Origin of the sequence: Amycolatopsis sp. NPDC051371 (assembly GCF_040682155.1) — a bacterium.
GTDB lineage: Bacteria > Actinomycetota > Actinomycetes > Mycobacteriales > Pseudonocardiaceae > Amycolatopsis.
Window position 1 is genome coordinate 1 of record NZ_JBFBAG010000013.1, and the last position, 56,910, is coordinate 56,910.

The 56,910-nt window shown below is 70.0% G+C and carries 54 protein-coding genes and 4 tRNA genes (1 of these 58 only partly in view); 23 read left to right on the forward strand and 35 right to left on the reverse strand.

Annotated features, from left to right (window positions below):
- Positions 1–45: 45 nt before the first annotated feature.
- The 7 genes from AB0M59_RS17720 to rplJ form a co-directional block, all read right to left on the reverse strand.
- Entirely contained in the window at positions 46–1,371 is a 1,326-nt protein-coding gene (locus AB0M59_RS17720; protein ID WP_364615975.1) for an MCE family protein, read from the reverse strand.
- A complete protein-coding gene (locus AB0M59_RS17725; RefSeq protein WP_364615977.1) occupies positions 1,368–2,204 on the reverse strand; it encodes an ABC transporter permease in 837 nt (278 codons plus the stop codon). The genes AB0M59_RS17720 and AB0M59_RS17725 overlap by 4 nt, the downstream gene beginning before the upstream one ends.
- Before the next feature lie 4 nt (positions 2,205–2,208).
- The gene (locus AB0M59_RS17730) at positions 2,209–2,961 is read right to left on the reverse strand and encodes an ABC transporter permease (protein WP_360676183.1); all 753 of its coding nucleotides are present in this window, start codon (positions 2,959–2,961) and stop codon (positions 2,209–2,211) included.
- A 38-nt stretch (positions 2,962–2,999) separates the two neighbouring features.
- Positions 3,000–4,193: an ABC transporter ATP-binding protein gene (locus tag AB0M59_RS17735; RefSeq protein WP_364615979.1), complete on the reverse strand. Its 1,194-nt coding sequence runs from the start codon at positions 4,191–4,193 to the stop codon at positions 3,000–3,002.
- 288 nt (positions 4,194–4,481) lie between these two features.
- Positions 4,482–4,619, reverse strand: coding sequence for a hypothetical protein (locus AB0M59_RS17740; RefSeq protein ID WP_364615981.1), 138 nt, complete (start codon positions 4,617–4,619; stop codon positions 4,482–4,484).
- A gap of 116 nt (positions 4,620–4,735) precedes the next feature.
- Complete coding sequence (rplL, locus tag AB0M59_RS17745) at positions 4,736–5,119, reverse strand: 50S ribosomal protein L7/L12 (RefSeq protein ID WP_364615983.1); 384 nt, start codon at positions 5,117–5,119, stop codon at positions 4,736–4,738.
- A 51-nt stretch (positions 5,120–5,170) separates the two neighbouring features.
- Positions 5,171–5,725, reverse strand: a complete 555-nt coding sequence (gene rplJ, locus AB0M59_RS17750; RefSeq protein ID WP_364615985.1) for a 50S ribosomal protein L10 — start codon at positions 5,723–5,725, stop codon at positions 5,171–5,173.
- Positions 5,726–6,002: 277 nt separating this feature from the next.
- Here rplJ and AB0M59_RS17755 point away from each other — a divergent pair, with 277 nt between their 5' ends.
- Positions 6,003–6,836 carry a hypothetical protein gene (locus tag AB0M59_RS17755; protein WP_364615987.1) on the forward strand — a complete coding sequence of 278 codons (834 nt, stop codon included), beginning with the start codon at positions 6,003–6,005 and terminating at the stop codon, positions 6,834–6,836.
- A gap of 1 nt (position 6,837) precedes the next feature.
- Here AB0M59_RS17755 and AB0M59_RS17760 read toward each other — a convergent pair whose 3' ends face one another.
- From AB0M59_RS17760 to AB0M59_RS17785, 6 genes are all read right to left on the reverse strand, one after another.
- On the reverse strand, positions 6,838–7,605 hold the full coding sequence (locus AB0M59_RS17760; RefSeq protein WP_364615990.1) for an alpha/beta fold hydrolase: 768 nt from the start codon (positions 7,603–7,605) through the stop codon (positions 6,838–6,840).
- Between the two features lie 70 nt (positions 7,606–7,675).
- Complete coding sequence (rplA, locus tag AB0M59_RS17765) at positions 7,676–8,395, reverse strand: 50S ribosomal protein L1 (RefSeq protein WP_364615993.1); 720 nt, start codon at positions 8,393–8,395, stop codon at positions 7,676–7,678.
- A gap of 81 nt (positions 8,396–8,476) precedes the next feature.
- Positions 8,477–8,914 (reverse strand): 50S ribosomal protein L11, encoded by a 438-nt coding sequence (gene rplK / locus AB0M59_RS17770; protein WP_364615996.1) that lies wholly within the window; start codon positions 8,912–8,914, stop codon positions 8,477–8,479.
- Between the two features lie 73 nt (positions 8,915–8,987).
- Positions 8,988–9,830 carry a transcription termination/antitermination protein NusG gene (gene nusG, locus AB0M59_RS17775; RefSeq protein ID WP_364615999.1) on the reverse strand — a complete coding sequence of 281 codons (843 nt, stop codon included), beginning with the start codon at positions 9,828–9,830 and terminating at the stop codon, positions 8,988–8,990.
- Positions 9,831–9,904: 74 nt separating this feature from the next.
- On the reverse strand, positions 9,905–10,345 hold the full coding sequence (gene secE / locus AB0M59_RS17780; RefSeq protein WP_364616002.1) for a preprotein translocase subunit SecE: 441 nt from the start codon (positions 10,343–10,345) through the stop codon (positions 9,905–9,907).
- A 26-nt stretch (positions 10,346–10,371) separates the two neighbouring features.
- A tRNA-Trp gene (locus tag AB0M59_RS17785) sits at positions 10,372–10,444 on the reverse strand.
- Positions 10,445–10,793: 349 nt separating this feature from the next.
- Here AB0M59_RS17785 and AB0M59_RS17790 point away from each other — a divergent pair.
- Positions 10,794–11,678 (forward strand): TIGR03619 family F420-dependent LLM class oxidoreductase, encoded by an 885-nt coding sequence (locus tag AB0M59_RS17790; RefSeq protein ID WP_364616485.1) that lies wholly within the window; start codon positions 10,794–10,796, stop codon positions 11,676–11,678.
- Between the two features lie 4 nt (positions 11,679–11,682).
- Here AB0M59_RS17790 and AB0M59_RS17795 read toward each other — a convergent pair whose 3' ends face one another.
- Positions 11,683–11,898 (reverse strand): hypothetical protein, encoded by a 216-nt coding sequence (locus tag AB0M59_RS17795; RefSeq protein WP_364616005.1) that lies wholly within the window; start codon positions 11,896–11,898, stop codon positions 11,683–11,685.
- A 241-nt stretch (positions 11,899–12,139) separates the two neighbouring features.
- Between AB0M59_RS17795 and AB0M59_RS17800 the strand changes: the two genes are divergently transcribed.
- Positions 12,140–13,042: an SGNH/GDSL hydrolase family protein gene (locus AB0M59_RS17800; RefSeq protein ID WP_364616008.1), complete on the forward strand. Its 903-nt coding sequence runs from the start codon at positions 12,140–12,142 to the stop codon at positions 13,040–13,042.
- Between the two features lie 192 nt (positions 13,043–13,234).
- On the opposite strand, the gene AB0M59_RS17805 is transcribed toward AB0M59_RS17800, so the two are convergent.
- The 6 genes from AB0M59_RS17805 to AB0M59_RS17830 form a co-directional block, all read right to left on the reverse strand.
- Complete coding sequence (locus tag AB0M59_RS17805) at positions 13,235–13,633, reverse strand: MaoC family dehydratase (protein WP_364616011.1); 399 nt, start codon at positions 13,631–13,633, stop codon at positions 13,235–13,237.
- Entirely contained in the window at positions 13,630–14,079 is a 450-nt protein-coding gene (locus tag AB0M59_RS17810; protein WP_364616013.1) for a MaoC family dehydratase N-terminal domain-containing protein, read from the reverse strand. Before AB0M59_RS17810 ends, AB0M59_RS17805 begins: the two co-directional genes overlap by 4 nt.
- 77 nt (positions 14,080–14,156) lie before the next feature.
- Positions 14,157–14,321 (reverse strand): 50S ribosomal protein L33, encoded by a 165-nt coding sequence (gene rpmG, locus AB0M59_RS17815; protein ID WP_005152047.1) that lies wholly within the window; start codon positions 14,319–14,321, stop codon positions 14,157–14,159.
- A gap of 51 nt (positions 14,322–14,372) precedes the next feature.
- Positions 14,373–14,445, reverse strand: a tRNA-Met gene (locus AB0M59_RS17820).
- Positions 14,446–14,495: 50 nt separating this feature from the next.
- A tRNA-Thr gene (locus tag AB0M59_RS17825) sits at positions 14,496–14,568 on the reverse strand.
- 80 nt (positions 14,569–14,648) lie between these two features.
- The gene (locus AB0M59_RS17830) at positions 14,649–17,294 is read right to left on the reverse strand and encodes an EAL domain-containing protein (RefSeq protein WP_364616016.1); all 2,646 of its coding nucleotides are present in this window, start codon (positions 17,292–17,294) and stop codon (positions 14,649–14,651) included.
- Positions 17,295–17,592: 298 nt separating this feature from the next.
- Between AB0M59_RS17830 and AB0M59_RS17835 the strand changes: the two genes are divergently transcribed.
- From AB0M59_RS17835 to lon, 3 genes are all read left to right on the forward strand, one after another.
- Entirely contained in the window at positions 17,593–18,531 is a 939-nt protein-coding gene (locus tag AB0M59_RS17835) for a GNAT family N-acetyltransferase (RefSeq protein WP_364616019.1), read from the forward strand.
- Positions 18,532–18,600: 69 nt separating this feature from the next.
- The gene (locus AB0M59_RS17840; protein WP_364616022.1) at positions 18,601–19,455 is read left to right on the forward strand and encodes an SAM-dependent methyltransferase; all 855 of its coding nucleotides are present in this window, start codon (positions 18,601–18,603) and stop codon (positions 19,453–19,455) included.
- Positions 19,456–19,555: 100 nt separating this feature from the next.
- Complete coding sequence (lon, locus tag AB0M59_RS17845) at positions 19,556–21,961, forward strand: endopeptidase La (protein ID WP_364616025.1); 2,406 nt, start codon at positions 19,556–19,558, stop codon at positions 21,959–21,961.
- Positions 21,962–22,166: 205 nt separating this feature from the next.
- On the opposite strand, the gene AB0M59_RS17850 is transcribed toward lon, so the two are convergent.
- Positions 22,167–22,249 (reverse strand) — tRNA-Tyr (locus tag AB0M59_RS17850).
- A gap of 118 nt (positions 22,250–22,367) precedes the next feature.
- On the opposite strand from AB0M59_RS17850, the gene AB0M59_RS17855 reads away from it, so the two are divergent.
- The gene (locus tag AB0M59_RS17855) at positions 22,368–22,859 is read left to right on the forward strand and encodes a YajQ family cyclic di-GMP-binding protein (protein WP_364616028.1); all 492 of its coding nucleotides are present in this window, start codon (positions 22,368–22,370) and stop codon (positions 22,857–22,859) included.
- A 33-nt stretch (positions 22,860–22,892) separates the two neighbouring features.
- Here the strand turns inward: AB0M59_RS17855 and AB0M59_RS17860 are convergent, their stop codons facing one another.
- On the reverse strand, positions 22,893–23,567 hold the full coding sequence (locus AB0M59_RS17860) for a hypothetical protein (protein WP_364616031.1): 675 nt from the start codon (positions 23,565–23,567) through the stop codon (positions 22,893–22,895).
- A 200-nt stretch (positions 23,568–23,767) separates the two neighbouring features.
- Here AB0M59_RS17860 and AB0M59_RS17865 point away from each other — a divergent pair, with 200 nt between their 5' ends.
- Entirely contained in the window at positions 23,768–24,907 is a 1,140-nt protein-coding gene (locus AB0M59_RS17865; protein WP_364616034.1) for a sialidase family protein, read from the forward strand.
- A 72-nt stretch (positions 24,908–24,979) separates the two neighbouring features.
- The gene (rfbA, locus tag AB0M59_RS17870; protein WP_364616037.1) at positions 24,980–25,861 is read left to right on the forward strand and encodes a glucose-1-phosphate thymidylyltransferase RfbA; all 882 of its coding nucleotides are present in this window, start codon (positions 24,980–24,982) and stop codon (positions 25,859–25,861) included.
- Here rfbA and AB0M59_RS17875 read toward each other — a convergent pair.
- The 3 genes from AB0M59_RS17875 to htpX form a co-directional block, all read right to left on the reverse strand.
- Positions 25,858–27,168 carry an NtaA/DmoA family FMN-dependent monooxygenase gene (locus AB0M59_RS17875; protein WP_364616039.1) on the reverse strand — a complete coding sequence of 437 codons (1,311 nt, stop codon included), beginning with the start codon at positions 27,166–27,168 and terminating at the stop codon, positions 25,858–25,860. The genes rfbA and AB0M59_RS17875 overlap by 4 nt on opposite strands.
- Position 27,169: 1 nt before the next feature.
- Positions 27,170–28,264: an LLM class flavin-dependent oxidoreductase gene (locus tag AB0M59_RS17880; protein WP_364616042.1), complete on the reverse strand. Its 1,095-nt coding sequence runs from the start codon at positions 28,262–28,264 to the stop codon at positions 27,170–27,172.
- A gap of 85 nt (positions 28,265–28,349) precedes the next feature.
- The gene (gene htpX / locus AB0M59_RS17885; RefSeq protein ID WP_364616488.1) at positions 28,350–29,201 is read right to left on the reverse strand and encodes a zinc metalloprotease HtpX; all 852 of its coding nucleotides are present in this window, start codon (positions 29,199–29,201) and stop codon (positions 28,350–28,352) included.
- 135 nt (positions 29,202–29,336) lie between these two features.
- On the opposite strand from htpX, the gene AB0M59_RS17890 reads away from it, so the two are divergent.
- Together AB0M59_RS17890 and AB0M59_RS17895 are read left to right on the forward strand one after the other, a co-directional pair.
- Positions 29,337–30,305, forward strand: a complete 969-nt coding sequence (locus tag AB0M59_RS17890; RefSeq protein ID WP_364616044.1) for a YncE family protein — start codon at positions 29,337–29,339, stop codon at positions 30,303–30,305.
- Positions 30,306–30,345: 40 nt separating this feature from the next.
- Positions 30,346–31,221, forward strand: coding sequence for an LLM class F420-dependent oxidoreductase (locus tag AB0M59_RS17895; protein ID WP_364616047.1), 876 nt, complete (start codon positions 30,346–30,348; stop codon positions 31,219–31,221).
- Between the two features lie 55 nt (positions 31,222–31,276).
- On the opposite strand, the gene AB0M59_RS17900 is transcribed toward AB0M59_RS17895, so the two are convergent.
- On the reverse strand, positions 31,277–31,645 hold the full coding sequence (locus AB0M59_RS17900; protein WP_364616050.1) for a YrdB family protein: 369 nt from the start codon (positions 31,643–31,645) through the stop codon (positions 31,277–31,279).
- A gap of 199 nt (positions 31,646–31,844) precedes the next feature.
- Here AB0M59_RS17900 and AB0M59_RS17905 point away from each other — a divergent pair, with 199 nt between their 5' ends.
- From AB0M59_RS17905 to AB0M59_RS17960, 12 genes are all read left to right on the forward strand, one after another.
- Positions 31,845–33,077: a class I SAM-dependent methyltransferase gene (locus tag AB0M59_RS17905; RefSeq protein ID WP_364616053.1), complete on the forward strand. Its 1,233-nt coding sequence runs from the start codon at positions 31,845–31,847 to the stop codon at positions 33,075–33,077.
- A gap of 1 nt (position 33,078) precedes the next feature.
- Positions 33,079–33,870, forward strand: a complete 792-nt coding sequence (locus AB0M59_RS17910; protein WP_364616056.1) for a glucose-1-phosphate cytidylyltransferase — start codon at positions 33,079–33,081, stop codon at positions 33,868–33,870.
- On the forward strand, positions 33,867–34,514 hold the full coding sequence (locus tag AB0M59_RS17915) for a PIG-L deacetylase family protein (RefSeq protein ID WP_364616059.1): 648 nt from the start codon (positions 33,867–33,869) through the stop codon (positions 34,512–34,514). Before AB0M59_RS17910 ends, AB0M59_RS17915 begins: the two co-directional genes overlap by 4 nt.
- Before the next feature lie 4 nt (positions 34,515–34,518).
- A complete protein-coding gene (locus AB0M59_RS17920; RefSeq protein WP_364616062.1) occupies positions 34,519–35,538 on the forward strand; it encodes an SDR family oxidoreductase in 1,020 nt (339 codons plus the stop codon).
- Entirely contained in the window at positions 35,538–36,818 is a 1,281-nt protein-coding gene (locus AB0M59_RS17925) for a DUF4910 domain-containing protein (RefSeq protein ID WP_364616065.1), read from the forward strand. The genes AB0M59_RS17920 and AB0M59_RS17925 overlap by 1 nt, the downstream gene beginning before the upstream one ends.
- 5 nt (positions 36,819–36,823) lie before the next feature.
- Entirely contained in the window at positions 36,824–38,206 is a 1,383-nt protein-coding gene (locus tag AB0M59_RS17930; protein ID WP_364616068.1) for a hypothetical protein, read from the forward strand.
- A 7-nt stretch (positions 38,207–38,213) separates the two neighbouring features.
- Positions 38,214–39,158, forward strand: a complete 945-nt coding sequence (locus AB0M59_RS17935; RefSeq protein ID WP_364616071.1) for a glycosyltransferase family A protein — start codon at positions 38,214–38,216, stop codon at positions 39,156–39,158.
- Entirely contained in the window at positions 39,155–40,339 is a 1,185-nt protein-coding gene (locus tag AB0M59_RS17940; protein WP_364616074.1) for a polysaccharide pyruvyl transferase family protein, read from the forward strand. Before AB0M59_RS17935 ends, AB0M59_RS17940 begins: the two co-directional genes overlap by 4 nt.
- Positions 40,336–40,884, forward strand: a complete 549-nt coding sequence (rfbC, locus tag AB0M59_RS17945; RefSeq protein WP_364616077.1) for a dTDP-4-dehydrorhamnose 3,5-epimerase — start codon at positions 40,336–40,338, stop codon at positions 40,882–40,884. Before AB0M59_RS17940 ends, rfbC begins: the two co-directional genes overlap by 4 nt.
- Before the next feature lie 5 nt (positions 40,885–40,889).
- Positions 40,890–42,206: a glutamate-1-semialdehyde 2,1-aminomutase gene (locus AB0M59_RS17950; RefSeq protein WP_364616080.1), complete on the forward strand. Its 1,317-nt coding sequence runs from the start codon at positions 40,890–40,892 to the stop codon at positions 42,204–42,206.
- A 93-nt stretch (positions 42,207–42,299) separates the two neighbouring features.
- Positions 42,300–43,781, forward strand: coding sequence for a right-handed parallel beta-helix repeat-containing protein (locus tag AB0M59_RS17955; protein WP_364616083.1), 1,482 nt, complete (start codon positions 42,300–42,302; stop codon positions 43,779–43,781).
- 165 nt (positions 43,782–43,946) lie between these two features.
- Complete coding sequence (locus AB0M59_RS17960) at positions 43,947–44,561, forward strand: HAD-IA family hydrolase (RefSeq protein ID WP_364616086.1); 615 nt, start codon at positions 43,947–43,949, stop codon at positions 44,559–44,561.
- Here AB0M59_RS17960 and AB0M59_RS17965 read toward each other — a convergent pair.
- The 9 genes from AB0M59_RS17965 to AB0M59_RS18005 all read right to left on the reverse strand — a co-directional run.
- Positions 44,548–45,162 carry a maleylpyruvate isomerase family mycothiol-dependent enzyme gene (locus AB0M59_RS17965; protein ID WP_364616089.1) on the reverse strand — a complete coding sequence of 205 codons (615 nt, stop codon included), beginning with the start codon at positions 45,160–45,162 and terminating at the stop codon, positions 44,548–44,550. The genes AB0M59_RS17960 and AB0M59_RS17965 overlap by 14 nt on opposite strands.
- A gap of 145 nt (positions 45,163–45,307) precedes the next feature.
- On the reverse strand, positions 45,308–45,955 hold the full coding sequence (locus tag AB0M59_RS17970) for a phosphatase PAP2 family protein (RefSeq protein ID WP_364616092.1): 648 nt from the start codon (positions 45,953–45,955) through the stop codon (positions 45,308–45,310).
- Entirely contained in the window at positions 45,952–47,127 is a 1,176-nt protein-coding gene (locus AB0M59_RS17975; protein WP_364616095.1) for a glycosyltransferase, read from the reverse strand. Before AB0M59_RS17975 ends, AB0M59_RS17970 begins: the two co-directional genes overlap by 4 nt.
- Entirely contained in the window at positions 47,124–48,377 is a 1,254-nt protein-coding gene (locus AB0M59_RS17980; RefSeq protein ID WP_364616098.1) for an O-antigen ligase domain-containing protein, read from the reverse strand. Before AB0M59_RS17980 ends, AB0M59_RS17975 begins: the two co-directional genes overlap by 4 nt.
- A 1-nt stretch (position 48,378) precedes the next feature.
- Complete coding sequence (locus tag AB0M59_RS17985) at positions 48,379–49,902, reverse strand: right-handed parallel beta-helix repeat-containing protein (RefSeq protein WP_364616101.1); 1,524 nt, start codon at positions 49,900–49,902, stop codon at positions 48,379–48,381.
- Positions 49,903–49,911: 9 nt separating this feature from the next.
- Positions 49,912–51,858 (reverse strand): alginate lyase family protein, encoded by a 1,947-nt coding sequence (locus AB0M59_RS17990; protein ID WP_364616104.1) that lies wholly within the window; start codon positions 51,856–51,858, stop codon positions 49,912–49,914.
- 154 nt (positions 51,859–52,012) lie between these two features.
- The gene (locus AB0M59_RS17995) at positions 52,013–54,193 is read right to left on the reverse strand and encodes a bi-domain-containing oxidoreductase (protein WP_364616107.1); all 2,181 of its coding nucleotides are present in this window, start codon (positions 54,191–54,193) and stop codon (positions 52,013–52,015) included.
- Positions 54,190–56,100, reverse strand: a complete 1,911-nt coding sequence (gene asnB, locus AB0M59_RS18000) for an asparagine synthase (glutamine-hydrolyzing) (RefSeq protein WP_364616110.1) — start codon at positions 56,098–56,100, stop codon at positions 54,190–54,192. Before asnB ends, AB0M59_RS17995 begins: the two co-directional genes overlap by 4 nt.
- 37 nt (positions 56,101–56,137) lie before the next feature.
- Positions 56,138–56,910, reverse strand: partial view of a Wzz/FepE/Etk N-terminal domain-containing protein gene (locus AB0M59_RS18005; protein ID WP_364616113.1) — the end only. It continues 1,054 nt past the right edge of the window; 773 of the gene's 1,827 nt are visible here — the last part of the coding sequence; its start codon lies off the right edge, out of view; it ends in the stop codon at positions 56,138–56,140.

The window sequence follows — 56,910 nt, forward strand, 5'->3', positions numbered from 1 at the left end:
CGACCACGAAGACGCCGAGCTTGATCAGCGGTGCGAGCAGGCCCCTCACTTCACCGTCACCTCCGCCCCGCGGTAGAGCGGTCCGACGAGCAGTGAGCTCCAGCCCGGGACGTCGGCCGCGTTCATGCCGAGCTGCGGGCCGAGGAGGTCGGCCAAGAATCCCTGCTCCGCGGGCGAGTAGGCCAAATCTCCGCCGCTACCGTTGCCGCCGGCCGCGTCGGCCTTGAACTTGGCCGGGTTGAGGCCGTCGGCCACGGTCTTCGGCGCGGTCTGGTGCTTCGTGCCGTCCTGGAACGCGCCGTCCGGCGGCTCCGACGGGAACGGCTTCGGGATGTCCTTCATGTCGTAGCACCGCGGGCCGCGCTTGTCGTCGAACCGCGGCTCCTCCTTGCCCGCTTCGTACGGCCCGCGCGGCACGATGATCTCGATCGTCGCGTGCAGGCCGGGCTGGTTCGTGCCCTTGCCGAGCGCCTGGTCGATCAGCGGCACGTTGTCGGCCATCTGGGAGATCACGCAGGGGTACTCCGGCGCGTACTTCGCCAGCAGCTCGGCCGTCGGCCGGGCGGTGTCGGCGAGGGAGATGATGTTCTCCTTGTTGTTCTGCAGGAACGTCTGCAGGTCCACCGAGGCCTGGGTCAGGCTGCCGTAGAGGTTCGACAGGTTCTGCTGCTCGTCGACCACGGTCCGGGTCGTCGTGCTCAGGTTGTCGAGGCTCTGCACCAGGTCCGGCGCGGCGTCCTTGAGGTGGTCGGAGAACTCCGCGAGCGCCTTGAGGTTGTGCTGCAGCTCCGGCTCGTGCGGGTTCAGCTCGCCGATGTAGGTGCCCAGCTGCGTCAGCGTGTCGCCGAGCTGGTCGCCGCGGCCCTGCAGCGCGGTCGAGATCGCGGTCAGCGTCGCCGACAGCTTCTGCGGCTGCACCGCCTGCAGCACCGGCATCAGGTGCTCGAACGCCTGGTCCAGCTCGATCGCGCTCGACGTGCGGTCCTGCGGGATGACGTCGCCGCTGGCCAGCGTCCTGGCCGACGGGTCCTTCGGGATCTCCAGCGAGACGAACCGCTCGCCGAAGAGGGTCTTCGGCAGGAACCGCGCCGAGACGTTCTCCGGGATCAGCTTCGCCGACTCCGGGCTGAGCGCGAGCGTCAGCTCCGCGCCGTGGTCGGTGGCGACGATGTCCTTGACCGAGCCGACGATCAGCCCGCGCACCTTGACGTCGGACTGCTTGATCAGCTGGTTGCCGATCTTGTCGGCCTGCAGCTTGACCGTGACGACGGACGTGAACGCCTTGTCGTACATGGCGATGGACAGTGCCACCCCGCCGACCATCACGGCGATGAGCGCCAGGCCCAGCAGCCTGCGTCGGAGCGTCCTCATCCCGCGATCCTTACCGTGACGTCGGTTCCCCAGATGGCGAAGCCGATGAAGAAGTTCATGATCGACACCGTGACGATCGAGAGCCGGACCGCCTTGCCGACCGCGACGCCGACCCCGGCCGGCCCGCCGGTCGCCCGGTACCCGAAGTAGCAGTGCGACAGGATGATCAGCACGCTGAAGATCAGCACCTTGATGAACGAATAGAGCACGTCCTGCGGTGGTAAGAACAGGTCGAAGTAGTGGTCGTAGGTACCGGCCGACTGGTGGTAGATGTAGATGACGACCAGTCGTGACGCGAGGTACGAGCTCAGCAGGCCGATGATGTAGAGCGGGATGACCGCGACGAACCCGGCGATGATCCGCGTCGTCACCAGGTACGGCAGGCTCGGCACGCCCATGACTTCCAGCGCGTCGATCTCCTCGGAGATCCGCATCGCGCCGAGCTGCGCGGTGAACCCGGCGCCGACCGTGGCGCTCAAGGCGAGCCCGGCGACCAGCGGCGCGATCTCGCGCGTGTTGAAGAACGCCGTCAGGAAGCCGGTGAAGGCCGACGTCCCGATCGAGTTCAGCGCCGAGTAGCCCTGGAGGCCGACGAGGACGCCGGTGAACAGCGTCAGGCCGACCATCACGCCGACCGTGCCGCCGATGACCGCGAGCGAGCCGGAGCCGAAGCTCACCTCGGCCAGCAGCCGGAGGACTTCCTTCGTGTAGCGGCGCAGGGTTCGCGGCGTCCACAGGAGCGCGCGGCCGTAGAACGACATCTGGTCACCGAGGGTGTCCAGTGTCTGCAAGGGACGGTTGGCGACGCGTTTCGCGCCCTGGAGGAACGTCATGGCGCTAGTCCAGCTTTCCGGGCACGATCTGCAGGTAGATCAGGGTGATCACGAAGTTCACGACGAAGAGCATGAGGAACGTGATGACCACCGACTGGTTCACCGCGTCCCCGACGCCCTTCGGGCCGCCGGAGGGGTTGAGACCCCGGTAGGACGCGACGACGGCGGCGATGAACCCGAAGATCAGCGCCTTGAACTCACCGACCCAGAGGTCGGGCAGCTGCGCGAGGGCCGAGAAGCTCGCCAGGTACGCACCCGGCGTCCCGCCCTGCAGCACGACGTTGAAGAAGTAGCCGCCCAGGACGCCGATGACGCTGACCATGCCGTTGAGCAGCAGCGCGACCAGCATCATCGCGAGGGTGCGCGGCACGATCAGCCGCTGCACCGCGGAGACGCCGAGCACCTCCATCGCGGCGATCTCTTCGCGGATGGTGCGCGCGCCGATGTCGGCGCAGACGGCGGAGCCGCCCGCGCCCGCCACCAGCAGCGCGGTGACCAGCGGACTGGCCTGCTGCACGGTGGCGAGCACGGAGCCCGCGCCGGTGTAGGACTGCGCGCCCAGCTGACGGGCGAGCGAACCGAACTGCAGCGAGATGACCGCGCCGAACGGGATCGCCACGAGGGCCGTCGGCAGGATGGTCACGCTCGCGATGAACCACGACTGCTGGATGAACTCCCGCAGCTGGAACGGGCGCTGGAACAGGCCACGGATGATGTCGAGGCCGAGGGCGAACAGGTTCCCGGTTTCGCGGAGCATGCCGATCCCGGGAATCTTCGCCTGTGATGCGGGAGAACTCACCGGCCACCTGGCCCGTTGCTCGGTGGCATCCGGTGCGTGCCGGGTCTCGGCGGCTGGCCGCCGCCCGGGATCCGGGCGACCTGGTCGGCGGGCAGCTGGCCGTGGTGCTGGTTCGGGACGCCGTCACCCTGCCGGGCGCCCACCGGGGCCTGCTGCTGTTGCTGCTGGGCCTGCGCGACCCGGCGGGGGCTGACGCCGTAGTGGCGCTGCTCGTCCGGCGACAGGGAGGCGATGATGCTCTGCTGCGCGGCGTCCGGCAGCCGGTGCATGATCTCCATGACCCGGTCCTTGCGGCGGACGCCGCCCATCCGCGTCGGCACGCCCGGTGTCGTCTGCATCTGCGGCGGCACCCCGGTGACGTCCTCGACGCCGCCCGCGTGGTGACCGGCGTCGAACATCGCCTGCTCGGCGGCCATCTGCGCGGAGTCCTTCTCTTCGGACATGCCGATCGGACCCTGCATCTTGCCGTTGAGGAACTGCTTGACGACCGGCTCCTCGCTGGTCAGCAGCACCTCGCGCGGGCCGAACATGACCAGTTCCTTGCGGAAGAGCATGCCCAGGTTGTCCGGCACCGTGCGGGCCAGGTTGATGTTGTGCGTGACGATCAGGAACGTCGCGTCGATCTGCGCGTTGACGTCGAGGAACAGCTGCGAGATGTAGGTGGTGCGGACCGGGTCGAGGCCCGAGTCCGGCTCGTCGACCAGGATGATCTCCGGGTCGAGCACGAGGGCGCGGGCGAGGCCGGCGCGCTTGCGCATACCGCCGGAGATCTCGCCGGGGAGCTTCTTGTCGGCGCCGTTCAGACCGGTCATGTCGAGCTTCTCGAGGACGATCCGGCGGATTTCCGTCTCGGACTTCTTCGTGTGCTCGCGCAGCGGGAAGGCGACGTTGTCGTAGAGGTTCATCGAGCCGAACAGCGCGCCGTCCTGGAAGAGGACGCCGAAGAGCTTCCGGATCTCGTACAGCTTGTGCTCGGAGCAGGTGACGATGTCGACACCGTTGATCACGCAGCGGCCGCGGTCGGGCTTGAGCAGCCCGATCATCGACTTGAGGAACACCGACTTGCCGGTTCCCGACGGTCCGAGCATCGCCGACACTTCGCCCGGAGGCAGCGTCAGCGTGACGTCCCGCCAGATGGCCTGCTTACCGAAGGACTTCGTCAGACCTTCGATGACCACCTCGGCACCCATCGCACCTCCAGGAGCTGTTCCGCGTCATTGCGCCCGCTGCCACACCCATGCCACCCCATGCCGGCGGCGGGTGCGGGCCTGGCGCCCCAAGAACCCGCGTCAACCAGGTGCAACGAGCTGAGTGCGAACAGGTTACTCACCAGTTTTCTTTTCTGGCCAGCCCTGGTTCCATCGTCACCCCGCCGTGATCGGCAACTGCAGGCAACGTAGTCCATTCGGGGCAACGACGCAGATCCCCGAAGCCCGGAACCCACGATTTAGGGACCCGGGGCTATTCGGACACCGCTCCTAGGGGATCACGGTGAAAGCGGCGACGACCAGCAGGAACAACACGGGCACCGCCACCGCCGCCGCGGAGAGGGTCAGCAGGGGCTGGGGCGCGGACAGCTGCTGCGCGAGGAGCTCGATGTGCTCGGGGTCGGTCATGGTCATCGAGTCGCTGCGGGGGCCGTCGATGCAACAACCGGGCAGACGAAAGGGCGGGCACCCGAGTGGGTGCCCGCCCTTTCGCGGGTGATGCTTCGGCGCTTACGCGCCCGAGATCACTTGATGGAGATCTTGGCGCCCGCGGCCTCGAGCTTCTCCTTGGCGGCCTCGGCGGCCTCCTTGTCGACCTTCTCCAGGAGGGCCTTGGGAGCGGCCTCGACCAGCTCCTTGGCCTCCTTCAGGCCCAGACCGGAGACGACCTCACGGACGACCTTGATGACCTGGATCTTCTTGTCGCCCGCGCCCTCGAGGATGACGTCGAACTCGTCCTGCTCCTCGGCGACCGGGGCAGCAGCGGCACCCGGGGCGGCGGCGACGGCGACCGGCGCGGCGGCGGTCACGTCGAAGACCTCTTCGAACTCCTTCACGAACTCGGACAGCTCGAGGAGGGTGAGCTCCTTGAAGGCGTCGATCAGCTCGGCGGTGCTCAGCTTCGCCATGATGGCTTCCTCTCAGAAAAACGAACCAGAAAGTTCGGGGTGGGGGGTGGTTCAGCTCTCGGCGGGTGCTTCGGCTGCTTCGGTACCGGTGGCTTCGCGCTGCTTTTCCTCCAGCGCGGCAGCCAGGCGGGCGACCTGGGACGCCGGCGCCTGGAACAGCGCGGCGGCCTGGGACAGCTTCGCCTTGAACGCGCCCGCTGCCTTGGAGAGCAGGACCTCACGGCTGTCGAGATCGGCGATCCGGTTGATCTCGTCCACGGACAGCGCTTTGCCGTCCATGTAGCCGCCCTTGATCACAAGCGCGTTGTTGTCCTTCGCGAAGTCGCGAAGCGCCTTGGCGGCGTCAACCGCTTCACCCTCGACGAAGGCGATGGCGGTCGCGCCGACGAACAGGTTCTCGAGACCCGTGACGCCGGCGTCTTCGGCAGCACGCTTGACGAGGGTGTTCTTCGCGACCCGGTACTTGGCACTGGTGCCGAGAGCGCGGCGCAGCTGGGACAGCTGGGACACGGAGAGGCCGGTGTACTGGGTAACGACGGTGGCCGAGCTGGTGCGGAAGCTCTCCGCAATCTCGGCGACGGCCGCCACCTTGTCGGGCTTCGCCATGGTCGCCTCCTCTCTTGGCTAGTGTTTCCACTGGCGTCGAGGGGCCCCCGAAACGACAAAACGCCCTCGCGCAAGCAGGCGCGGGGCGTTGTACGGCACACGGTGGTGCCGAGCCTCGTTCCTCCTGCGCGGGCCGCCCGGCGAGTGCGGGACCTTCGTTCCCCGTGCGAACGGGGAAAACCAGCGGTCTTCGGTAGAACGTCTGGAACTATACCTTGTCAAGCCGACACCCCTTCTCCACCCCCACGTTCGAGGCGGCGTGGGGCATCATGGTCACGTGGCGGAGCAGCGCGATGACGGAAAGCCGGGCTCGGACATCGAACCAACGGGCTCGAACGCGCCCGCTTCTCAGCCGCCGATGGATCCGGACCAGCTGGAGCAGTTCAGGCAATTCCAGCAGTTCCAGGACTACTTGAAGTTCACGCAGTCCCAGCAAGGCAACCATCCGGCACCCTCCCCCGATGCCGGGGTGGTCCAGGCGGTCCCGCCGCAGCAGGGCGGGCAACCGCCGGCCATTCCCCCGGGCTACCAACTCGTCCCGGCCGAGCGCCGGCGGGCACCGAAGTGGCTGAGCTGGCTGGGCAAGAAGGTCATCGCGTGGGTCCTGGCGATCGTGATCCTGGGTGTGGCGGGAACCTGGCTGTACAACCACTTCTTCCCGAACGACGCGGGCAAGTCGTCGGCCCAGCTGGCCCAGGAGGGCGGCGGGAAGTACCAGACCAACCACATCCTCTCGACCAGCCCGTACGAAGCCGTCCGCGAGGTCTACGACGCCGTCGCGCAGAACCTGGTCCCGCAAGCCTGCGGGCGGATGGACGAGCCCGTCCAGCAGAAGTTCGCCCAGGACCTCGGGTACGCCGACTGCCAGGTCGCGGTGCACGAGCTGAACCGCAAGGTCACCAGCAAGAACGACTACGCCGAGTCGATGCCGTCGTACGTGTCGGAGCCCCTGCCCGGCGACCGGTTCACGATCAGCTCGTGCCGGTTCGGCATCAAGGGCGGTCCGGCGCTCGGCGCGTTCACCGTGCAGAAGGTCGAGAAGAGCCAGTGGCTGATCGTCGCGCACACCAACGAACCCACGCCGTGCCCGGCGGCGCCGCCGACCAGCTGACTCAGCGAGGAGCGGTCAAGAACGCGACCAGCGCCTCGGAAAACGCCGGCGACGTCACCGCCGTCATGTGGTCACCCGGGATCCGGACCAGCCGCGCCCCCGCGATCGCCGCCGCCAAGCGCTCCGGCTCGGCCGCCAACACGTCCTGATCTCCCGCCAAGACCAGCGTCGGCACGCCGATCGACGACAGGTCGAGGTGACCCTCCTGCGACGCCAGCGCCACCGCGGCCAACGCTTGGCGATCCCCACCGACCGCGTCGGCCAGCAGCCGGAACGGCACTCCGGACGGCGGGACCGTCGAAGGATCCTCGGCCAGCAACGCCGAAGCGATCTCCGCCGGTTTCACCACCCGCAGGTCGACGCCGCCGAAGTCGACGATGCCCGAGCCCACGCCGCCCGTGGCCAGGCAGCGGATGCGCTTGTCCGCCGCCGTCGCTGCCAGGGCGATGATCGCGCCCATCGAGTAGCCGACCAGGGACACCTCGTCGAGGCCCAGCTCGTCGAGCAGCGCCGAGATGTCGCGGGCCATGCTGTCGCCCGTGTAGCGGCGCTCGTCGTGGGGCTTCTCCGAACGGCCGTGGCCGCGGGCGTCCAGGGCGATCACCGTCAGGCCGGCCTTTCGCAGCGCCGCGACCACGCCGGTCGAGATCCAGTTCGCGTTCGTGTCGGCCGCGAAGCCGTGTTGCAGCAGCACCGGGTGGTGGGCGGCGTCGCCCTCCCAGACGGTGTAGTTCAACCGGAGGCCGTCGAACGACGCGAAAGTCGGCATGACCTCCATGAGACACGAAGAAAGGGCGCCCCCGCAGCAAGCGGGGACGCCCTTTCCGGTGATGTCCGACTCAGACGTTCGCGTCCTCGGAAAGGAGGTTGCGGGTCCGCAGCGGGTCGACCGGGATGCCCGGGCCCATCGTCGTGGTGAAGGTGACCTTCTTCAGGTAACGGCCCTTCGCCGACGACGGCTTGGCGCGGAGGATCTCGTCCAGCGCCGCCGCGTAGTTCTCGACCAGCTTCTCCGTGTCGAAGGAAGCCTTGCCGATCACCAGGTGCAGGTTGGCCTGCTTGTCGACGCGGAAGTTGATCTTACCGCCCTTGATGTCCTTCACGGCCTTCTCGACCGCGGGGGTCACCGTGCCGGTCTTCGGGTTCGGCATCAGGCCACGCGGGCCGAGGATGCGGGCGATGCGGCCCACCTTGGCCATCTGGTCCGGCGTCGCGATCGCGGCGTCGAAGTCGAGCCAGCCACCCTGGATGCGCTCGATCAGCTCGTCGGTGCCGACCGCGTCCGCGCCGGCGGCCTCGGCCTCGGCGGCCTTGTCGCCGACGGCGAAGACGATGACGCGAGCGGTCTTACCGGTGCCGTGCGGCAGGTTCACGGTGCCGCGGACCATCTGGTCGGCCTTGCGCGGGTCCACACCGAGACGCATCGCGACCTCGACGGTCGCGTCCATCTTGGTCTTGGAGGTTTCCTTCGCCAGCTTCGCGGCATCGAGTGGCGCATACAGGCGCGCCTTGTCGATGAGCTCTTCAGCCTGGCGGTAAGCCTTGCTGTGCTTGGTCATGCTTCTGTCCTTAAGTCAAAGTGGATCAGTGTGGTGACGAGCCGCACCCGGCTCTCCCACGTACTTCTGGTGCTGCAGACCTCAGGCGTCGACGACCGTGATGCCCATGGAGCGGGCGGTGCCGGCGATGATCTTCGCCGCCTGGTCGATGTCGTGCGCGTTGAGGTCGGACTCCTTGGTCTTGGCGATCTCGCGGACCTGGTCCCAGGTGACCTTGGCGACCTTGGTCTTGTGCGGCTCGCCGGAGCCCTTCTCGACACCAGCGGCCTTGAGCAGCAGGCGCGCGGCCGGCGGCGTCTTCAGCTTGAAGTCGAACGACCGGTCCTCGTACACGGAGATCTCGACCGGGACGACGTCCCCACGCTGCGACTCGGTCGCGGCGTTGTAGGCCTTGCAGAACTCCATGATGTTGACGCCGTGCTGACCCAGAGCCGGGCCGACCGGCGGCGCGGGGTTGGCCGCACCCGCCTTGATCTGCAGCTTGATGATCGCCGCAAGCTTCTTCTTCTTGGGTGGCATTTCTTTTCCTGTCCTGTACTACGTTCCCCGCGTACCTGCCGTGGACGTGGGGACTGCGGCCGCGCGGCGGCCGTCAGATCTTGGAGACCTGGTTGAACGACAGCTCGACCGGGGTCTCCCGGCCGAAGATCGACACCAGGACCTTCAGCTTCTGCCCGTCGACGTTGACCTCGGAGATCGTCGCCGGCAGCGTGGCGAACGGGCCGTCCATGACCGTGACCGACTCGCCGATCTCGAAGTCGACCTCGACGGCCGGGCCGCCGAGCGGGGCCGCGGTCGCGGTGGACTCGCCCTTGCCGCCCTTCGCCGGGGCTTCGTTCTCGACCTTCGGGGCGAGGAACTTCAGCACCTCGTCCACGGTCAGCGGCGACGGCCGCGAGGTGGCGCCGACGAACCCGGTGACACCCGGCGTGTTGCGCACCGCGCTCCACGAGGCGTCGTTCAGGTCCATCCGGACCAGGATGTAGCCGGGCAGCACCTTGCGCTGCACCTGCTTGCGCTGGCCGTTCTTGATCTCGGTGACCTCTTCGGTCGGGACCTCGATCTGGAAGATGTAGTCCTCGACGTCCAGCGTCGTGGTCCGGGTCTCGAGGTTGGTCTTCACCTTGTTCTCGTACCCGGCGTACGAATGCACGACGTACCACTCGCCGGGCGCGGCGAGCAGCTCGGAACGCAGCTTCGCGACCGGGTCCTCGTCGTCCGCGGCGGGCTCGGCCTCGTCCTCGGATTCCTCGGACGCGGCCTCGGCCACGTCTTCGGTGCCTTCGTCTTCGGTGGAAGCGGCTTCGTCGACCTCGTCGGACACCTCGACGGGCTCGAGGTGCGCGGACTCCTCGTCACCGAGTGCCGCGTGCACCTGCTCGTCGGAAAGCTCGGTCAGGTCATGACCGGCTGATGTGCCGTTGTCGGAGGTCACGTTCCGTCCTCTCAGTTGATCATTGTCGGGGTCAGGCCGGGACCTGGGCCCCTATCGGCGCGCGCCGGGGCGCGTCAGCCGAAGATCTTGCCGATGCCCCACTTGAATGCCAGGTCGAGCACGCTGACCAGGGCCACCATGAACACCACGAAGGCCAGCACGACCACGGTGTAGGTGACCATCTGCTTGCGGTTCGGCCAGATGACCTTACGCAGCTCCGCCCACACCTCGCGGATGAAGCGGATCAGCCGCGCGAACACCGACGCCTTCTTCGGCTTCTGGTCCCGCTTGGGGGTCGGAGCGCCCTTCGCGTCGGAGGCGGTCTTCTCCCCCGACTTCCCGGCCGGCCGGGACTTGTCGTCCGCACGTGCCGCGGACTTGCCCGCCGGACGAGCGGTCGCGCGGCGTTCACGCCTGGCAGCGGCTGTGACCGGGCGGGACTGGCTCTCGGGCTTGGACCCGGTACCGTCCTGCTCCTGCTCGCCGCCGCTGGCGTCGCTGTCGCTCACGACCACTCCTTCGCTCCACCAGTTCCGTTACGCAGGGGTGACAGGACTTGAACCTGCAACCTGCGGTTTTGGAGACCGCTGCTCTGCCAATTGAGCTACACCCCTGTGGAGCCCCGATCGCTCGGAGCCCCGGAGGACGCATTCCATCATCCCCACCATCCAGGCGGGGATGACCGTAGTGCGTTCCAAGTCCCGAAGTCTACGGCAAGCCTCACGAGAGCCCGCAACCGCGCCCCCCGATCGACCGCCGCACCCCGGCCGGCCAGCGGAATACTCCCCGCCGGCCACCCGATCATGCCAGGATGTCCGCCATGACGAGCATCCCGGACCCCCGGAAAGCGGGTTGTGACAACCGGGACTTCGCCCCGGGCCGGGGGCGCCGCCACCCAGACCTCCTGAAAAGCGGCCAGCCGGCCGCTCCGCCACGTCCGTCCGTCGTGGACCGGTGAGCGGGATGCGGCTCGGGCTGGCGCTCCCCCAGTACGGCCCCCTCGCCGACCCTGCCGCCGTCGCGCGCTTCGCGACCGCCGCGGAGGACCTCGGCTTCGGTTCGCTGTGGGTCGGCGACCGGATCCTGACGCCCCGGGAGCCGTCGGACCTCTACCCGGGCGGCGGGACGCCGGAGCACCCGTACCCCAAGGAGTTCGAGACCTTCGCGGACCCGTTCACCACGCTGGCCACCGCGGCCGCCGTGACCCGCACGGCCCGCCTGGGGATGAGCGCGCTGACCGGCCCGGTCTATTCCCCGGTGCTGCTCGCCCGGGCTCTGACCTCGCTCGACCTCGCCAGCGGCGGCCGGCTGGACGTCGGCCTCGGGCTCGGCTGGCTGCGCGAGGAGTACTTCGCGACCGGGGTGCCGTGGGACGGGCGCGGCAAGCGGCTCGACGCGATCCTCGACGCGCTCGACGCGATCTGGACCGGCGACCCGGTGGCGCACGAGGGCCCGCAGTGGCGGATCGCGCCGTCGACGGTCGGCCTGCGCCCGGCGCAGGACCCGCGGCCGCCGGTGCTCCTCGGCGGGTTTTCGCCGCCGGCGCTGGCCCGGGTGGGCCGCCGGGCCGACGGCTGGCTGGCCGGCTGGATGCCGCAGCAGTACCTGACCGGCCTCTGGTCGGTCGCGCGGGAAGCGGCGGAGAAGGCCGGACGTGACCCCGGCACCCTGCGGCGCGTGCTGCGGATCAACCCGCGCGCGGGTACCGGGGTCGAGACGGTCGCGGACGTGGCGCCGTGCCTGGACGTGGCCCGCGAGGAGGGCGTCACCGAAGTGCTGATCGACCTGCACTACGTCGCGAAGGACGTCGACCACGCCCTGGAGCTGGCGGCCGAGCTGACCGCCTGAGGCGTCAGCTCTCGCTGTCGGCGAGGGTCGCGAGCGCCTGGGCCTTCGCGGCGAACTTCCACTTCGCGAGGTCACGGATGGTCTTGATCTTCAGCTCGGCCAGCAGTTCGTCGTGCTTCGGCGTGAGCCCTTCGAGCGCGGACGGCGGCGCGTCCAGCAGCTCCTTGATCGTCTTGTCCTCGTAGGCCTTGTCGACGAGCTTGTTCAGGTTCAGGCTCACTGCGCTTCTGCCTTTCTCGAAAGACGTCATCGAACGCGCCCACCCTCGCCGTGATCGCGTTCTCCCGCAACCGTCGCTCACCCACACAGGGTCGCCCGGCGAACAACTGCCGTCTGGCCGGGAACTGGCGGCGGCGCTAGGAGATCAACGTCCACCGCGGCCTCGGGAACGATCTCTTCGCCCGGCACGTCACCCGGATTGACTAGGTTCCCGCCAGTCCTGGTTCGGTAGAAACGAAGGTGTGGCGAAGAACAGCGGGGGCGGCTGCCTCGTCGTGGTACTCGTGGTCGGGCTTCTGGCTTTCGGGTACTACAAGTGGGATCACGGCTCGTCGTCCGCGCCGCCGGCGGGCGCGGCCACCGGCGACGGCACCGGCCGCTACGTCGCGCTGGGTGACTCCTACACGGCCTCGCCGCGCACCGGGAAGAACGTCGGGACCCCGCCCGGCTGCGACCGGTCCGACGACAACTACCCCCGCCTCGTCTCGGCGGACCTCAAGCCGGCCGAGTTCGCCGACGCCAGCTGCAGCGGCGCGACGACCGCGAACCTGACCGCCGCGCAGAAGACGTCGAACGGCACCAACCCACCCCAGCTGGACGCGGTCACCGCGAAGACGACGCTGGTGACGCTCGGCATCGGCGGCAACGACGTCGGCTTCCTGCAGCTCGCGTCGTCGTGCGCGACGGCGCACCGGTCCGGGTCGCCGTGCCGGGACCGGCTCACCGCGGGCGGCCACGACCAGCTCGCCGAACGGATCGACGCGGCCGCGCCGAAGGTGGGCGCGGTGCTGGACCGGATCCACAAGCAGGCGCCGAAGGCGAAGGTGGTCGTCGTCGGCTACCCGACGGTGCTTCCCGACGGCGACGGCTGCTGGCCGGTCCTCCCGGTGGGCGCCGGCGACGTCGACTACTTCCGCGGCGCGCTGGGCAAGCTGAACAAGATGCTCGAGGACCAAGCGGACGCCCACGGCGCGGGCTACGCGGACACGGCGACGCCCGGCAAGGGCCACGACGTCTGCTCGGGGTCGGACACGCGGTGGGTGGAGGGTGTGGTGCCCACCTCGCACGCCGCGCCGATGCACCCCAACGCTCGCGGGGAGCAGGGGATGGCCGATGCCGTGCTGGGTGTGTTGAAGCTGCCTTAGACGGGATGTCTACCGGAGTGGCTGCCGGCACCCCGAAGCCGGATTGTGACTACGGCCGGCGGCACCGCGTCAAGGCGGGAACGATGCCTTGACCCGGTGGCGGCGGCCGTGTTCTGGCTTCGGATCGGGGTGCCGGGGGCGGGCTGGGCCCTCGTTGCCCTGCTTCCGATGCCGTCCTCACACCGCGCCGTTCTAAATACGCACCAGCGCTTGCGGCTTGCCCAGTACCGTCTTGCCGTCGTACTTGACCACCAGGTCGATGCGCGCGACGCCTTCGTCGTCGACCACGGCGACCTTGCCGGTGATCTCCACCAGCGCGCCCTCGGCCGTGTTGGGGACGACGACCGGGCGGGTGAAACGGGCGCTGAAGTCGACCAGGCGGCCCGGGTCGCCCAGCCAGTCCGTCACGACGCGGCCGGCGACGGCCATCGTGAGCATGCCGTGCGCGATGACGTCGGGGAGGCCGACCTCCTTCGCGAACGCCTCGTTCCAGTGGATCGGGTTGAAGTCCAGCGCCGCGCCGGCGTAGCGCACCAGCTGCTCGCGGGTGATCCGGACCTCGAGGGCGGGCAGTTCGTCCCCGGCGTTCACGCGTTCTCCCCCCGCACCACGAGCTGCGCCTTGGTGGTGGCGATGTGCGCGCCGTCGCCGTCGGTGATCTCGGCGCGCAGGTTGATGAAGTCGTTGCCGGCCCGGGCCATGATCCGGTCGATGTGCGTCGTCAGCAGCAGCGTGTCCCCGGCGTGCGCCGGACGGCTGTAGGTGAACTGCTGGTCGCCGTGGACCATCCGCGTGTAGTCGAGCCCCAGCTCGGGGTCGGAGACGATCGAGTTGATCGACGCCAGGTTGATGATCGTGAGGAACGTCGGGGGCGCGATGACGTCCGGGTAGCCGGCCGCTTTCGCGGCTTCGGGATCCCGGTAGAGGGGGTTGCCGTCGCCGATCGCGTCGGCGAACTCCCGGATCTTCTCCCGGCTCACTTCGTAGCTGGTCTGCGGCGGGTAAACCCGTCCGGTGAACGACTCGTCCAAGGGCACCCGGAGAGGCTACCAACAGCAGAAGAGCCGCCCCGGTGGTCCGGGGCGGCTCTTCGAAGCTGGTGAGAACGCGCTACTCAGCGGGTCTCTTTGTGAGTCCGGTGCGTACCGCAGTTCGGGCAGAACTTCTTCATCTCCAGGCGATCCGGGTTGTTGCGCCGGTTCTTCTTGGTGATGTAGTTGCGGTGCTTGCACTCTTCGCACGCCAGCGTGATCTTGGGTCGCACGTCGGTGGCAGCCACAGCGTTTCCTTCTCTCTCAGGTCCCGGGGGCGAGCCCCGGTCGTTACCGCGTAGCGGTGGCCGGACTTGAACCGGCGACACAGCGATTATGAGCCGCTTGCTCTGCCAACTGAGCTACACCGCCCTTACATGACCCAAGCCGCGACACGCAGGCGTGACGCGGCTGAGGTCGTGAGCCCCTTTACGGAATCGAACCGTAGACCTTCTCCTTACCATGGAGACGCTCTGCCGACTGAGCTAAAGGGGCCTGGCCTCTCGCGAGGACTTGGAAAGATTACCAAGGGGCTTCACCCGGCCGTGCAACCGGGGTCCCCGTAGCACGAAACCTCAGGTCAGCAGCGTAAGCACGGTCTCGGAGTGGCGTCCCGGAGAGCGTGCCGTGCGGGCCTGCAGCCACGCCTCGAGGCGGTCCTCCGGCAGCGGGCGCGAGATCAGGTAGCCCTGGGCGACGTCACAGCCCATCGCCTCGAGCTGATCGCGCGCCACGTCCTCTTCGACGCCTTCCGCGACCACCGTCAGCCCGAGCGAGTGCCCCAGCTCGACGATCGACCGCACCACCGCGAGGTCGCCGAGGTCGGTGCCCATGCCGAGGACGAAGCTCTTGTCGATCTTGACCTGGTCGACCGGCAGCTGCCGCAGGTAGGCCAGCGACGAGTAGCCCGTGCCGAAGTCGTCCACGGCGAGGGTGATGCCCAGCGAGTGCAGCTCGCGCAGGATCGGCAGCGCCTTCTGCGGGTCCGACATCACGCCGGACTCCGTCAGCTCGAACGTCAGCAGCTCCGGCGGGATGCCGACGCGCTCCAGCTCGCGGGCCACCTTGTTCGGGAAGTCCTCGTCGGCCAGGTTGCGCACCGACAGGTTGACCGCCACCGAGATCCGCAGGCCCTCGTCGAGCCACTTGCGGCAGCGCTTGAGCGCCTCGCCGAGCACGAACGACGTCAGCACGCCGATCAGGCCGGCCGCCTCGATGGCCGGGACGAACTCGTCCGGGCCGAGCCTGCCGAACTCCGGGTGCACCCAGCGGACCAGTGCCTCGACGCCGGCCACCTGCCGGTTCGGCAGGGTGATCTTAGGCTGGTAGTGGACGCTGACCTGGCCGTCTTCGAGGGACTGCCGGAACTGCGTGACCATCTGGAAGCGGCGCAGGAAGATCTGGCCCATGCTCGGCACGTACCCGCGGACCTCTTCGCCGCCCTTGGTCGCGCGAACGGCCACATCGGCGCGCTGGAGCAGGCCTTCGATGTCGACGACGTCGCCGGACTCCTCGGGCGTCGTCGTCGCGTAGCCGATCATCGCGTTGGCCTCGACCGACAGCCGGTCCACCGGGTAGGGCGCGGAAAGCTCTTCGCGCAGCCGTTCCGCCGCGGTGTGGGCGTCTTCGGGCGGGCAGCCGACGAGCAGCGCCGCGAACGACGCGCCTTCGAGGCGGGCGAGCGGGACGTCGGGGCCGAGCGCGTCGCGGATGCGGCGGCCGGCGGCGATCACCATCCGGTCGGCCCAGGCGTAGCCCAGCGCGTCGCTGACCGTCGAGAAGACGTCGAGGTCGATCCGCAGCACCACGGCGTTCGCGAAGTCCCGCAACGGTTCCTTCGCCACCTGCCGGAAGCCCGGCCGGTTGAGGTGCCCGGTGAGCGGGTCGTGGTAGGCGTCGTGGCGCAGGGTCGCGAGCAGGCGCCGGTTGTCCAGCGACGTCGCGAGGTGGCTGGCCATCGTGCCGAGCAGCTGGACGTCGTACTTGCCGAAGCCGCGCCAGCGGGACAGCCGGTCGTGCGCCTCGACGACGCCGAGCAGCTGGTTCGCGCTGCGCAGCGGGACGACGAGCGCCTCCTGCGCGCCGCGGTCGAGCAGCGCCGCGCGGACGTCGGGATTGGCCTCGGTGATCCGGAAGTGCCGGACGTGCGCGCCGGGCAGGCGCAGCAGCGGGTCGTCGGCGGCCGGGTCGGCGGGCGGCAGGTCGTCACCGGCGACGACCACGCGCATGGTGTCTTTCGGTTCGAGCCGGAGTCTCAGCACGACGCGGCCCGCGGCGAGCTGGTCCTTGATGCGCTCGGCGATCGTGGCCCACTCGCGGACGTCGACGCCGCCGACGAGCTCGTCCGCGCGGCTGGCCGGACGCGCCGCGGCCTGCTGGCCGGAGCGGGCCACCATCAGGCTGACGTCGGAGAGCGCCTCCATGTCCCGCTGCTCGCGCAGCAGGTCGGAGTAGGCCCAGTACAGCGCGGTGAGGCCGAGGAAGACGGCGAGCACCAGCGGCCACGCCTTGGGCGTGTTCGAGATGACGAGGTAGCCGGACAGGCCGACGGACGCGTTGACGAAGCCGACGACCAGGATCCGCGCGGTGAGCCGGACCGCGGTGCTGACCCGCATGCGGCGTCGCAGGACTCGGACCGCGGCCAGCGCGAGCAGCGTGCTCACCAGCGGCGCGGTGAGCGTGCCGGCCAGCGCGGCGACCCACGGGATCTTGTCGCCGACACCCGCGCCTACGGCGTACTTGACCAGTCCGGCGACCGCGAAGGCGCCGGTGATCTCGAGCAGGAACGCGCCCGCGTTGTAGAGGACGCGGCCGGCGACCTTGCGCGCGAGCAGCGTGCCGATGCCGGCGACCAGGTGCGCCGCCAGCACGACCTCGAACGGCGCGACGAAGAACCCGATGACGAGCGGGATCTCGGTGAAGGAGATGGTCCACGAGATGCCGCTGCGGACGTCGACGTTGATGCCGAGCTGTTCGGCGAGCAGGAACGCGACCGCGAGCACCGGCCCGATCCACAGCAGCCTGCTGTCCCAGTGGAACGGCAGCCAGGAGCCGACGGCGAACGCGGCGACGAGCCCGATGCTCAGGACGGCGAAGGTGTACGCGCGGAACCGGCGCTCGTCGGTGCGGGCCTCGGCGGAAACGGGCGGTGTCCCGGAAGCGGCTCCCGGCCCGGGCTGCGCCTGTGCGACGGCGTCGCCGTGGGCGTTGGTGTCCGGCATCCGACCTTCCCTCCCGGCTTGTCCACCGGTGCTGATCCGTGACTTCGGGTGTGGACAAGGGCCATACCGTACCCCGTAGGGCGTACCCGCGTCCCTTTCGAGACAGTAGGAGATCACCCCAGGGTTAACAATGCCTCGATGGCGCTGACCTGCGTGGACCAAGGGGTGAAACATCTGTGCCAACCGGGGCTTCGCCCCGGGCCGGGGGCTCCGCCACCCGGACCCCCGAAGACATCGGGTGACCGAAGCAGGGGTGGCTCCGTACGCACGCCATCCCGAGTCGCGCTTCAATGAGCCCATGCACAGCGACGTGATTGCCACCGAACACGCGGCCCGGCTCGCGGCGGTGGATCCCCTGCTCCCCGGTTCTTCTCCCTTCGAAGCGGCCGAAAGCGCCGTGGTGCTGGAGGTGGCGACTGGCGACTCGGCCGCGTCCGGCCTCGCCTCGCGCATCCAGGTCGACCAGGACGCCCCGAACGCGCCGTGGCGGGCGCTGACCGAGCACCGCCTCGACCTCCAGCTGGCCGGTCCGCAGCCCGCGGGAGCCCTCGATGCCCTCCTCACCCGATGGGATGAACATCTGCGCGCGGTCGCCGAGCGTGGCGACACCGAGACCGCGGCGATCGTCCCGCGCGCCAGCCGGGACGCCGCCGGCACGCGGGAAATGCTGCACCACGGTTTCGCGCCGCTGCGCGTGATCGCGGTCCGCCCGGCCGACCGGATGGTCCCGGCGGGCCCGCGCGGCACGCCCGGCGTCAAGATCCGCCGCGCCGAGCCCGGCGACCTCGGAACCGTCGTCTCGCTGGGGCTCGAGCTGCACTCCTTCGACGCGCAGTACGGCACGGTCAACCTGCGCAAGGGCGTCGAAGACATCATGGCCAAGGACCTGGCCGAACAGCTGGACCGCCCGGAACCGCCGCTGTGGATCGCCGAGCTGTACGGCCGTCCGCTCGGCATGGTGAACGTCCAGCACCCGGGCGAGACGCAGTGGATCAGCGACCGGGTCGCCGCCGGCCGCGTCGGCTACCTGTCGTCGCTGGCCGTCGCGGGGGAGGCGCGCTCGTCCGGCGTCGGTACCGCGCTGGCCACCCACGCCCACCACGTCCTGGACGAAGAGGGCGCCGACGTCGTCCTCCTGCACCACGCGGCGGCGAACCCGCTGTCGACGCCGTTCTGGTACGCGCAGGGGTACCGGCCGCTGTGGACGTACTGGCAGCGTCGACCAGCCGTTCGCTGAACCACTGGCGGATTACCCCTGGTCGCCAGTCCTTATAGGCTGGCTCCCGGAGAGCGAGGGGAGCCGGAAGTGACCGATCAGCGGGATTCCGCGCCGAGAGCACCCGAAGGCGTCGACACCGAGAAGCCGTCCGCGGCCCGGATCTACGACTGGTACCTGGGCGGCACGCAGAACTGGGCCGTGGACCGCGAGTTCGGCCGGCGCATGGAACAGCAGTGGCCGCTGGTGCGGCCCGGGTCGAAGCAGAACCGCGAGTTCATGAACCGCGCGGTGCGAGCCGCGCTGCGAGCCGGGATCCGGCAGTTCGTCGACCTCGGTTCCGGGGTTCCGACGGCCGGCAACGTGCACGAGGTCGTCGAGGCCGAGCTGCCCGAGGACCACGACGCGACAGTCGTGTACGTCGACTACGAGCCGGTCGCGGTCGCGCACGCGACGCTGATCCTCGAAGAGGAGGCGGCGACGGACTGGGCGGGCATCGTCCAGGCCGACATGCGGGACGCGAAGGCCGTGCTGCGCGCCGAAGAGACGAAGCGGCTCATCGACTTCTCGAAGCCCGTCTGCCTGATGATGATGGCGGTGCTGCACTTCGTCGGACCGGACGACGACCCCATCGGCCTCCTGAAGGCGTACCGGGACAAGCTCGCGCCCGGGAGCTGGCTGGCGATCTCGCAGATGAGCGAGGGTGACGGCGAGGGTGAGTCCCTGGCCGGGCTGCGCTGGTTCGTCGAGCAGTACCGGAAGACGAGCAACCCGGTGTGGCTGCGCGACCGCGAGGAGATCGAGCCGCTGTTCGGCGACTGGCCGCTGCTCGAACCGGGCATCGTGCACCTGCCGGACTGGCGGCCCGACCGCAAGCTCAACGCGCTCGAGGCGGAAGCCCGTCCGTACGCGTGGTGCGGCATCGGGGAGAAACCCCGCGCCTGACCTGCGGTTTCCCCGATCGCTGTGGGCGAACGCACCATCGGAAACAAACGCACCCATCGGAGAGTTGAGCTAGGCAGACTCAACTACACGAGGAGTGCACATGTCCGACACCCGCCTCCTGCCCGTGCTCCCGCTCGATGACGACGTCGTGCTGCCGGGCATGGTCGTCCCGCTCGACCTCACCGACACCGAGACGCGGGCCGCGGTGGAGTCCGCCCAGGCCAACACGCCGAGCCAGGCGTCCTTCCCCGGCATCCGGTCGACCGCCGGTGCCACCAAGGCCGAGGTCCTCATCGTCCCGCGCGTCCACGGCGAGTACGCCGAATACGGCACCGTCGCGACGGTCGAGCGCATCGGCCGCGTGCCCGGCGGCAAGGCCGCCGTCCTGCTGCGCGGCACCTCCCGCGCGCTCGTCGGCCGCATGGCCGACGGCCCCGGCGCGGCCCGCTGGGTGCACGCCGAGGACGCCACCGAGACCACCAACGACCGGACCGCGCAGCTCGCGGCCGAGTACAAGGCCGTCGTCATCTCGATCCTCCAGCAGCGCGGCGGCTGGCAGCTGATCGACGCCGTCCAGCAGGTCGAGGACGGCTCCGCGATCGCCGACCTGTCCGGCAACGCGCCCTACCTCGACACCGAGCAGAAGCTCGAACTGCTGACCACGCTCGACGTCAGCGCGCGCCTGGAAAAGGCGCTCGAGTGGAGCAAGGAGCACCTGGCCGAGCTCGAGGTGACCGACACGATCCGCAAGGACGTCGCCGAGGGCATGGAGAAGCAGCAGAAGGAGTTCCTGCTGCGCCGCCAGCTCGAGGCCATCCGCAAGGAGCTCGGCGAGCTCGACGGCACCGCGCAGGACGACGACTACCGCGCCCGCGTCGAAGGCGCCGAACTGCCCGACGCCGTGAAGAAGGCCGCGCTGGCCGAGGTGGACAAGCTGGACCGCACGTCCGAGCAGTCCCCCGAGGGCGGCTGGATCCGCACCTGGCTGGACACCGTCCTGGAGCTGCCCTGGAACGAGCGCACCGAGGACGTCTACGACATCGCGGCCGCGCGAGCGGTGCTCGACGCCGACCACGCCGGCCTCGACGACGTCAAGGAACGCATCATCGAGTACTTGGCCGTGCGGAAGCGCCGCGCGGAATCGGGTCTCGGCCCGGTCGGCGGACGCCGTTCCGGCGCCGTGCTCGCCCTCGCGGGCCCTCCCGGAGTCGGCAAGACGTCGCTGGGTGAGTCCGTCGCGAAGGCGATGGGCCGCAAGTTCGTCCGCGTCGCCCTCGGCGGCATCCGCGACGAGGCGGAGATCCGCGGCCACCGCCGCACGTACGTCGGCGCGCTGCCCGGCCGGATCGTCCGCGCCATCAAGGAAGCCGGCTCGATGAACCCGGTCGTGCTGCTCGACGAGATCGACAAGGTCGGCGCCGACTACCGCGGCGACCCGACGGCGGCGCTGCTCGAAGTGCTGGACCCGGAGCAGAACCACACGTTCCGCGACCACTACCTCGAGGTCGAGCTGGACCTGTCCGACGTCGTGTTCCTGGCGACGGCCAACGCGCTGGAGACCATCCCCGGCCCGCTGCTGGACCGCATGGAGCTCGTCACGCTGGACGGGTACACCGAGCACGAGAAGGTCACCATCGCCCGCGACCACCTGCTCCCCCGGGAGCTGGAGCGAGCCGGCCTGGGCACTTCGGACGTGGGTTTGACGGACGCCGCGTTCAGCCGGATCGCGGCCGAGTACACCCGCGAGGCGGGCGTGCGCGACGTGAACCGCACGATCGCGAAGGTGCTGCGGAAGATCGCGACCAAGGTGGCGCTGGACGAGGTTTCGCTGCCGCTTTCCCTCGACGCCTCCGACTTGGAGACCTACCTGGGCCGTCCGCGGCACGTGCCGGAGTCGTCGCTGCCGGCGTCGACCCAGCGGACCGCGACCCCGGGTGTGGCTACGGGCCTGGCGGTGACGGGTGCCGGCGGTGACGTCCTGTACATCGAGGCGTCGCTGGCGGACCAGGAGTCCGGCGCGTCCGGGCTGCAGCTGACCGGCCAGCTCGGCGACGTGATGAAGGAGTCGGTGCAGATCGCGCTGTCCTACCTGCGTTCGCACGGCGCGGAGCTGGAGCTCCCGGTGGGCGACCTGCGCGAACGGGGCATCCACGTCCACGTCCCGGCGGGCGCGGTCCCGAAGGACGGGCCGTCGGCGGGCGTGACGATGACGACGGCGCTGGCGTCGCTGCTGTCGGGACGGGTGGTCCGACCGGACGTGGCGATGACGGGCGAGGTGTCCCTGACGGGCCGCGTCCTCCCGATCGGCGGCGTGAAGCAGAAGCTGCTGGCGGCCCACCGGGCCGGGATGAAGACGGTGATCATCCCCCAGCGCAACGAGCCGGACCTGGACGACGTGCCGGCCGAGGTGCTGTCCCAGCTGGACGTCCACGCGGTGGCGAACGTCCGCGAGGTCCTGGACCTCGCATTGACCCCGGCTTCGACACCGGTCCCCCAGGCGGCGTAACCCCGAACGCCGCCACCCGGACGGCCGGTTTCCCTCTCCCCCAAGGGAAGCCGGCCGTTCTCCGGTTCCCGGCAAAGGCGACCACGGCGGGGGTCCAGGGCGGCGGAGTCCCCTGGCGGGGGTTTGGGGGTTCGACCCCCAAGAGACACAACGAAGAGAGCCTCGTCTGCGCATTCCGCAGACGAGGCTCTCTCGCTATCGAGTGTGGCGGGTGAGGGATTCGAACCCCCGTAGGCGTAAGCCAACTGGTTTACAGCCAGTCCCCTTTGGCCACTCGGGTAACCCGCCAAGACCGGGCGTACCGGCCGGAAAGAAGCTTACCCAACGGCTCCCGGTGGGGGTCAACCGGGATACCCGGGGCTAGGCTGGGTGGCCCCTGACTAGCGAGTACGAGGTGTGAGGACACGTGGCGGATCCCTCTTTCGACGTCGTGAGCAAGGTCGACCGCCAGGAGGTGGACAACGCGCTGAACCAGGCGAGCAAGGAGCTGGGCACGCGCTTCGACTTCCGCGGCACGGGCACGACGATCAACTGGTCCGGCGAGGAGGCGATCGCGATCGAGTCCGAGACGGAGGAGCGCGCGCTGGCCGCGGTCGAGGTGTTCAAGGAGAAGCTGATCAAGCGCAGCATCTCGTTGAAGGCGTTCGAAGCGGACGAGCCGGCCCTGTCGGGCAAGATCTACAAGCTCGGCGGCAAGATCATCCAGGGCATCGCCTCGGACAAGGCGAAGCAGATCGCCAAGTTCATCCGCGACGAAGGTCCCAAGGGCGTGCAAGCGCAGATCCAGGGCGACCAGCTTCGGGTCTCGGGCAAGAAGAAGGACCAGCTGCAGGAGGTCATCGCCCTGTTGAAGGGCAAGGACTTCGAGATCGCGCTGCAGTTCACCAACTACCGGTGACGCCGCCGCGGGCACCCGGCTCCGGGTGCCCGCTCAGGACGGCGTGACCGTCCACGTCGCTTCATAACCGTCGACCCTCAGGTACGCCGGGCCACGAACTTCCCGGTCCACCTCGACGTCGCCGATCTCATTGACCAGCAGGTCGCGAAGGTCTTCCGACTGCACCCACAGCCCGATGTTGCCGCGGGTCTTCGCCTTGAAGTGGACGTGCTGGATCCCCTCCGGGACGCGCAGGACCGCGTCGCCCTTGCCCGACGTCTCCTTGGCTGCCTCCGGGAGACTCCGGTAGTCCGCGATCGTCGCCGTCCAGGCCGCGTCCGCCAGGACCGTCACCTTTCGCGTCGGGCGGTCCGGCTCCGTGTTGAGCCACGTTGTGCCCTTGTACTTGCCGATTGCGTTGACCAGGCCGAACTCGCCGCCGTCGGTGCTGATGATCACGTTCGAGCCGCACTTCGGGCAGTCGAACGTGAAGAAGCCCAGCTGGTCCGCCGGCCACGACACCGCGAACTGGCCTTCGCCCTTGCCCGTGTGCGTCTCCGGCGGCACGTCGCGCAGCACCGGGGCCGCGGACGTCGTGGGCGGCGGCACGTCAGCGGAAGCCGAGCCTGAACCCGACGTCGACGGCCCGACGATCGTGCCGAACCCCGTCGCCGGAGCGCACGCGGACGCCAACAGCAAGACCACCAGGCAGGACAGCCGTAGTTTCATCGTTCCCCCTCGGGGCCACCAACCGGCCCCCCTGGTGATCTTTCGGCACCCTTTGCCGGAGCGTTACCGTCGCCCAGCGTGAGCGATCACCCGGACGGGCGCAGCAAACCCCTCGAACGCGCGAATGCGCCGTGTGACTGTCCACGAAGGACCCGGCCCGCGTGCTGTAATCGCGCGGTCACCGCTTGGAGAGGGTCGGAATGCGTCGCTTGCTCGCCTTCGTGCTGTCACTCATCGTGATCTGCGCGACACTGACCCCGGCGAGCGCCGCGGAGCGCAAGCAGCTCCTGCCCGGCCTCGGCTCCTACGCGCGCCTCGTCCGGCTCGACCACTCGATCTTCGGCCGCGGGCGCATCATCGCGGCACTGACCAGCGAAGACTCCAGCGGCAAGTTCACGCCCGTCATGGAGAGCACCGACGAGGGCGAGACGTTCCACCAGATCGGCGCCGTCCACGATCCCGACGGCCGGTACGGCATGTGCTGCGGCACGCTCTACGAACTGCCGCAGCGGGTCGGCCGGCTCCGCGCGGGCACCTTGCTCTGGGCCGCCTCCTATCGGCAGGACGCCGGGGCGCAGCGGCGCGTCGGGATCAAGGTCTGGGCCAGCAAGGACGGCGGCCGCTCGTGGGTCTTCCTGTCCGAGGCCGCCCGCTCGCACAACATCGACGGCATCTGGGAGCCCGAGTTCACCGTCGACGCCGGCGGCACGCTCTGGCTCCACTTCGCCGACGAGACGCAGGCACCGAAGTACGCGCAGGTCCTCAACCGCGTCGCCTCGACCGACGGCGTGAACTGGGGCACCAAGCAGCTCACCCTGGCCATCCCGCCGGACCGGGTCCGGCCCGGCATGCCGATCATCCGGCGGCTGCCCGACGACCGGTACTACTTCGCCTACGAGATCTGCAACTTCCGCGACCGCTACTGCGACCCGTACTTCAAGATCTCTCCCGACGGCGCCAACTGGGGCAGCCCCACCGATCCCGGCACGCGCGTGAACACCGCGAACGGCAACTACTTCCAGCACGCGCAGACGATCACGCTCTTCCCCGGCGGCCCGAACGGCGTGCGGATCGTCATGGTCGGGCAGATCTACACCAACGCGAAGGGCCAGCCGCAGCCGGGGAACGGCCAGGTGCTGCTGGCGAACGACAACTTCGGCAGCGGCAACTGGTACGAGCTGCCCGCCCCGGTGCACATCACCGGCGTCTACAACAACTTCTGCCCGAACTACTCCTCGACGCTGCTGCCGGTCGACGACGGCAAGAACGTCCTCGAGATCGCCACCGAGTGGCTCAACGGCCGCTGCGCCGCGTACTTCGGCAAAGGACCGGCCTTCTAGCGCTTCCCCATCGGGCCCGTGGTGCCTGCCAGTAGGGTGGCGGGGTCGTGGCCGCGGAGAGGGAGGCAGTTCATGAAGGGCATCGTGCTGGCCGGAGGCAGCGGGACACGCCTGCACCCGATCACCCAGGCGGTGTCGAAGCAGCTGCTGCCGGTCTACGACAAACCGATGGTCTACTACCCGATCTCGGTGCTGATGCTGGCCGGGATCCGCGAGATCCTCGTCATCTCCACCCCCGCCGACCTGCCGATGTTCCGCAAGCTGCTCGGCAACGGCGACCAGTTCGGCCTCTCGTTCTCCTACGCCGAGCAGCCCAGCCCGAACGGTCTGGCCGAGGCCTTCGTGATCGGCGCGGACTTCATCGGCGACGACGACGTCGCGCTCGTGCTCGGCGACAACATCTTCTACGGCCAGGGCTTCTCCGGCCGTCTGCAGCAGGCCGTGCGCGACCTCGACGGCTGCGTCCTGTTCGGCTACCCGGTGAAGGACCCCGAGCGCTACGGCGTCGGTGAGGTCGACGCCGGCGGCAAGCTGGTGTCCATCGAGGAGAAGCCGGCGAAGCCGCGCTCGAACAAGGCGATCACCGGGCTGTACATCTACGACAACGAGGTCGTCGACATCGCCCGCGCGCTGAAGCCGTCGGCGCGCGGTGAGCTCGAGATCACCGACGTCAACCTCGCGTACGTGCGCCAGGACCGGGCGTCGCTGGTCGACCTCGGCCGCGGCTTCGCCTGGCTCGACACCGGCACGCACGACTCGCTGCTCGAAGCCGGGCAGTTCGTGCAAGTGCTGGAGCACCGCACCGGCGTACGCATCGCGTGTCTCGAAGAAATCGCGCTGCGAATGGGCTTCATCGACGCCGACGAGTGCTACGCGCTGGGCGAGAAGCTGGCGAAGTCCGGCTACGGCGACTACGTGAAGGCCGTCGCCGTAGCCGCGGGAGCTTCGGCCTAGAACAGCTGCTCGCGCAGGGTCGTCCCGGTGTATTCGGTCCGGAACACCCCGCGTTCCTGCAGGTGCGGAACGACCTTGTCGACGAACTCGTCGAGGCCGCCCGGCGTCAGGTGCGGCACGAGGACGAACCCGTCGGCCGCGTCGGACTGGACGTACTCGTCGATCGTCGAAGCCACCGTCGACGGAGTGCCGACGAACTGCTGGCGCGCGGTGGCCTCGATCACCAGCTCGCGGATCGAGAGCTTCTTCTCCTCCGCGAGCGCCCGCCACTTGCGGGCGAGCGCGAGCTGGTCCTTCTCGTGCCGGACGCGGCCCCAGGTCAGCGGCTCGGCGCCCGGGTCGGGGTCGACCTCCGGCAGCGGGCCGTCGACGTCGTAGTCCGACAGGTCTCGGTTCCACACCTGCTCGAGGAACTGGATCGCGGTGGCCGGCCGGACCTGCTGGAGCCGGATCTCGCGCGCGTGCTCCTCGGCCTCGGCGTCGGTGTCGCCGAGGACGAACGTCGCGGCCGGCATGATCAGCAGCTCGCCGTGCTCGCGGCCGTACGCGGCCAGCCGCCGCTTGACGTCGTGGAAGAACGCCTGGCCGTCCTCGAGGGTGCCGTGCCGGCTGAAGATGACGTCGGCGGTCTTCGCGGCGAACTCGCGGCCTTCGTCGGAGTCGCCGGCCTGGATGACGATCGGCTGCCCCTGCGGCGTGCGCGGCAACGTGAACTCGCCGTGGATGTCGAACTTCTGTCCACTGTGGACAAACTTGCCGGGGTCGCGGGCGAAGACGCCGTTCTCCTTGTCCCCCACCAGGGTGCCGGGCTGCCAGCTGTCCCACAGCTCGCGCACGGTGGCCAGGAACTCCTCGGCGCGCGCGTAGCGGTCCTCGCGCTTGAGGAAGCCGCCGCGCCGGAAGTTCTTGCCGGTCCACGCGTCCGGCGACGTCACGACGTTCCACGCCGCGCGGCCGCCGGAGAGGTGGTCGATGCTGGCGACTTGGCGAGCGACCTCGTAGGGCTCGTTGAACGTCGACGACAGCGTCCCGGCCAGGCCGAGGTGCGTGGTGACGGCGGACAGCGCGGCCAGCACGGTGGTCGTGTTGGGCCGGCCGACGACGTCGGAGTCGAGGATCTTGCCCGCGTGCTCGCGCAGCCGCAGGCCCTCGGCGAGGAAGAGGAAGTCGAACTTGCCGCGCTCGGCGGTCCGGGCGAGGTGCTCGAAGGAGGCGAAGTCGATCTGGCTGCCCGACGCCGGGTCGCTCCACACCGTCGTGTTGTTGACGCCGGGGAAGTGCGCGGCGAGCTTGATCTGCTTGGTCATCTCAGGCTCCCGGGGTGACGGCGTAGGCGTTGACGGCCCGGCCGAGGCCGAGGTGGTCACACAGGGTCGGGCCGCGGTAGCCGTCCCGGAACGCGCCGGCCGCGCGCAACGCCGGGACGACCTCACCGGCGAGCAGGTCGAGGTCGTCGGGCAGGACGGCGGGCCGCAGGTGGAACCCGGCGACGCCGGTCTCGGCGGCCCAGCGGGGCAGCTCGGCGGCCAGCTGGGCGGGCGTGCCGACGAACGACAGGCCGACGGGCTCGAACGGGACCAGGGCGTCCAGCTCGTGCTGCCGGTCGCGGGCACCCTGCTCGGTCTCGGCGAGCACGATCGACACCGTGGCCAGGACCTTGGCGCCGGGGAACCGGACGGCCGCGGCGCGGACGGCGTCGAGGTGGTCCGCACGGGTGATGACCAGGTCGGCGCCGACCGCGTGCGGCGAGTCGCCGTAGATCGCGGTCACCGGGTGGCCCTGCGGCGGCCGCGGGGTGATCGACGGGCCCTTCACGCTGAAGAAGCGGCCCTCGAAGTCGACGTAGTGCAGCTTCTCCCGGTCGATGAACCGGCCGGTGGCGGCGTCGCGGACGATCGCGCCGTCCTCCCAGCTGTCCCACAGCCGGGTGATGACGTCGAGGACCTCGGCGGTCTCGGCCTCCCCGTCCTGGGGTGACGGAGCCGCGCGACGGCCGAAGTGCGCGGCCTCGGCACCGGTCAGCGACGGCACCGCGAGCACGCCGGCCCGGCCGCGGCTCGCGTAGTCCAGGGTCGCGACCGACGTCGAGACGTGGAACGGCTCGGTGTGCGTGGTGGTAACCGTCGGAACCAGGCCGATCCGGCTGGTCGCCGGTGCGAGAGCGGACAAGGTGAGCAGCGCGTCGAGACGCCCGCGCACGACCCCTTCGCCGCCGGACTGCAGCGCCCGAGAGTCGTCGAGGGTGACGAAGTCGAGCGAAGCGGCTTCGGCCAGCTTCGCGTACCTCAGGTAGTGGCCGGAGGTGAACAGCGCGGCGGGCTCGGCCGCGGATACCCGCCAGGCGGCCGGGTGGAACCCGGCCCCGTCGATGGCGACGCCCAGGTGCAGCTCTGCGGAGACCATGCCGGGAAAACTCCGCGGGCGGGAAGCGGATTCCCGCTCCCACCAGTTGGGAAGGCTGAGCTTTCACGTGAAAGCTCCGGCGGGGTCAGAACTGGCGGCGGGCGATTTCCTCCAGCCGCGCGATGCGGTCGGCGATCGGCGGGTGCGTCGAGAACAGCTTGCTCAGGCCCTCACCGGGGCGGAACGGGTTCGCGATCATCAGGTGCGACTGCGACACCAGCTGCGGCTCGGCGACCAGCGGCCGCGCCCGCGTCCCGGCCTCCAGCTTCCGCAGCGCCGAGGCCAGGCCCAGCGGGTCGCCGGTCAGCTCCGCGCCGGACGCGTCGGCCTGGTACTCCCGCGACCGGCTGACGCCCATCCGGATGACCGCCGCCGCGATCGGGCCGACGAAGATCAGCATCAGGCTGACCAGCGGGCTGCCGTCGCGGTTGTTGCCGCCGAAGAACAGCGCGATGTTCGCGAGCACGCTGATCACGCTGGCCAGCGCGCCCGCGACGCACGAGATGAGGATGTCGCGGTTGTAGACGTGGGACAGCTCGTGGCCGAGCACGGCCCGCAGCTCGCGCTCGTCCAGCAGGTCGAGGATGCCGGTGGTGCAGCAGACGGCCGCGTGGCGCGGGCTGCGGCCGGTCGCGAACGCGTTGGGCGCGACCGTCGGGCTCAGGTAGAGCTGCGGCATCGGCTGGCGGGCGACGTGGGCGAGCTCGCGCACGATCCGGTACATCGCCGGCTGCTCGACCTCGGACACCGGCCGGGCGTGCATCGCGCGCAGCGCCAGCTTGTCCGAGTTGAAGTACGCGAAAGCGTTCATCCCGAGGGCGATGACCAGGCCGATGACCAGGGCGCCCCGGCCGAACAGGCCGCTGATCGCGATGATGATCGCCGACAGCAGGCCGAGCAGCATCGCCGTCTTCAACCCGTTCTGGTGCCCGTGCACGCGCGCTCGCCTCCGTCCGCTCATTCCCCCTGGTTACCCACTGGAAACAACGCGATCGGGCGACGCGAAGTTCCTTCACGTGATGATGGCGCGGGTTAGGCTCGGCAGGCGAGTTGATCACGAGCGGAGGCGCCGATGCGAGGTCGCCCGATAGGCCGGAGAACCCTGTTCGCCCTGGTCACGGCCAGTGCGGGGGCCCTGGTCCTGCCCGGGGTCGCGCGGGCGGAGGACGTCCGGTCGATCGAGCTCGGCGGGGCGCCCACCGCGGTCACGGTGAACCCCGTCACCGGGCTCGTGTACGTCACGGATCCCGAGGCCGGCACGGTCACGGTCATCGACCCGCGCACCGCTTCGGTCGGCGCGGTGATCAGCGTCGGCGGCGCTCCCGGTGACGTCGCGGTCGACGCGAAGGCCAACCGGATCTACGTCGCGAACCCGCCGGCCGGCACCGTCGTCGTCCTGGACGGGCGCACCCACGACCTGGTGAGCGTGATCGGCGCGGGCGCCGGCGCGTCCGCGCTGGCCGTGGACGAGCAGGCCAACCGCGTCTACGCGGCCAGCGGCCGCACCGGCACGCTGGCCGTGCTCGACGGCGTCAGCTGCACACTCGCCGCGCTCGTGCCGGGCCCGAAACCGAGCCTCGGCGGGATCGCGGTCGACTCCGGCCGCAAGCTGGCGTACTGCGCCAGCACCGGCACGGACTCCCTGGAGGTGTTCTCGATCGACAGCGGGAAGTTCGTCGCCAGCGTGCAGGTCGGGGCGCGGCCGACCGCCGTCGCGGTGCACGCCGAGAGCGGTTCGGTGTACGTGGCCAACTCCGGCATCCACCACATGTCCATTGTGGACGCGGCGACCCGCACGGAGCGCAAGACCGTGTTGCTGCGCAGCGAATCTTCCGCGCTGGCCGTACACCAGGGCACGAACACGGTGTACACCAACGGCGGCCAGAACGGGCTGAGCCGGATCGACGGCGCGAGCGGGACGCTGACCGGCGAGCTGTCGCTGGGCGTCAACCCCGGCGACGTCGCGGTCGACCAGCGCACGCACACGGTGTACGTCACGGATCCCTTGCACGGCAGGGTGTCCCTCGTGCGCGATTTCTGAAGTACGCAGCTGGGGTAACTCCAGGTATACCGTCGACACCATGAAACTCGGACTGCAGATCCCCGACTTCACCTGGCCGAACGGGGCGTCCGCGCTGGGCGCCGAACTGGCCGCCGTCGTCCGCACCGCCGACAACGCGGGCTTCGACTCCATCGCCGTGATGGACCACTTCTTCCAGATCGGCGGGGTCGGCCCCGTCGAAAACGACATGCTCGAGGCGTACACGACCCTCGGCTTCATCGCCGCGCACACCGAGCGCGCCAAGCTCCTGACCGTCGTCACCGGCGTCCTTTACCGCCACCCGGGCCTGCTGGCCAAGGCGATCACGACGCTGGACGTGCTGTCGGGCGGCCGCGCGATCCTCGGCATCGGCGCGGGCTGGAACGAGGACGAGTCCCGCGGGCTCGGCTTCCCCTTCCCGCCGGTCGCGGAGCGCTTCGAACTGCTGGAGGAGAACCTCCAGTACGTGCTGCAGATGTGGGCCGACGGCGACGAACCGTTCAAGAGCAAGCACTTCGACGCGTCGCGCCTGCTGAACGTGCCGCAGGCGCTGTCGGAGCCGCGCCCGCCGATCATGATCGGCGGCGGTGGCGAGAAGAAGACGCTGCGGCTGGTCGCCAAGTACGCCGACCAGTGCAACCTCTTCAACAGCCCCGAGCTGGAGCACAAGCTCGACGTCCTCAAGCAGCACTGCGAGAACGAGGGCCGCGACTACGGCTCGATCACGAAGACCGTCTACCACATCCTCGACATCGGCGAGAACGGTGAGAAGACCGGCGAGCTGCTCAAGGAGCTGGAGCGGCTGAACGGGCTCGGCATCGACGTCGCCCTCGGCATGGTCCCGCACGTCCACAACCCGGCGGTGCTGGAGAAGTTCGGCACCGACGTCATCCCGGCCGCCGAGCAGATCGGCTGAGCAACTTCCGATCGGCACCTTGCCCGAGCCCTCTCCGCCGTTCGGCGGGGAGGGCTCAGCCGTCTTTGGCGACCGCCCGCGTGAGGGCCGCGATACCGATGCCCACCACGGCGAGCGCGATCCCCGTGACCGGCCACCCGACCAGCACGAGCACCACGCCGGTGGCCGCGAACAGGGCGAACTCCACCAGGAACCGGGCCGGTTCGCCGAGCCGGCGGCGGGCCCGCGGGGCGATGAACAGGCCCCAGATCGCGGCGGCCACCAGCGGCAGCAGGACCGCGTCGACGATCGCCAGCGCCACTCCGCTGCCGAGCTGGGTGCCGGCCAGTGCCAGACCGCCCAGCAGGGCCAGCTCCGTCAGGAAGCGGACCGTCAGCACCACGCCCGCGACCCCGCTCAACCGGGGACCCGTTTCCGAAGTCATCCGGCCAGCCTAGGACCCCGGTCCACTGTGGACGTTACGGGTCCGGGCGGGCACCGTCCGTGATCTCTGCCACATTCCCGCGACCCAGGTTGCGGTTCCGAATCGGTCCACCAGGCCGCCACGCGTCGCTGTAACGACGATCCACCCCTGCTCGACGTGTTAAGCGCATATCGCGACCGCGAGCCAAGGAGCCTGGTAGATGACCACATGTCGACTCTGCGGTTCGACAAACACGGCCGGCGTCGTCGACCTCGGCGCGACTCCCCCGTGTGAGCGATTTTTGACCGCCGAGCAGCTCGACGAACCGGAAGCCACCTTCCCGCTCCACCTCAAGGTGTGCACCGACTGCTGGCTCGCCCAGATCCCCCCGCTGATCGATCCTGACGACACCTTCACCGAGTACGCCTACTTCTCGTCGTTCTCGACGTCGTGGGTCGAGCACGCGAAGCGCTTCGTCGACGGCTCCGTCGAGCGGCTGGGGCTCGACGAGAAGTCGTTCGTCGTCGAGGTCGCCAGCAACGACGGCTACCTGCTCAAGCACGTCGTCGGGCACGGCGTCCGGTGTCTCGGCGTCGAACCTTCGGTGAACGTCGGGCAAGCGGCGCGGGACGCCGGCGTGCCCACCCTGACCGCCTTCCTCTCCGAGGAAACCGGCCGTCAGGTGCGCGAGGAGCACGGCCCGGCCGACCTGGTCGCCGCCAACAACGTCTACGCGCACATCCCCGACGTCCTGGGCTTCACGAAGGGCCTGCGTGCCCTGGTCGCCGACGACGGCTGGGTCTCCATCGAGGTCCAGCACCTGCTCACGCTGATCGAGAAGAACCAGTACGACACGATCTACCACGAGCACTTCCAGTACTACACGGTCGAATCCGCGCGCCGGGCCCTCGCGACCGGCGGCCTGACCGTCGTCGACGTCGAGCTCGTGCCGACGCACGGCGGGTCGATCCGGCTGTGGGCGCGTCCCGACGAGGTGGCGGGCGAGCCCAGCGAGCGGATGACCGACGTCCTGGAGCGCGAAAAGGCCGCCGGGCTGCACGAGCTGTCCGGGTACACCGAGTTCGCCGAGCGCGTCACCCGTGTGCGGCTGGACCTGCTGAAGTTCCTCATCGAGGCGCGCAACGACGGGAAGACCGTCGTCGGCTACGGCGCCCCGGGCAAGGGCAACACCCTGCTGAACCACTGCGGCATCCGGACGGACCTGCTGCAGTACACGGTCGATCGCAACCCGTACAAGCACGGCCGGTTCACCCCGGGCACGCGCATTCCCGTGCTGCCCCCGGAGCGGATCGAAGCCGACCGGCCCGACTACGTGCTCGTCCTCCCGTGGAACCTCCGGGAGGAACTGACCGAACAGCTGTCGTTCGTGGGTGCCTGGGGCGGCAAGCTCGTGTTCCCCATCCCCCGCCTGGAAATCGTCGAGGTGTCTTGAAGTGAAGGTCGTTCTCTTCTGCGGTGGCTACGGGATGCGGATGCGCAACGGCGCGGCCGACGACGTCCCCAAGCCGATGGCGATGGTCGGACCGAGACCGCTCATCTGGCACGTCATGCGCTACTACGCGCATTTCGGCCACACGGAGTTCATCCTGTGTCTGGGCTACGGCGCGGCGCACATCAAGAACTTCTTCCTGAACTACCAGGAAACCATTTCCAACGATTTCATCCTGCGGGGTGGTAAGGCGGAGCTGCTCTCGACCGACATCGCCGACTGGACGATCACCTTCGTGCAGACCGGCATCGAGTCGCCGATCGGTGAGCGCCTGCGCCGCGTGCGCGACTACCTCGACGGCGACGAAATGTTCCTCGCGAACTACGCCGACGTCCTGTCCGACGTCCCGCTGCCCGACATGATCGAGCGGTTCTCGAACACCGACGCCGGCGCGTCGATGATGGTCGTTCCGCCGCAGTCGTCGTTCCACTGCGTTGAGATGGACGAAGGCGGCATGGTCGGCTCGATCACCGCGGTCAGCGAAATGCCGCTGTGGGAGAACGGCGGGTACTTCGTGCTGCGGCAGGAGGTCTTCGACCACATCCCGGAGAACGGCGACCTGGTCGCCGACGGCTGCGGCGAGCTGGCCAAGCGCGGCCGGCTCCTGGCCTACCCGTACCGCGGGTTCTGGAAGCCGACCGACACGGTCAAGGAGCGCGCGGCGCTCGACGACGCGTACACGCACGGCAAGAGGCCCTGGGCGCTCTGGGAGCAGCCCGTCGCGAGCACCGCGTGATCGGGCTCCGGCCGGGACGGCTCGGCGGCGTCGTCGCCCTCGGCGCGCACTGCGACGACATCGCGATCGGCGCCGGCGGCACCCTGCTGACGCTGTGCGCGTCGCGGCCCGGCCTGAAGGTCGACGCGCTCGTCCTCTCCGGCGGCGGCACGCCCCGCGAGGACGAAGAGCGGGCGGCGCTCGCGGCGTTCTGCCCGGGCGCCGAGCTCGACGTCACGGTGCTGAAACTGCCGGACGGGCGCTTCCCGGCGCACTGGGAAGAGGCCAAGAACGCGCTGGAGGACCTGCGGCGGCGGACCGACCCGGACGTCATCCTGGCGCCGCGCACGGACGACGCCCACCAGGACCACCGCGGGCTCGCGAAGCTGGTGCCGACGACGTTCCGCGACCACCTCGCGCTGGGCTACGAGATCGTCAAGTGGGACGGCGACCTCGGCAGCCCGTCGGTGTACCAGCCGCTCGACGACGACGTCGCCGAATCGAAGGTCCGGCTGCTGCAGGAGCACTACGCGTCGCAGCGGCACCGCGGCTGGTACGACCGCGAGGCGTTCCTCGGCCTGGCGCGGATCCGCGGGATCGAAGCGGCCGCGAAGTACGCCGAAGCGTTTTTCGTCAAGAAACTCACTCTCGATCTGAAGGGCTGATCCGATGCGGGTGTTGCTGACGGGGCACAAGGGCTACCTGGGGACGGTGATGGCCCCGGTCCTCGCCGCCGCCGGTCACGAGGTCGTCGGCCTCGACTCGGGACTGTTCGAGGACTGCCTGCTCGGGCCCACGCCGGCCGACCCGGCCGGAGTGGCCGTCGACCTGCGCGACGTCACCGTTTCGCACGTCGAGGGCTTCGACGCGGTGATCCACCTGGCCGCGCTGTCGAACGACCCGCTCGGCTCGCTCGCGCCGGAGCTGACCTACGACATCAACCACCACGCGTCGGTGAAGCTCGCGAAGCTGGCGAAGGAGGCCGGCGTCGGGCGGTACCTCTACGCGTCGACCTGCTCGGTGTACGGCGCGGGCGGTGCCAACCTCGTCAACGAGGACGCGCCGCTGAAGCCCGTGACGCCGTATGCCGAGTCGAAGGTGCGCGTCGAGGCCGACGTCCACGAGCTCGCCGACGACGACTTCACCCCGGTCTACATGCGCAACGCGACCGCGTTCGGCTACTCGCCCCGGCTGCGCGGCGACATCGTGCTGAACAACCTGACCGCGCACGCGCACCTGTCCGGTGAGGTCCTGGTGCTCTCCGACGGCACGCCGTGGCGGCCCCTGGTGCACGCCCAGGACATCGCGCGCGCGTTCACCGCGGCGCTGACCGCGCCGAAGGAGGCCGTGCACAACAAGGCCTTCAACATCGGCACCGAGGACAACAACGTCACCGTCGCCGAGATCGCCCAGGAGGTCGTCGAGGCCGTGCCGGGCTCGACGCTGAACATCACCGGCGAGGCCGGCGCCGACCCACGCTCGTACCGGGTCGACTTCTCGCGCTTCCGCTCGGCGATCCCCGGCTTCACCTGCGAGTGGTCGGTCAAGGACGGCGCCGTCGAGCTCATCGAGGCCTACCGCAAGTTCGGGCTGACCCGCGAGTCGTTCGAGAAGCTGTTCACCAGGCTCGCCTGGCTGCGCAGCGAGGGCGAAGCCGGCCGCGTCGACGACACCCTGCGGCGCCACTAGTGGCAGGCCCGCAGCTGCGGACCGGGGCGGAGCTGCACGCCCTCGTCGAGCGGCTGTACCCGATCTGCCGCAGCATCACCGGCGACGGCGTGCGGCAGACCCTGGACATCATCGGCGAGCACATCGCGCTCGAGCGGCACGAGGTCCCGACCGGCACCGCGGTGCTGGACTGGACGATCCCGCAGGAGTGGAACATCCGGGACGCGTACGTCGCGTCTCCGTCGGGTGAGCGGGTGATCGACTTCCAGGAGTCGAACCTGCACGTCGTCGGGTACAGCGTCCCGGTGCGGCAGCGGATGCCGCTCAGCGAGCTGCGGGAGCACCTTCACACGCTGCCGGACCAGCCGTCGTGGGTGCCGTACCGGACCAGCTACTACGCCCCGGCCTGGGGTTTCTGCCTCGCGCAGGAGAAGCTCGACGCGCTGCCCGACGGCGAGTACGACGTCGTCATCGACTCGACCCTGGCGGACGGTTCGCTCACCTACGGCGAGCACGTCGTCCCGGGCCGCGTCACCGACGAGGTCATCGTGTCGTGCCACGTCTGCCACCCGTCGCTGGCCAACGACAACCTGGCCGGCATCGCGGTGGCCGTCTCGCTGGCGCAGCAGCTGGCCCTTTCCCAGCCGCACTACACGTACCGGTTCCTGTTCATGCCGGGGACGATCGGCTCGATCACGTGGCTGGCGCGCAACTCGTCGCGGATCGAAAAGGTCAAGCACGGGCTCGTGCTGGCCTGCGCGGGCGACCCGGGATCGTTGACGTACAAGAAGTCCCGCCGCGACGACGCCGAGATCGACCGCGTCGTGCAGCACGTGCTGCGCACGCGCGAGCACCGCGTTGTCGACTTCTCGCCGTATGGCTATGACGAGCGCCAGTTCTGCTCACCCGGCTTCAACCTCGGCGTCGGCTCGCTGACGCGGACGCCGTACGCGGGTTACCCCGAGTACCACACCTCGGCGGACAACCCGAGCTTCGTTTCGCCGGCGGCCATGGAGGACACGCTCGGCGCGCTTCGCGACGCGTTCGGCGTACTGGACCGCAACCGCCGGTACGTCAACCTCAGCCCGTACGGCGAGCCGCAGCTCGGCAAGCGCGGGCTGTACGACTCGCTCGGCGGCCGCAGCGACGCCAAGGAAGCCCAGATGGCGATGCTGTGGGTGCTCAACCTCTCCGACGGCGAGCACTCGCTCCTGGACATCGCCGAGCGGGCCGGGCTCCCCTTCGACATCGTCGACGTCGCGGCGCGCGCCCTGCACGACGCCGGCCTGGTCAAGGAGTGAGCGACGTGGCCAACCATCGCCGGGCCTCCGGCTCGCTGCTCCGGAACGGCGCCGTGCGCGCCATGGCCGGACGGCTGAGCTGGGGCCTCGGCGACCAGGCGGTGTCGAGCCTGACGAACTTCGCGGTCGGGCTGTACGTGGCTCGTTCGCTCGGGACGTTCGCCTTCGGCATCTTCAGCCTCGCCTGGGTGACGTACGGCGTGGTGCTGAACGTGTCGCGCGGCCTGGCCACCGACCCGTTGATGGTGCGGTTCAGCGCGGTGCCGGAGGACCGCTGGCGCCTGGGGGTCGCCAGCGCCTCCGGCACCGCGATCGGCGTCGGCTGCGTGACCGGGGTGATCAGCCTGGTCGCCGGGCTCGCTGCGGGCGGCCCGCTGGGCAGCGCGTTCGTCGCGCTGGCCGTCGTGCTGCCCGGGCTGCTGCTGCAGGACGCCTGGCGGTTCGCGTTCTTCGCGCGCGGTGCCGGCAAGAAGGCATTTATCAACGACTGCGTCTGGGGCGTGGCGCTGCTCCCGGCGTTGTTCGTCGCCGCCCAGATCCACACGGTGGTCGCGTTCGTGCTGGCCTGGGGCCTCTCGGGCGCGGTCGCGGCCCTGTTCGGCGGGTTCCAGACCGGCATCCTCCCCCAACCCCGCGAAGCGCTGGGCTGGTTCCGGCAGCAACGCGACTTGAGCGTTCGGTACCTCGTCGAGAACGTCAGCAACAGCGGCGCTTCGCAGCTGCGCGCGTACGGCCTCGGCGCGATCGCCGGCATCACGGCCGTCGGCGCGGTCCGCGGCGCCGAGCAGCTGCTCGGCCCGTTCCTGGCCCTGCTCATGGGGCTGTCCCTGGTCACCGTCGCCGAGGGCGCGCGGGTCCTCAAGCGGGCGCCGCACCGGCTGAAGCACTTCTGCGTGATCCTCGGCGGCGGCCAGGCCGCCGCCGCGCTGTGCTGGGGCCTCGGCCTGCTGCTCCTGCTGCCCGACAGCGCCGGCCGCTGGGTGATGGGTTCGGTGTGGGACTCGTCGTCCCCGCTGATCCTGCCGGTCACCCTCGCCGTGGTCGGCGCGAGCTTCGCCACCGGCGCCGCGGCCGGTCTCCGGGCTCTCGGCGCCGCCCCGCGGAGCCTGCGGTCCCAGCTGATCGCCTCCCTGTTCTACGTCACGTTCGGCATCACCGGAGCCTTCCTGGGTGGCGCGGCCGGGTCCGCGTGGGGGGTCGCGACCGCGACGCTCACCGGCTCCGTCGTCTGGTGGTGGCAGCTGCGGCTCGGGCTGCGGGAGTACGTGCCGCCGGGACCCGACGACGCCGGGGTCAACGAGACCACGGTGGTCTTCGCGCCGATCCGGGAAACGATCAACGAGATCACCGTGGTCTTCGAGCCGATCAAAGAGCCGATCAAGGAATGAGGACTCCATGACCACCGTCCCGCGGCTGAGCCTCGGCCTCCCGGTGTACAACGGCGAGGAGTACCTCGCCGAGTCGCTGGACGCCCTGCTCGGCCAGACCTACGAGGACTTCGAGCTGATCATCTCGGACAACGCCTCCACGGACGGCACCGACGAGATCTGCCGCCGCTACGCCGAGAAGGACTCCCGGATCCGCTACGTCCGGCAGCCGAAGAACATCGGCGCGACCCCGAACCACAACTACGTGTTCGACGTGTCCCGCACCGAGCTCTTCAAGTGGGTCTCCCACGACGACCTCTACGCCCGCGACCTGCTCAAGCGGTGCATCGAGGCCCTCGACGAGCGCCCGGACGTCATCCTCGCCCACTGCGACCAGGCCATCATCGACGGCGACGGCCGCATCGTCCAGCCGCTCGAGTACACGCTGGACACCGCCTCCCCGCACGCCCCCGACCGCTTCCGCAGCATCCTGTTCGAGCCCGGCGGCGACGACTTCTACGGCGTCATCCGCGCCGACGTCCTCCGCCGCGTCAAGCCGCTCGACAGCTACCACCACGCCGACCGGACCTACTCCGCCGAGATGGCCCTGCACGGCCCGTTCCACCAGGTGCCCGAGCTGCTCTACTTCCGCCGCGACCACCCGAACCGCGCGGAACGGGCCAACCCGACCATCCGGAGCCGGTGCGCAAATCTGGACCCGCGGCGCGCGAACCGGCTCCGGAACCCCACCGTCCGCCTGCTCGGCGAGTACGTCTACGGGTTCGCGGACCTGATCCGGCGCGCGCCGATCTCGGCCGCCGACAAGCGCGAGTGCTTCGCGCACCTCGGCAGCTGGCTGACCAACCGCGCGAAGTCCGGCCACGGCGAGCGCGTCGAGGACCGCGCGCCGACCGCCTCCGACGTCACCACGGTCAACACGATCGTGGCCGGCCGGGAAGGCAGGCTCGCGTGAAGCGTGCCCCGCGCGTCGGCGTCTTCGGCCTGCTCGGCTCGGGGAACCTCGGCAACGACGGTTCCCTCGAAGCCGTGCTCGGCTACCTGCGCACCGAGCACCCGGACGCCGTCCTGACCGGCCTGGTGGGCGGCCCGGACATCGTCCGCGAGCGGTACGGCGTCGACACCACGCCCCTGCACTGGAACCAGGCCGAGTACGAGACGGCGTCCGGCCTCCGGTCGATCGTCCTCAAGGGACTCGGCAAGCTGGTCGACATCGGCCGCACGGCCGCCTGGGTCCGCAAGCAGGACGTCGTCATCGTGCCCGGGATGGGCGTCCTCGAAGCGACGCTTCCGTTGCGTCCGTGGGGTTTCCCGTATTCGCTGTTCCTCCTCTCCGCCACCGGGCGGCTCTTCGGCACCAAGGTCGCACTGGTCAGCGTCGGCGCCAACGAAATCAGTGCGCGGGCCACGCGGGCACTCGTCCGCTGGTCCGGCCGGCTCGCCGCGTACCGCTCCTACCGCGACGACATCTCCCGCGACGCCATGCGCGCCATGGGTGTCGACACCAGCCGCGACGAGGTCTACCCCGACCTCGCGTTCTCCCTGCCCACTCCGGACGCCGCCGGTGCACCGGGCACCGTCGGCATCGGCGTGATGGCCTACTACGGCGGCAACGAGGACCGCGCCGACGGCGACCGCATCTACCGCCACTACGTCGACACGATGAACCGTTTCGTCGCGCGGCTCGTTGACCAGGGCAGACCCGTCCGGCTGTTCATCGGTGATCAGATCGACCGGCAGGTCGTCGACGAGATCATCGAGAAGACCGCTTCCCCGCTGGTGACGGCGGCTTCGGCGGAGACCCTGGGCGAGCTGATGCACGAAATGGCGGCGGTGGACAGCGTGGTGGCCACGCGCTACCACAACGTGCTCTGCGCCCTGAAGGTCGCGAAACCGACCGTTGCGATCGGGTACGCGCCGAAGAACGACGTGCTGATGGCGGAGATGGGTCTCGACGGATTCACCCAGCGGGCGAAGGATGTCGACCTCGACCGGCTCGTCGAGCAGTTCACCGAGCTCGAAAACCGTTCGCCGGAACTGCACCAGACCCTGGCGGAACGGAACGAGAACAACGTACAACGGCTCAAGGACCAGTTCGCCGCCCTTTCGGCGGCCCTCTTCGGGGGTGCGCGATGAAGGCCATTCCGGTACCCGAGATCGAAGGTGTGTACCTGTTCGAACCGACTCCGCACGGTGACGAGCGCGGCTTCTTCAGCCGGACGTTCGACCGCGAGGTCGTCGCCTCCGTGGGAATCGACCCGGACGGCTTCGCCCAGGACAGTCTTTCCCGGTCCCGCAAGGGAGTCGTCCGCGGGATGCACCTGCGTGGCGGGGCCGGCGAGGCGAAGCTGGTGCGGTGTTCGCACGGCGCGATCTTCGACGTCGTCGTGGATCTCCGACCGGATTCCCCGACGTTTCGCAAAGTGAAAACTTTCGAACTTTCCGGTGAGACGCAGGTTTCCGTGTACATCCCGGCGGGGTGCGCGCACGGATTCCAGTCACTCACCGATCCATCGGATGTTTCGTACCGTATCGATCGGGCACACGATCCGTCCGAAGACATCACAATTTCGTACAAAGACCCAGAATTGGACATTTCGTGGCCACTGCCGGTCACAATGGTCAGTGACCGGGATGAGCGCGCGCCGTCTCTCGGAGAGGCGTTGAAACCAACGAGGTGACCCCCATGGGAACGAACTTGCCCCGCTCGACGCAGGCGAACGAGCGGCTGCACCGGGTCATCCCGGGCGGTGCGCACACTTACGCCAAGGGCTCGGACCAGTATCCCGAAGCGATGGCTCCGGTCATCTCGCACGGTCTCGGCGGCCACGTCTGGGACGTCGACGGCAACGACTACATCGAGTACGGCTCGGGGCTGAGAGCGGTCAGCCTGGGCCACGCCCACCCGCGCGTTCTCGAAGCGGTCCGGGCCGAGCTCGGCAAGGGCAGCAACTTCATCCGCCCGTCGATCATCGAGGCCGAGGCCGCCGAGCGGTTTCTCGAGAACGTGCCGACGGCCGACATGGTGAAGTTCACCAAGAACGGCTCGGACGCCACGACCGCGGCGGTCCGGCTGGCCCGGGCCGCGACCGGCCGCCGGCTGGTCGCCAAGTGCGCCGACCACGCCTTCTTCTCCACCGACGACTGGTTCATCGGCACCACGGCGATGAACGCGGGCATCCCGGACGAGACGACGGAAGCGACGGTGTCCTTCCCGTACGGCGATCTGAAGGCCGCGGAGGAGCTGCTGCAGCGTCATGACGGCGAGATCGCGTGCATGATCCTGGAGCCGGCCGCCGCGGTCGGGCCGCCGCCCGGATACCTGCAGGGTCTGCGGGAGCTCGCCACTCGCCACGGCGTCGTGCTCATCTTCGACGAAATGATCACCGGGTTCCGCTGGTCCGCCCACGGCGCGCAGGGCCTCTACGGCGTCACGCCGGACCTTTCGACGTTCGGCAAGGCCCTCGGCAACGGCTTCGCCGTCTCCGCGCTGGCGGGCAAGCGCGAGCTGATGGAGATCGGCGGGCTGCACACCGACCGGGAACGGGTGTTCCTGCTCTCGACCACCCACGGCGCGGAGACCCACTCCCTCGCCGCCGCCATGGCGGTGATGGACGTCTACCGCGACGAGGACGTCATCCCCCGGCTGCACGCCCTCGGCGACCGGCTCGCCGCCGGCGTCCGCGAGGTGGCGGCCGGGATCGGCGTCGAGGACCACGTGGTCGTCCGCGGGCGCTCCAGCAACCTGGTCTTCGGCACCCTCGACGAGCAGCTCAAGCCGTCCCAGCCGTACCGGACGCTGTTCCTGCGCGAGCTGGTGAGCGGCGGGGTGCTCGGACCGTCGTTCGTGGTCAGTGCCGCGCTCACCGAGGCGGACATCGACAAGACCATCGACGTCGTCGCCCAGGCCTGCACCGTCTACCGGAAGGCCCTCGACGCCCACGACCCCACGCCGTGGATGGGCGGGCGCCCGGTGCGGCCCGTGTTCCGCAAGTTCGCCTGATCTCCGCACGGACGGGCCGGATTCACCCCTTGGGTCCGATGAGGACACTTGAGGGTGACTGTTTTCCGGCCCGTTCGTGCGTAACTTCCTGCCATGGGAAGATCTCGCGCGGTTCTCGTCGCCGCTTGCTCGCTCCTGATCGCCGTGGCCTGCCCGGCGATCGCGCGGGCCACCGACGGGCCCGGGCCGGTGTGCGACCACCAGCCCGCGGAGCACGAGCAAGCTCCTCCCGGGGCCGTCCCCGTCGATCCGGGCGTCGACGGGGACCTCTCGGCCAAGACTGCGGCGAACCCGCCCGGCACGACGTTCTGGCTCCGCCCCGGCACCCACACCCTCGGCGGCGACAAGTTCGGCCAAGTCGCCCCGAAAGACGGCGACGTGTACCTCGGCGCGCCGGGCGCGGTCGTCGACGGCCGCGGCGTCAACCAGGCGGCCTTCACCCAGCGGGCCCGCGACGTCGAGCTCCACGGCCTCACGATCCGCGGGTTCGCCGCGCTCCAGGACCAGGGCGTGGTGAACCACGACTCCGGCGACGGCTGGCTCATCGAGAACACGACCATCGAGGACAACGCCGGCGCGGGGCTGATGGCCGGGGCGCGCCAAGTCGTCCGGCACAGCTGCCTGCGCGACAACGGCCAGTACGGGCTCAACGCCTACCAGGCCGGTGACGGCATCACCGGGCTCGTGCTGGACGGCAACGAGATCACCGGGAACAACACTGGCGACTGGGAAGCCAAGGTGCCCGGCTGCGGGTGCAGCGGCGGCGCGAAGTTCTGGGCCGTGAACGGCGCCGACATCACCGGGAACTGGGTGCACGGCAACCACGGCGCCGGCCTGTGGGCGGACACGAACAACAACGACTTCCTCGTCGAGGGCAACCTGTTCGAGGCCAACGACGCCGAGGCGCTGTTCTACGAGACCAGCTACAACCTCGTGCTGCGCGGCAACACGTTCCGCGGGAACACCCTGGTGCAGGGGCGTGCGTTCGCTTCGCGCGGCGACAACTTCCCGGCGGCGACGGTGTACCTGTCGGAGTCCGGCGGCGAGCCGCGCGTGCCGGCGCGGACGTCGTCGATCGACATCAGCGGGAACACGTTCGAGGACAACTGGGCCGGGATCACGCTGTGGGAGAACGCCGACCGCTTCTGTAACAGCCCGGCGAACACGTCTTCGGGCTACTGCACCAAGGTGGCTTCGAAGTCTTCGTGCGCGGCCGGCACGATCGAGAAACCACCGGCGTACGACGACTGCCGCTGGAAGACCCAGCGCGTGGAGGTCCACGGGAACACCTTCCGGTTCGATCCCGGCCGGGTGGGCTGCACGAGCCTCTGCGGCCGAATGGCGCTGCTGTCGAACTACGGGACCTTCCCGGACTGGTCTCCCTACAAGGGAACCGTCGTCGAAGAAGCGATCACCTTCCGGCAGGGCAACCGGTGGCACGACAACTCCTATGCCGGGCCGTGGACCTTCGTCGTGCATGACACCTCCAGGACGGTCGACCCTGCGGGCTGGCGGGCGGAGCCCTACTCGCAGGACGAGTGTTCTTCGTTCGACGGTGGGACCGCCGGCTGCTGATCGGGAGCTTGCCGAGGGGGTCCGACACTTTCCGTCGCAGTCTCCGTCTTTGATCCTTATTTCCCTTGCAGTCAAAGGGAAAAGTCGCGAACGGAAGATTCCGGACAGCGCACATCACCCGTTTCAGCGATGGCATTCGCACGGGTGTTCGGTACCGTCGGAGACATGTCCGCCATCCCCGCACCCCTCGACCGCGACGCGATCGACATCGTCCTGTTCGACGCGATGGGCGTCCTCTACGCCTCCGCCGACGACGTCGGCGAGCTGCTCGTGCCCTACCTCCGCAGCCACGGCTGCGTGCTGCACCGGGAAGAGATCGCCCAGCTGTACCAGGAATGCAGCCTCGGCAAGATGTCGTCGGCGGACTTCTGGGCGACGTCCGGCGCGTCCGGGGCATCGGACGAGGAGTACTGCCGGAACCACCGCCTGACCGAAGGCGCGGTCGCGGTCCTCGCCGAACTCGATACCACCGGAGTACGGCTCGGCTGCTTGAGCAACGACGTCCGCGAGTGGTCGAAGCTCCTGCGCGAGCGGTTCGGCCTCGGCGAGTACCTGACCGACTGGTTCGTCAGCGGCGACACCGGGGTGCGCAAGCCGGCTTCCGAAGCGTTCACCGGCGTGTGCCGTCGGCTGGACGTCGTGCCGAACCGGATCCTGCTCATCGACGACCGGGCGGCGAACGTCTCGGCCGCGCGAGCCGCCGGTCTGCAAGCACTGCAGTACGGCACGCCCCAGCTGTCCACAATGGACGAGTTGCGGAAGGAGCTCAGACCGTGGTGAAGCGCGCGCTCGGCTCGCCCCGAAGACGTCCCGCCGGCAGACGCCGGTTGCAGAGCACGAGAAGCAGGTCTTGGGCGAGACCGGTGAGCACGGTCCCGGTGCCGTACGACCAGTCGAGATCGTCGGCGCGCAGGCAGACGCCGGTCAGGTCGGTGCCGAAGTACTTCACCTGCTTCGGCTTTACCCCGCCGAGCACCACTTCCAGCCGTTCCCGGGGCACGCGGCGATCCAGCCCGAGGGCGGTCGTGATGTCGAGACCGTGGATCACGTCGTGGCTCAGAGCGCCCTCCGGCCCGCCGCCGGGCGGCTGCCACGGGTGGTCGGCATTGTCCCGCAGCGAGGCGACCAAGGTTTCCCGCGAGAGGCTGGCGGCTTCCTGGCGAGCCAGGCGGTCGGCCATCCGGTGGAAGCGGCCACCGGACTTCACCATCTCGCGCACGAACCGCCCGGTCGAGAACCGGAAGGGCATGGTCATGTGCGCGACGACTTCCGGAACCCGCCACCCGGCGCACAGGGTCGCCGAGCCCCAGCCGGCCGGCGTCAGGTCACCGAGCACCGCGGCCAGCTCCCGCCGCTCGGCGGCGATCATGTCTTGGATCATCGGTCTCTCCTTCGCGGGTAGGTCACCCCACCGACGAACGCGACCAACCCAGACCGACAGCAAGTCACCGCAAACTCGCCCGCCCGGGACCGGGCGGGGGTTCCCTCAGCGGCGAGAAGGCACGAAAGCGGGTGCCGAACCGGCGTCACAGCCGTTCGGCCACGCGATCCACCAGCCAGGCCGTCGCCGGGACCGCCGCCAACGCGGCGCAGAACCCACCGACGGCATCCGTCGGGTAGTGCGCGCCCAGAGCCACCTCGGCCCACCCCATCGCCACTCCGGCGACCACAGCCAGCCCCAGGACCAAGACCACCGCCGCGGCCCGGCCGAGACCCAGCCGGTCGGCCAGCAGCAGGGCGATCACCACCGCCAGCGCGGTGGCCAGCGCCGTGTGGCCACTCGGATAAGAGAGGAACTCGCCATGGATGGTGCGGCCGACGATCGGCTTCACCAGCGTCGTCACCGCCACCGTGACCACCACGCCGAGCACCGTCAGCACCGCGGTCCGGACGCGGCGGGCCAGGAAGCACACCACCGCGAGCACCGCGACGAGAATCGTCGATCCCACCGGCTCGCCGCCGAAGTCGAAGACCAGGGCCACGTACCGCCACGGCGGCCCGACCCCGTCGACCGACGGGAGGATCGCCGCGTCGATTCCCGTCAAACCCGAGTCGTGGAAGTGCAGGATGCCCAGGGCGACGAGCACCGCCGTCGCCAGGGCAGCCGTCATGGCCAAGGGGGCGCGCAAAGCGGCCGGCAGGGCCGCGGGCGCCTCACGGACCAGCTGCCTCACCCGTGCGCCTCGATCGCCGCCTCGTACCCGGCGATCAGCCGATCGAGCCCGATCGCCGGGGTGAAGTCCTTCTCGTACCGGACCCGGGCCGCGTCGCCCATCTCGTGGTTGCGGTCGCCGACCACTGCCCGCAGCCGGTCCGCGAGGGACGCCGGGTCGTTCGGCGCGTGCAGGAGGCCGGTGACGCCGTCGTCCACCAGCTCCGGGAACGCGCCGTGCGCCGCCGCCACCGTCGGAACGCCCGCGGCCATCGCCTCGACGACCACCAGACCGAACGCCTCCAGCCACGTCGAGGGCGCCACCACTGCCACCGCGTCGGCCGTCAGGGCACGGCACTCCGCCTTGTTCTGCAGGCCGACGTACGACACGTCGGCGCGGCCGGCCGCCCAGGTCGCTACCTCGTCCTGCATCGGGCCGGTGCCGGCGACGACCAGCGGGACTCCCAGGGCTCCGCCGAGGCTGTCCCACGCCCGCATCAGCAGGCCGACGCCCTTCTCCTCAGTGACGCGGCCGAGGAACAGCACGTGCTTGCCGTCGCCGGTGCGGCGGACGCCGGGGTCGGTGACGAAATTGTGCTTCACCGCCATCCGCTCGCCGGGCATCCCGGCCGACACCAGGAGGTCACGTTGAGCCGCCGAAATGCAGAAGAACCGCGCGATGCCCGTCCGCCACCGGCGCCGGTTCGCGGCCGTGCTCGCCGCCATCGGGAGCGTCGCCACGCGTGAACCGCGGTAGCAGCCGTGCTTCACCGCCGGCAGCGGTGCGCCGCCGACGCACTCGGTGCAGATGCGGCCGTCACGGTGGAGCGTGCCGGGTGGGCAGACCATCCCGTAGTTGTGCAGCGTCGCGACCGCGGGCACGCCGGCGTCCGCGCAGGCCGCGACCACCGACGGCGACAGCAGGGGGAACGTGTTGTGGATGTGCACGACGTCCGGGCGAGAGGCGCGCAGCCGGGCGGCGAGCTCCTTCCGCACCGCCGGGTTCCACGGCACCGTCAGCGGCACCGCGGCCTTGCGGGGCGCCGGCATGGAAGCGATGTCGTCGCTGCGGCGTTCGAACAGCGACACCTGGTGGCCGCCTTCGGCGAGCAGCGTCACCTCGGCGTCGACGACGTTGTTCTCGCCGCTCGGCTGCTCGGACCGGTACCGGTTGTGCACCACGAGCACCTTCACGCGCCTGTCCCCTTCGCCGGGATGAATGCTTGTTCGTCGGACTGCGGCACCCCGCGGACCAGCAGTGACGCAGCGATGGCCAGGTGCAGCAGGTACGGCGACGCGTCGCCGAGACCGGCTTCGGTGTAGGAGGCCGAAAGGCAGTAGGTGATCAGGAAGATCGCGCACGCGCGAGCCAGCGACGGCGGCCGCAACACGGCCACCACGACCAACGTGAGGAGGAACCCCGCCACCAGCGCGATCCCGACGAAACCCTGCTCGTGGTAGATCGCGAGCCAGCTGTTGTCGATCGGCAGGCCGTCGTAGGACTTGTCCGTCAGCCCGACGCCGAAGATGTACTCCGACGTCGTCCGCGGGGCCTCCAGCAGCGCGTCCCACACCTTCGCGCGGCCGGTCAGGCTGGAGAAGTTGTCGGCGCTCTGCCCACGGAGGAACCACGCCTGCAGCGCACCCGCCAGCACCACGCCGGCGACCCCGCCGACGCCGACCGTCCAGGCGAACACCTTCCGGGCGCGGGCGCTGGTCAGCAGCATGGACAGGAAGGCCACAGCCAGCCCGGCGACCAGGCCGAGCGTCGCCGTGCGGGTGTGCGTGAGCAGCAGCAGCCCGAGCGCCGGCACCACGATGGACAGCGCGCTGCGCCACGTCGTGCGGCGCCCGAACCAGAGGAGGAGCGAAAGCCCGGCAATGACTGCCGCGTACTGGCCGATCTGCGGCGGCGTGAGCGGCCAGATCGCGCCCGAGAGCCGGCCGCCGTACTCCTCCGGCATCGCGTTGCCGGGCGAGATGACGAGGCCGATCGCCACCGACGCGAGCACGACGGCGTACGTGCGGATGTGGGCGCGGACGAACGTGAACCCGCCGTCCCACCAGCGGGTCAGCAACCAGAGCGTGGAGACGAACACCGTGAGCCGGAAGCACCGGAACAACGCGCCGGCGCCCTCCTGCAGGTCGGCGCTGGACAGGATGCTCGACACCAGCAGCAGCGTCAGCAGCAGCAGGTACGCGCTCGGCCGGATCCGCAGGTGCTTGTTCAGCACCAGCGCGATCACGAACGCCGTCATCAGCGCGCCCATGGTGACCAGCTGGCTGACCGAGCGCGGCAGCGGGATGACCGTCTTCGCACCGGTCGAGCCGAGCGTGTTGAGGATCAGCAGGGCCCACGCCAGGGCCGCCCACTTCGGCGTCGCCGAGGCGCGCCCGGCCGCGGCGTCGCCGCGGATGCCCGCGATGCCGGTGTGCGCGGCCATGTCAGCCCCCGGCCTGTGCGGTGTACGTGCTGCCGGTGTCCTGCGAGTACGGCGAGCCTTCCCACTCGCCGATCTCGAGGATGCGGTCGGTCGTGTAGGCAATGTAGGTCCACGGGCCGGCGTAGCTGTTGTCGTGCCAGCGGTTGTCCTGCTTGTACGTGATCGCCTCCTGGACCACGTCCCCCTTGTACGGCGACCAGTCCGGGTAGGTGCCGAAGTTCGAGAGCAGGCCCATCCGTCCGCACGACGCCTGGCAGCCGACGACGGCCGGATCGAGCACGAACTTGTTGTCGTGGATGTCGACGTGCTGGGTCTTCCAGCGGCAGTCGCTCAGCAGCGGCCCGCTCGTGATGGCCGGGTCCGCGCAGGTCTTGACCTCCGGCACCAGCCGGGTGCAGTCGCCGGAGCTGGTGTTGGCCGGGCTGTTGCAGTACCGGTCGGCGTTCTCCCACAACGTGATCCCGGACCAGTTGTTCTCCAGGTAGTTGCGGGAGATCTCGATCTTCGCCGTCCGCGCCTTGATCCGCGGCTCGCCGCCGGACTCGGAGATGTAGATCGCCGGGGTCGGGAAGTTGTCGCCCTTGTCGGCGTACTTGCGGCCGTCGACCCAGTTGTTCTTGCGGATCGTGTTGTCGCGGATGATCGCGTTGTAGCTGATCTCGTAGATCAGCGCGGCGCTGTCGTTGTTCTCGATGAGGTTGCCCTCGATGAGGAAGTCGTTGTTGTTCGTGTCGGCCCACAGCCCGGTGCCGTGGTTGTCGTGCACCCAGTTGCCGCGCACGTCGGCGCCGTTGACGTCCCAGAACTTGACGCCGCCGGTGCAGCCGCAGCCGTCGATCTTCGCTTCCCAGTCGCCGGTGTTGTTGCCGGCGATCTCGTTGCCCTCGACGACCAGCGCGGTGATCGGGGTGCTGCCGGAGAAGGCGTTCATCCCGTACTGGCCGTTGCGGCGCAGGCAGTTGCCGCGCACCTGCTGGCGCGCACCCGCCATCAGGCCGGCGCCGTCGTTGTCCTGGATGGTCGAGTGCTCGATCACCCAGCCGTCGCCGGAGTCGTGGTTGACCACGCCTTCGTCGCGGGGTGCGGCGAAGCCCTGGACGGTCAGGTAGGTGAGCTTGACGTTCGTTCCGTGGCCGGTGAACGCGTACTGGTTGATCTTCCGGCCGTCGACGACCGCGCCGGGAGCGCCGATGTAGACGTCGCCGTCCTTGGGCGAGACCTGGTCGTACTTGTCGTCGCCGAGGATGTGCTTGCCCGGCTTGAGCCAGAACGTCGTGCCGGTGCCGGCCGAGCGAGTCTTCGTGGCGAGGTCGCCCGGCACCGCCGGGTCGACGACGACCGCGCCCGCCGGGGCCGTCGCCGGGCCGGCCGGCTCTTTGTCGCAGACCGCCGCGACCGACCCGCTTGGGGCCGGGGTCGCCTGGGCGGGGCCGGTGGTGTCCGGGCCACTGGAGCACGCCGCGACCGTGAGGAGGACGCCGAGCAGCGGAGCGGCACGGCGGAGTCGGAAGCGGCGGGCTGTCACGGGCGGGTCCTAACTGAAGCGGAGCAGGGTGGCGAGGTGTCCGGGGGTGCCGGAGCCGACGAGGGTGGTCGAGGGTTCCTTGCGGCCGAAGCCGGCGGAGTACCAGCCGAGGGGCGGGTCGATCTCACCGCGGTGGGCCGTCCACGACAACTCGGGCGGCAGTTCCATGACGGCGGTGTGCACCGGGGCCACGGATCCGGTGGAGGTGCCCGGCCAGCGCAGGTGGGCGACGTTCCCCTCCAGCCTGGCGGTGACCGCCGGGCCGAGGTGGAACGCCAGGCGCGCGGCCGGGCGGGTGTCGCCGAGCACTTCGTCGACGATCTTCAGCACGTCGCCGTCGAGCTCGACCGTGCGGCGGTGGACCGCGGGCGCGTAGCCGTCGTGGGCCGCCGTCCAGCGGGAGGGGCCTTCGTCGGGGGTGCGCACGTCGAGCACCTTCGTGACCGCGTGCCGCGTCCACAGGAAGGGCCCGCCGGACACCGACTGGTCGGTCCCGTCCAGTTCGAGGGTGTTGTGGCCGAGCGTCGACCGGAAGGACGACCGCCACTGCGGCTCGCCGTGGTAGCAGAACGTGCCCGGGTCGGCGAGGACGTCGACGCCGTCGTGGCGGACCTCGACCGCCAGCGCGTCGGCGTGAGCGTGCGCGGCGATCGAGAGGAAGCCGTGCGGGCCGCCGTCGCAGCGAGCCCAGATCCGGCCCGACCGCAGGATCGTCATGCCCGCGTCCCGCAGGTGCGCGGGACGCCGGCCGGCGCGGACGCCGGAAGCGCGGGGAGTCCGGGATGCCAAAGAAGCCAGCAGCGGCGTACGGACGTCCTCGCCCGGGATCGGCGGCCACCAGTCCAAGCGCCCGAACAGCGCCTCGCCGGTCGCGAGCAGCGAAGCCCAGCGGTCGGTTTCGAGGCCGTCGACGATCAGGCCGAAGCCGTCGTCGGCGTCACCCTGCCGCGGCGGCCGCAGCCGGTTGTCCACAATGGACGCCAGGGCGTCGGTCATCCGGAGCAGGACGCCCCACGTCGACTCCGGCACCGGCGTGCCCGCCGCGTCGGCCTCGACCGCCGCCGCGAGCCCGAGCTCCAGCACGAGGCCGTGGTACTCGGACGCCAGTTCGGCGTTCAGCCCGGAGTCGAAGGTGTTGCGGCCCAGCTGGACGTCCAGCGAGCGCATCGCCTCGGTCCGCCACCCCGGCGACTCCGGGAACCAGCCGAACGCGCACGCCGCGGCCAGCAGCCCGGCGTCCTCGGCGATGACGTGGTTGTTCGCCGACGAGCCGTGGCTACGCAGCGTCGAAAGCCAGTTCTGGTGGTGCCACAGCTGCAGCTGGAAGTCCGGGTTGTCCTCGAACAGCTCCGCGGCGTCGGCCCAGCTGTCGAGCAGGCGACGCGTCCACACCCACGACAGCAGCCGGATGCCCAGCTCGATGCCGCTCACCCAGTGCGGCCCCCGCAGCGGCGGGTTCTCCGCCCACCACGAACGCAGGTGGACGGCCACGCGCGCGGCGTAGTCCGAGTTGCCGGTCAGGGCGTACGCCGCGGCCAGCACGGTGAGGTGCTGGTGGCGCGACGGCTCCCAGATCTGCTTGATGTCGCCGACCGTGTCTTCCGACCGGTACGGCACGTCGAAGGCGTGCAGGTCGGAAGGCGCGCGCCGGCCGGTCTTCGGGTCGAGGAACCAGTCCGGCGCCTCCAGGTCCGAACGGACCACGCCGAAGTACTCGGCGCGGCCGGCCATCAGCTCGTCGGCGGTGGCGAGCAGCCGTTTGACGGCCTCGCCGGACACCTTGCCCAGCACGCCTTCCGGGAGTACAGCGGTGAAGCGAGGGTGCGACGGCCAGTCGGGCGGCGTGGGCAGCGCGGCCCGCCACTGCCGCTGAACGACGGCGTGCCGGGCACGGCCGACGACCTCCGCCGGCCCCATCCGGGACAGCCGGCGCAGGTACCAGCCGGGACCCATCATGTCCGGGCACCTGCCTTCCGGGGCAGCGGCGGCTGAGCCAACGCGGCACTCGCCACGGCGGCAGCACCTGCCGTCCGCGGGAGCGCCGGCCGAGTCACCCCGGCACGGGCACCTGCCTTCCGCCGCAGCTCCGGCCGGACCGGCGCGACGCTCGTCACGCCTCGACACCCGCCTTGCTCGGCAGCTCGATGCGGACCGGCGCCGCGTTCGAGACGCTGGCCTGGGCGGCGAGCGTGGCGAGCGTCGTCGCGGCCAGCGAGGCGACCGAGATCGGCATCGGGCCGCCCGTGCGCACCGCCGACACGAACGCGTCGACCTCGGCGGCCTGGCCCTTGTCGCGGCCCTTCGGGATCCGCGAGCTGGCCCACTTCTTGCGGGAGTACACCGACGCGCGCACGAAGTCGTCGAACTTCAGGACCTTGCCGTCGGCGGTGAGGTCGAGGGTCTCCTTCGGGAAGCCGGACGAGCCGGTCTCCGCGTAGGTGATGACGGCCGTCGAGCCGTCCGGGTAGCCGAGCGTCACCTGGACGTCGCCGGTGGCGTACACCGACACCGGGTCGGCGTCGAGCAGCCAGCTCACGGTGTCGATGAAGTGCCCGCCCTCGCCGGCGAAGCGGGAGCCCTCGGTGGCCGTCTGGTTGTACCAGCTGCCGTGGTCGAGGCGGCCGGCGTTGACCAGGTACCGGACCGTCGCCGGGCCGACGCGCGGGCCGAACTGGGCGCGGGCCTCGTGCAGCAGCGGAGCGAACCGGCGGTTGAAGCCGACCTGGAGCCGATCGTTTCCGGACTCCTCGATCGCGTCGAGGACCTTCTGGAGCTCGTCCGGCGAGAGCGCCAGCGGCTTCTCGACGAACACGGTCTTGCCCGCCAGCAACGCCTGGCGGGTCAGCTCGGCGTGCGAGCTGTGCCGCGTTACGACGAACACCGCGTCGATCGACGAGTCGCCGAGGACGTTGTCGATGTCGGTGGACGCGTCGGCGAAGCCGAACTTGCGCCGCGCGTTGGCGCCGGAGAGCGCCGACGTCGTCGCGACGTGCTTGAGCTGGACGTCGTCGCGCTCGGCGAGGTGCGGCAGCAGCATCGACGACGCGTAGTTGCCCGCCCCGATGAAGCCCAGGCGCACGGGCTGGCCCACGGGAAGCGCAGCGGCACCCGAAGACGACGCCACCGCGACCCGCGCCGACGTGACCACGGGCTCCGTCCGAGCGACCGCGTCCGGGTAGCGGAACAGCACCGCCACCGCCTTGAGAGAGCCGTCGTTCAAGGACTGATACGTGGAGACCGCGGAAGAGAAGTCCGAGACGTGCGTGATCAGCGGCTCGACGTCGAGGCGGTCGCGCGCGATCAGGTCGAGGACGCACTCGAGGTTGCGGCGCTCGGTCCAGCGGACCTGGCCGATCGGGTAGTCGCGGCCTTCGAGCTCGTACGACGGGTCGTAGCGGCCCGGGCCGTAGGACCGCGAGAACCGGACGTCCAGTTCCTTTTCGTAGTAGGCGTTCCACGGCAGGTCGAGCTTGCACTTGCCGATGTCGATCACGCGGCCGCGGTCGCGCGAGAGCTTCGCGGCCAGCTCCACCGGGTCGTTCGTGTTGCCGCCGGCCGCAAGATAAGTCTGGTCGACGCCCGCGCCGTGCGTCAGCTCGTCCACGGCGTTGTCCACGATGCCGGACGCCGGGTGCGCGCAGGTCAGCGCGCCGAGGCTCTCGGCGAGCTTGCAGCGCTCGGGATCGGGGTCGACGCCGACGACGCGCACCCCGGACGACGTCAGCAGCTGCACGACGAGCTGGCCGATCAGGCCGAGCCCGATGACCAGCGCGACGTCGCCGATCTGCGGCTCGCCGCGGCGGACGCCCTGCATGGCGATCGACCCGACGGTGCCGAACGCCGCGTGCCGCGGGTCGACGCCGGCCGGGACGCGCGAGTAGAGGTTCTTGGGCACCCAGTTGAGCTCGGAGTGCAGCGCGTGCTCGTTGCCGGCGCAGGCCACCAGGTCGCCGACCGCGACGTCGGTGATGCCGTCGCCGACCTGCTCGACGATGCCGCACAGCGAGTAGCCGAGCGGGGTGTAGGAGTCCAGTTTGGACGTCACCTTGCGGTAGGTCGCCGAGAGTCCGTTGGTGGCGACGCTCTGCATGACCTTCGCGACCTGGTCCGGGCGGGCCTTCGCCTTGCCCACCAGGGACAGGCTGGCCTCGGACACCTTCATCATCTCGGTGCCGGTCGAGATCAGCGAGTACACCGTGCGGACGAGCACCCCGCCGGCCTTGCAGGCGGGCTCGGGCACTTCCAGCAGCGCCAGCTCACCGCTCTTGTAGTTCTGGACTACCTGCTTCACTTCGCTCCCGCTCCAGACATCGCGTTCCGGTACCAATACTCAAGAGTCAAGACGTGCCAAAGGTGCTTGCCGCGGTCTTCCTGGCCGGCGGCGTCCTCGGCGACCATGCGCTGCAACGCCTCCCGCTGCAGAAATCCGGACGAAACGAGCACGCCTTCGTTGACGACTTCCCGCACCAGCGGCGCGAGGTCGCGGCTCATCCACGCCCGCAGCGGCGCGCTGAACAGGCCCTTCGGCCGGTGCACGATCTCGCTCGGCAGGATGTTCAGCGCCGCGTTCTTCAGCGCGACCTTGCCGGCGCGGCCGACGATCTTCTTGTCGCCCGGGATCTTGAACGCGGCGCGCACGACCTCGACGTCGACGAACGGCGTCCGCACCTCGGTGGACGCGGCCATCGTCGAACGGTCGGTGTAGGTCAGGTTCAGCCCCGGCAGGAACATCCGCGAGTCGGCCAGGCACATGCGGTTGACGAAGTCGTCCAGCGCCTGGTCGTTGTACGTGTCCGCGTGCTCGGTCAGGACGTCCTCGACCGCGGGCGCGAAGTCCGGGTTCACCAGCGAGAGCAGCTCGGCCTGGTCGTACATCGTGTAGCTGCGCCGGAACGCCGTCTCCTCGGGCAGGCCCGCGAACGACAGGAACCGCTTGGCGAACCGCACCGACCGGTACCCGCGCTTGGCCGAGGCCACCGGCAACCGGTCCACAATGGACTCGACCGGCTTGCGCACCGCGCCCGGCACCTTGTGGTAGCGCAGCGCGATCAGGTTCGCGAGGTGCTTGCGGTACCCGGCGAACAGCTCGTCGGCGCCCATCCCGGACAGCATCACCTTGACGCCGGCGTCACGCGCGGCCGAACAAATGATGAACGAGTTGATCGCCGCCGGGTCGCCGATCGGCTCGTCGAGGTGGTAGGTCATCTTCGGCAGCAGGTCGAGCACCTGCGGCGCGATCTCGATTTCGTGCAGGTCGACGCCGAACTGCTGCGCCACGATCCGGGCGTACTTGAGGTCGTCCGGCATGGCCTCGAACTTGGCGTCCTCGGCGCGGAACCCGATGGTGTAGGCGGAGATCCCCGGCTGCGACCGCGCGGCCAGCGCCGTCAGGTAGCTGGAGTCGAGCCCGCCCGAAAGGAACGTCGCGACCGGGACGTCGGAGAGCAGGTGCTTGGCGGTCGACTCGCTGATCACCTCGTGCAGGTCGACCTCGCCCTCGAAGGCCGCGCCTTCCTCGGCGACCTCCCGCAGCGACCAGAACCGGCCGCGGTCGACCTGGCCGTCCGGGCGGCAGCGCAGCCACGTGCCCGGCTGCAGCTTCTCCGCGCCCTGGTAGGCGCAGCGGCTGTCCGGCACCCAGTAGTAGAGCAGCGACGCGATCAGCGCGGCGTTGTCGACCTGCAGCGACCCGCCCAGCTCACCGGCCAGCGCCTTCAGCTCGGACGCGAAGGCGACCCCGCCGCCCCGCCGCACGAAGAACAGCGGCTTGATGCCCAGCTGGTCGCGGACCAGGAACAGCTCGCCGGTGCCTTCCTCGAACAGCGCGAAGGCGAACATGCCGCGCAGCTTCGGCAGGCAGTTTGTGCCCCAGCGCCGCCACGCCTGCAGCAGCACCTCGGTGTCGGACGTGCCGCGGAAGCGCACGCCGGCCGCGGAAAGCTCGGCCCGCAGCTCCGGGGCGTTGTACAGCTCGCCGTTGTAGCTCAGCGCGAGGCCGTCGAGGACCATCGGCTGGGCGCCGGTCTCGGACAGGTCGATGATCGACAGCCGCCGGTGCCCCAGGTGGACCGAGCCCCCGCCGACGGCGTGGTCGTAGCGGCCGGAGCCGTCCGGCCCGCGGTGGGCCAGCGTCTTGGTCAGCCGGTCGGTGAGCGGCCCGCCGTCCGGCCAGAGGTAGGTGCCTGCGATGCCGCACATCTCGAGTGGGTCCCCTTCGGTCGGCGGCGCGCGGTGGTCAGGAGACCTCCGCACTCTTTTCGGGGGTCTGGGTGGCGAAGCCCCCGGCTCGGGGCGGAGCCCCGGTTGTCACAGCGCTCTTTTCTGGCTCGAGCTCGGCGTTCAGTTCGCCCTTGTGCGCCGGTTCGCCGTGGTCGCGCTTGAACGGCGTCGGCCGCTTCGGAGGCTTGACCGGGGCGAACTTCTTCGTCGGTGCGTCCAGGTGGTCCCCGACGCTCACCTTGCCGGGCTCCGGCAGCGGTGCGGGGGGCTTGGCCAGTGGCGGCGGGACAACCGGCCGGACCGGGGCGATCCGCCGCGTCGGCGGCTCGGCGACCGCGACGCGCTCGGCGATGCGGGCGGCCAGTTCGTCGATGCGGTCCTCGTGCTCGACGACCGAGACGCGGTGCACCGAGGGGGCCTTCGCGCGGCCGCGCAGCGCCGTGTGCAGGCCGTCCCACAGCGTGCCGTCGGACTTGTCGCGCGGGTCCGGGTCGACCAGCACCACGCCGACTATCGGGATCTGCTGGTCGGCGAGCTGCCGTGCCACGGTGTGCAGCCACAGCGTGTTCGCGTGCCCGGCCTTGACGACCAGCACGGTCTCCCGGCCGAGGTGCTCCAGGTCCGTCCACGCCGTGCCGGGCGAAACCGTGCCGACGCCGACCCTGCGCTCGTCCGGCCCGGCGTCCGGGTCGCCGGCGCCGACGACGGTGATCTCGCTGTTCGTCTCGCCGGCCAGCTTGCGGACGTCCTCGCCCGGCAGGTCGTCGAGGACGCTCGCCTTGCCGTCGG

Coding starts and splice junctions, on each gene's coding strand:
- AB0M59_RS17935 (WP_364616071.1), top strand. CDS start 38,214: ATGACCACCGTCCCGCGGCTGAGCCTCGGCCTCCCGGTGTACAACGGC.
- AB0M59_RS17835 (WP_364616019.1), top strand. CDS start 17,593: ATGCACAGCGACGTGATTGCCACCGAACACGCGGCCCGGCTCGCGGCG.
- AB0M59_RS17890 (WP_364616044.1), top strand. CDS start 29,337: ATGCGAGGTCGCCCGATAGGCCGGAGAACCCTGTTCGCCCTGGTCACG.
- AB0M59_RS17920 (WP_364616062.1), top strand. CDS start 34,519: ATGCGGGTGTTGCTGACGGGGCACAAGGGCTACCTGGGGACGGTGATG.
- AB0M59_RS17905 (WP_364616053.1), top strand. CDS start 31,845: ATGACCACATGTCGACTCTGCGGTTCGACAAACACGGCCGGCGTCGTC.
- asnB (WP_364616110.1), bottom strand. CDS start 56,100: ATGTGCGGCATCGCAGGCACCTACCTCTGGCCGGACGGCGGGCCGCTC.
- AB0M59_RS17860 (WP_364616031.1), bottom strand. CDS start 23,567: ATGAAACTACGGCTGTCCTGCCTGGTGGTCTTGCTGTTGGCGTCCGCG.
- AB0M59_RS17725 (WP_364615977.1), bottom strand. CDS start 2,204: ATGACGTTCCTCCAGGGCGCGAAACGCGTCGCCAACCGTCCCTTGCAG.
- AB0M59_RS17720 (WP_364615975.1), bottom strand. CDS start 1,371: ATGAGGACGCTCCGACGCAGGCTGCTGGGCCTGGCGCTCATCGCCGTG.
- AB0M59_RS17980 (WP_364616098.1), bottom strand. CDS start 48,377: ATGGCCGCGCACACCGGCATCGCGGGCATCCGCGGCGACGCCGCGGCC.
- AB0M59_RS17990 (WP_364616104.1), bottom strand. CDS start 51,858: ATGATGGGTCCCGGCTGGTACCTGCGCCGGCTGTCCCGGATGGGGCCG.
- AB0M59_RS17830 (WP_364616016.1), bottom strand. CDS start 17,294: ATGCCGGACACCAACGCCCACGGCGACGCCGTCGCACAGGCGCAGCCC.
- AB0M59_RS17760 (WP_364615990.1), bottom strand. CDS start 7,605: ATGCCGACTTTCGCGTCGTTCGACGGCCTCCGGTTGAACTACACCGTC.
- AB0M59_RS17790 (WP_364616485.1), top strand. CDS start 10,794: ATGCGGCTCGGGCTGGCGCTCCCCCAGTACGGCCCCCTCGCCGACCCT.
- AB0M59_RS17865 (WP_364616034.1), top strand. CDS start 23,768: ATGCGTCGCTTGCTCGCCTTCGTGCTGTCACTCATCGTGATCTGCGCG.
- rplA (WP_364615993.1), bottom strand. CDS start 8,395: ATGACCAAGCACAGCAAGGCTTACCGCCAGGCTGAAGAGCTCATCGAC.
- AB0M59_RS17960 (WP_364616086.1), top strand. CDS start 43,947: ATGTCCGCCATCCCCGCACCCCTCGACCGCGACGCGATCGACATCGTC.
- AB0M59_RS17730 (WP_360676183.1), bottom strand. CDS start 2,961: ATGCTCCGCGAAACCGGGAACCTGTTCGCCCTCGGCCTCGACATCATC.
- rfbA (WP_364616037.1), top strand. CDS start 24,980: ATGAAGGGCATCGTGCTGGCCGGAGGCAGCGGGACACGCCTGCACCCG.
- AB0M59_RS17875 (WP_364616039.1), bottom strand. CDS start 27,168: ATGACCAAGCAGATCAAGCTCGCCGCGCACTTCCCCGGCGTCAACAAC.
- AB0M59_RS17735 (WP_364615979.1), bottom strand. CDS start 4,193: ATGGGTGCCGAGGTGGTCATCGAAGGTCTGACGAAGTCCTTCGGTAAG.
- lon (WP_364616025.1), top strand. CDS start 19,556: ATGTCCGACACCCGCCTCCTGCCCGTGCTCCCGCTCGATGACGACGTC.
- AB0M59_RS17955 (WP_364616083.1), top strand. CDS start 42,300: ATGGGAAGATCTCGCGCGGTTCTCGTCGCCGCTTGCTCGCTCCTGATC.
- AB0M59_RS17895 (WP_364616047.1), top strand. CDS start 30,346: ATGAAACTCGGACTGCAGATCCCCGACTTCACCTGGCCGAACGGGGCG.
- AB0M59_RS17965 (WP_364616089.1), bottom strand. CDS start 45,162: ATGATCCAAGACATGATCGCCGCCGAGCGGCGGGAGCTGGCCGCGGTG.
- rplL (WP_364615983.1), bottom strand. CDS start 5,119: ATGGCGAAGCTGAGCACCGCCGAGCTGATCGACGCCTTCAAGGAGCTC.
- rplK (WP_364615996.1), bottom strand. CDS start 8,914: ATGCCACCCAAGAAGAAGAAGCTTGCGGCGATCATCAAGCTGCAGATC.
- AB0M59_RS17950 (WP_364616080.1), top strand. CDS start 40,890: ATGGGAACGAACTTGCCCCGCTCGACGCAGGCGAACGAGCGGCTGCAC.
- AB0M59_RS17900 (WP_364616050.1), bottom strand. CDS start 31,645: ATGACTTCGGAAACGGGTCCCCGGTTGAGCGGGGTCGCGGGCGTGGTG.
- rplJ (WP_364615985.1), bottom strand. CDS start 5,725: ATGGCGAAGCCCGACAAGGTGGCGGCCGTCGCCGAGATTGCGGAGAGC.
- AB0M59_RS17740 (WP_364615981.1), bottom strand. CDS start 4,619: ATGACCGACCCCGAGCACATCGAGCTCCTCGCGCAGCAGCTGTCCGCG.
- AB0M59_RS17880 (WP_364616042.1), bottom strand. CDS start 28,264: ATGGTCTCCGCAGAGCTGCACCTGGGCGTCGCCATCGACGGGGCCGGG.
- rfbC (WP_364616077.1), top strand. CDS start 40,336: ATGAAGGCCATTCCGGTACCCGAGATCGAAGGTGTGTACCTGTTCGAA.